Below are 56,221 nucleotides of genomic sequence, written 5' to 3'. Positions count from 1 at the left end.
CAGCTCGGCCGCCTCGTCCAGCAGGGGCACGTCGGCCTCGGTCCAGGGGGCGTCGGCCGGCCGCAGGAGCGTGCCGACCTCGGCGTCGGAGAGCCACGGGGCCGCCGCCCGGAGCAGGTCCTCCCGGGTGAGGAGGTCGCCGATGAGCTTCTCCGGCGTCAGCGGCATCCAGCAGAGGTTGAGCGCGATGCGCACGTCGCGCGAGGTGCGCACGTCCTCCAGCAGGAGGTCACGCTGCACCGGGGCGCCCGAGGACTTCTCCAGCTTCTTGCGCAGCTTCTCCGCGAGCTCGCGGACGAGGATCTTCACGAACGTCACCCGGGCCTCGTTGTGGGGCTTGCGGGTGGCCCGTGCCTTGTCCCGGGCGCGCCGGACCATGGCCGGCTTGAGCTTGACGGCCGTGCCGTCGATCATCAGGCGCCGCGGCTCGACGAGCAGGCGCTGGCGCTGCGCGACCGCGTGGGCGACGGCGTCCACCATGTCCAGCCGGCCCTTCACCGCCGCCGCGTCGAGGTCCCGCTCCGGGACGGCCCGCACGCCCGGCATCAGCGTCCCCAGCGAGGACATCACGACACCCGTCTCGCCCAGCGAGGGCAGCACCCGCTCGATGTACCGCATGAACGCGGTCGAGGGGCCGACGATCAGCACGCCCGAGCGGGCGAGGCGCTCCCGGTGGGTGTACAGCAGGTAGGCGGCGCGGTGCAGGGCGACGGCGGTCTTCCCCGTGCCGGGCCCGCCCTGCACCACGACCGCCCCGGGCAGGGGCGCGCGGATCACCTCGTCCTGCTCCGCCTGGATCGTGGCGACGATGTCCCCCATCCGTCCCGTGCGTCGGGCGGTGACGGCGGCCAGCAGCGCACCCTGGGCATCGGCGCGCACGCCGTCCTCGCCCAGCAGCGTCGGGTCCAGGATGTCGTCCTCGAGGTCGCGCACCTCGCGCCCCCGCAGCATCAGGTGACGACGACGGCGCACGCGGCCCCGGTGGGCCGCCGTCGCCTGGTAGAAGGCGCCGGCCTCGGCCGCGCGCCAGTCGACGAGGAGGCGCTCGTGGTCCTCGGTGGTGAGGCCGATGCGCCCGATGTACCGCTGCTCGTCGGCCCCACCCTCCCGCTCGGCGTCGAGGTCGAGCCGGCCGAAGACGAGGCGGTCGTCCACGGCGTAGAGCTGGGCGAGTCGGTCCTCGTAGAGGCTGGCGAAGGCGTCGCGCTCGGAGTGGTTCTGCAGCGACCCCTGCGGGCCGGTCCGGCGCACGGCCGCGAGCTGGCGCTCCTTCTCCTCACGCAGGGCGTCGAGGCGGGCGTACCGCTCGGCGACCCGACCCCGCTCGAGGTCGAGCTCGGACTGGCGGACGGACACGGTATCGGTCATCGGGGGCCCTCGCGGTGCGGTGAGAGGCGGACCACGCTGCGGCCCGCCCGGCGGAAAAGTGACCACCCATGCTACGCCGACCGCGGTGAACGGCGGGTGACGCGGCGGTGCCCTGCCGGGCACCGCCGCGTCCGGCCCGGCCGACGCCGACTCGACCGGGCGACCGCGTCAGCGGGCGTCGACGACGGAGCCCGGCGTGTCGGCCCAGCGGCGCAGCGGTTCCAGGGCGTCCTCGAGCGCCCCGATCTGCGCCGCGACGGCCGTCGGCGCGGTCCCGCCCTGGGCGTCGCGAGAGGCGAGCGAGCCCTCCGTGCTGAGCACCTCGCGGACCTGCGGGGTCAGCGCCGGCGAGATGGCCGCGTACTCATCGTCCGTGAGGTCCCACAGCTCCACGCCCCGGGCCTCGGCCGCCTTCACGGCCTCGCCGGACAGCTCGTGGGCCTCGCGGAACGGGACCCCCTGGCGGACGAGCCACTCGGCGACGTCGGTGGCCAGCGCGAAGCCCTGCGGGGCCAGCTCCGCCATGCGCTCCGTCTGGAACTCGAGGGTGGCGATCATCCCGGAGACGGCGGGCAGCAGCAGCTCGAGGGTGTCCGCGGCGTCGAAGACGGGCTCCTTGTCCTCCTGCAGGTCGCGGTTGTAGGCCAGCGGCATGCCCTTGAGCGTGGCCAGCAGCCCCGTGAGGTCGCCGATGAGGCGGCCGGACTTGCCGCGGGCCAGCTCGGCGACGTCCGGGTTCTTCTTCTGCGGCATGATCGAGGACCCTGTGGAGTACGCGTCGTGCAGCGTCACGAAGCCCGCCTCCTTGGTGGCCCAGAAGATGACCTCCTCCGAGATGCGGGACAGGTCGACGCCGACCATCGCGGCGACCCACGCGAACTCCGCGTACACGTCGCGGGCGGCGGTGCCGTCGATCGAGTTCCACACGGCCGACTCGAAGCCGAGCTCGGTGGCCACGGCGTTCGGGTCCAGACCCAGGGAGGAGCCTGCCAGGGCCCCGGAGCCGTACGGCGAGACGGCCGCGCGCGCGTCCCAGTCCACGAGCCGCTGCAGGTCCCGCGCGAACGCCCAGGCGTGCGCGAGCAGGTGGTGCGAGAGCAGGACGGGCTGCGCGTGCTGCAGGTGGGTGCGGCCCGGCATCGGCGCGTGCGGGTGCGCCCGCGCCTGATCGAGCAGCGCGTCCACCGTGGCGATCACGCCCCGCGCGATGATGCGGGCGTGGTCGCGCAGGAACATCCGGCCGAGGGTGGCGACCTGGTCGTTGCGGGATCGGCCGGCCCGCAGGCGGCCGCCGAGCTCGGGACCGGCCCGCTCGATGAGGCCGCGCTCGAGCGAGCCGTGCACGTCCTCATCGGACGCCGCCGGGGTGTAGGCACCGGAACGCACGTCCGCCTCGAGACGGTCGAGGGCCGCGATCATCCCGTCCAGGTCGTCCGCACTGAGCAGACCGGCGGTGTGCAGCACCCGGGCGTGGGCACGGGAACCCGCGATGTCATAGGGCGCCAGGCGCCAGTCGAAGTGCGTTGACTTGCTGAGCGCGGCGAGCGCCTCGGAAGGGCCGCCGGCGAAGCGGCCGCCCCACAGGGCGCCCTCGTTGGTCCCGTGGCGGGCATCGGTGTTCTCGGTCATCGAAGGTCTCCTCGAGGTCGGTGACAGGCCGACGGCGGCCGGCCCGGTCGCGGGCGGGCCGCCGTCGTGCACGGGGCGTGCGGGGTCAGTCGTTGGACAGGCGGGCGACGTCCTGGAGGTCGTCGCTGCCGCGCAGGCGCTGCTCGCGCTCGGAGGCCGTCTTCGCGGACAGGCCGAAGATGTCGATGAACCCGCGGGCCGAGGACTGGTCGAACGAGTCGCCCTCGTCGTACGTGGCGAGGTTGAAGTCGTACAGGCCGGTCTCGGACCGGCGACCCTGCACCGTGGCGCGGCCGCCGTGGAGCTCCAGGCGGATCTCACCGTTGACGTGCTCCTGGGTCGCGTCGATGAACGTGTCCAGGTTCCGCTTCAGCGGGGAGTACCACTGGCCGTCGTAGACCAGCTCGGTCCACCGCTGGTCCACATGCTTCTTGAAGCGCGCCTGTTCACGCTCCAGGGTGACGTTCTCGAGCTCACGGTGGGCCGCGATCAGCGCCATGGCCCCCGGTGCCTCGTAGATCTCGCGGGACTTGATGCCCACGAGGCGGTCCTCGACGATGTCGATCCGGCCCACGCCCTGGGCACCGGCCCGGCGGTTGAGCTCCTCGATGATCTCCAGCGGGCTCAGCGCGCGGCCGTCGAGGGCCGTGGGGACGCCGCGCTCGAAGGCGATCGTGACCACGTCCGGCGCCGGCGGGAAGGCGGGGTCGTCCGTGTAGTCGTAGACGTCCTTCGTGGGGCCGTTCCAGATGTCCTCGAGGAAGCCGGTCTCGACGGCGCGGCCCCACACGTTCTGGTCGATCGAGAACGGGTTCTTCTTGGTGGTGACGATCGGCAGGTCGTTGCGCTGGGCGTACTCGATGGCCTTCTCACGGGTCAGGGCGAGGTCGCGCACCGGGGCGATGCACTTCAGGTCGGGCCCGAGGGTCTGAATGGAGACCTCGAAGCGGACCTGGTCGTTGCCCTTGCCGGTGCAGCCGTGCGCCACCGTCGAGGCGCCGAACTGGCGGGCCGCCGCGACCAGGTGGCGGGAGATCACCGGGCGCGAGATCGCGGAGACCAGCGGGTAGGCGTCCATGTAGAGGGCGTTGGCCTTGAGCGTGGGCATGCAGTACTGCTCGGCGAACTCGTCACGCGCGTCGGCGACGTAGGCCTCGACGGCGCCGCAGTCCAGGGCGCGCTGGCGGATCGTCTCGAGGGACTCGCCCCCCTGGCCCACGTCGACCGCGACGGCGACGACCTCGGCGCCCGTGGCCTCGGCGATCCAGCCGATGGCCACCGAGGTGTCCAGGCCGCCCGAGTAGGCAAGGATGATGCGTTCCTTCACGTTTTCTCCTCTTTATATAGGGGGGGTCTCCCAGCGCGGCACGTGGCCGTCGGAGGCGTGCTCGGTGGCGATCCTACCCGGATCTTGAATAAATATGCAACTGACGGAATATCAGCTCCCGATGGCCCCTGTGCAGCCCCTCTGCGCCGACAGCGACGGCCACGGGCGACCATCGCTCCGCCCTCGAATCCCGGGTCGAACGCGACTCAGGTCACGGCCTCGGCCGTCGATCGTGACCTTCGCCCATGCCCCTGTGACGGAGGTTGTCCACACCGGCGGATCAGACACCATGACAGCAAATCCGACCAGTAGCGTGCATTTCATCCACGCGCCCACGACTCTAGGGATCGATTCGTCACCCGTTCTCAAATTTCAGACAGACGGGCAAGAATCCGTCGACCCATGATTTGACGCGAGGGGGGCTCCCGTCGTTGACTCTTCCGTAGCCGATTCGTGATCGAACCGTGATCTGACCGAGAGGTCGGGGACGGGGAGGCCACGACATCGAACCCCCTCCGACGGTCGCCCGCTGCTGGGTCGTCTCGAACCGACGGAGGGCATGACCCGACCAAGGAGAAGGACGACCCCGGTGCGCCTCGGCCGCCGATCAGCGAGGACTCGCCATGGACACCATGACTCTCTTCACCACTTCCGCCACCCGCTCCCGCCGTGCCACCGCCTCGATCGTCGCGGGCATGACCCTCGCCGGCGCCGCCGCCGTGGGCTTCTCCGCCCCGGCCCAGGCCGCCACCGTGGACACCTGGGACCGCCTCGCCGAGTGCGAGTCCAGCGGCACCTGGGACATCAACACCGGCAACGGCTTCTACGGCGGCGTGCAGTTCACCCTGTCCTCCTGGCAGGCCGTCGGCGGCGAGGGCTACCCGCATCAGGCCTCGAAGGCCGAGCAGATCAAGCGCGCCGAGATCCTCCAGGACCTGCAGGGCTGGGGCGCCTGGCCGCTGTGCTCGCAGAAGCTGGGCCTGACCCAGGCTGACGCGGACGCCGGCGACGTGGACGCCGCCCCGGTCGCCGTGGAGCGCACCGCCACCGTGCAGCGCCAGTCCGCCGCGGACGAGACTGCTGCCGACCAGGCTGCGGCTGAGCAGGCTGCTGCCGACCAGGCCGCGGCTGAGCAGGCTGCTGCCGACCAGGCCGCGGCCGAGCGCTGGGCCGCCAAGCAGGCTGCTGCCGACCAGGCCGCCGCCGAGCGCTGGGCCGCCAAGCAGGCTGCTGCCGAGCAGGCCGCCGCCGACAAGGCTGCCGCCCAGCGTGCCGCCGCCGCGGAGAAGGCTGCCGCTCAGAAGGCCGCTGCCGCTGAGAAGGCCGCCGCTCAGAAGGCTGCCGCCGCGGAGAAGGCCGCCGCTCAGAAGGCTGCCGCCGCGGAGCAGGCCGCTGCCGCGGAGCAGGCCGTCGTCGCCGAGGCCGAGACCATCGTCGTCAAGTCCGGTGACTCCCTCTGGAAGCTCGCCAACGAGTACGAGGTGGAGGGTGGCTGGACCGCCCTCTACGAGGCCAACAAGGGCGCCGTCTCCGACGCCGCCGTGATCTACGTCGGCCAGGAGCTCGTCCTGCCGCAGGCCTGAGACGCCTGACCGGTCCCCCGGACCGGTACCACACGAGGAAGGCCCCCGCCGTCGGCGGGGGCCTTCCTCGTGCCTGGTGCCCGTCACCCGCGCGGGCGGGGCCGGACGGGTCGGTTAGCCCGCCAGACCCAGCAGGTGGGCCGCGACGGCCGGGGCGGACGTGGTCCCCGTGGTGATGAGGAGGATGGTGTCGTCGCCGGCGATCGTGCCCATCACGTGCTCCACGCGCGCCTGGTCGATCACGCTGGCCAGGAACTGCGCCGCACCCGGGGGCGTGCGCAGGACCACGAGGTTCGCCGTGGGCTCGGCGGAGACGAGCAGCTCGCGGGCCATGCTCGCCAGCCGGTTCAGCTGCGCGTCCGAACCGCGGCCCGGCACGGCGCCGTCGTCGCCCTCCGCCGGCAGGGCGTAGACCATGCCGGCCGGCCCGCGCGTCCGCACCGCGCCGAGGTCCACCAGGTCCCGCGAGAGCGTGCCCTGGGTGACGGACAGCCCGCGATCGCCCAGGGCGTCCGAGAGTTCGGCCTGGGAGCGGATGCCCCGGGTGGCCAGGATCTCCCGGATCGCGGCCTGACGGGCGATCTTCGTCGTGGGGGCGGCCATCAGCGCGGCTCCTCGGCCAGGCCGGAGCGGTACAGCAGCCAGGCGATGAGCGCCTTCTGCGCGTGCAGCCGGTTCTCGGCCTCGTCGAACACCACGGACCGCGGCCCGTCGATCACCTCGGCCGTGACCTCGTAGCCCCGGTACGCGGGCAGGCAGTGCAGGAAGATCGCGTCGTCGGCCGCCCGCGCCATCGCGGCGGCGTCCACCTGGTAGTCCCGGAACAGCGCCAGGCGGGCCTCCTTCTCCTCCTCCTGGCCCATGGACACCCACGTGTCGGTCACGACGACGTCCGCGCCCGCCAGGGCCTCGGCCGCGTCCGTCGTGACGAGGACGGAACCGCCCGTCTCCGCCGCCCGCTGTCGAGCGGCGGCCACGACGTCCTCGGCAGGCAGGTGCCCCTCGGGGCCGGCGACCCGCACGTGCATGCCGGCCGTCGCGCAGCCGAGCAGATACGAGTGGGCCATGTTGTTCGCCGCGTCCCCCAGATACGTCAGAGTGCGGCCCGCCGTGCCGCCGAGGTGCTCGCGCACCGTCAGCAGGTCGGCGAGGATCTGACAGGGGTGGTAGTCGTCGCTGAGCGCATTGACCACGGGCACCGAGGAATGGGCGGCCATCTCCTCGAGACCGGCCTGCGCGAACGTGCGCCAGACGATGACGCCGACCATCCGCTCCAGCACGCGGGCCGTGTCCGCCACGGACTCCTTGTGGCCCAGCTGCGACTCCCCCGGGTTCACGATCAGCGGCGTCCCGCCGAGCTCGGCGATGCCGGCCGCGAACGAGACGCGGGTGCGCGTGGAGGTCTTGTCGAAGAACACGATGCCGGTCCGGGGCCCGGCCAGCGGGCGGTGCCGGAACCGGTCGGCCTTCATCTGCGCGGCGAGGTCGAGCACCTCGGCCTGCTCGGCCGGGGTGAGGTCCGTGTCCACCAGGAAGTGGCGGACGGCGGCAGCGGGGGTCATGGGCGGTCTCCTTCGGCGGGGGTCAGGGCGGCGGCCACGAGCCCGGGCAGGGCCGCGGCGAAGCGCTCGAGCTCGGCCACGGGCACGGTCAGCGGCGGGGCCAGGCGCAGGGTGGAGGGGCCGGTGGCGTTGAGGATCCAGCCCGCCTCGAGGCCGGCGGCGACGACGGCGGGGGCCAGCCCGCCGGCCGGGGCCGGTCCCGCGGGGTCGGCCAGGTCGACGCCGATCCACAGGCCGTGACCGCGGACCGCGGCCACCTCGGGCAGGTCCTCCAGCAGGGCGGCCACGGCCTCGCCCGCGGCGCGGACGTGGCCGAGCAGGCCCTCGTCCTCGACGGTCTGGAGCACGGCCAGGCCCGCGGCGGTGGCCAGGGGGTTGCCGCCGAACGTGGTGCCGTGCTGGCCGGCGGTGAGCAGCCCGGAGACGGCGGGGCCGACGCACACGAGCGCCCCGATCGGCACGCCGCCGCCCAGTCCCTTCGCCAGGGTGAAGGCGTCGGGCACCACCGGCTCGGCCGCCCCGGTGACGGCCGGGTTCTGGAAGCCGAACCACGTGCCGGTGCGTCCCACGCCGGACTGCACCTCGTCGAGGATCATCAGGGCGCCGGCCTCGCGGGTCGCGGCCCGCACCTCGGCCAGGTAGCCGGCCGGCCAGCCGTGCACGCCGGCCTCGCCCTGGACCGGCTCGAGGATGACGGCGGCGACGGTGGCGCCGTCGTCGTCCGGGGCCAGGGCCGCCCGCAGGGCCGCGGCGTCCCCGCCCGGCACGTGCTTCACGCCGCCGGGCAGCGGCTCGAAGGGCGCCCGGTAGGCCTCCTTGTGCGTGAGCGCGAGGGCGCCCATCGTGCGGCCGTGGAAGGCCCGCTCGAGCGCGATCACCCGCGTCCGGCGGCCGGACGGGTCGTCCGCACCGTGGCGGCGGGCGAGCTTGAACGCGGCCTCGTTGGCCTCCGTGCCGGAGTTCGCGAAGAACACGGTGGAGCCCGCGGGCGCGCCGGCCAGCTCCAGCAGGCGCTCGGCCAGGCGGATCTGCGGCTCGGAGGTGAAGAGGTTGGACACGTGGCCGAGCGTGGCGACCTGCTCGGACACCGCCCGCACCAGCGCCGGGTGGCCGTGGCCGAGCGCGTTCACGGCGATGCCGGCCAGCAGGTCCGTGTAGCGCCGGCCGTCGGCGTCCCACACGTGGACCCCCTCGCCGCGCACGAGCACGCGGGTGGGGCGGCCGAAGACTCCGGTCAGGGCGGCGTGGTAGCGCTCCAGCAGCGCGGACTGGTCGGTGCTCATGCGTCCTCCTCGGGGGTGGTCGGGGCGGTGGGCTCGGCGTCGGGCACCACCTGGGTGCCGACGCCCGCAGAGGTGAAGACCTCGAGCAGCATCGAGTGGGGGCGGCGGCCGTCCACGACGTGGGCGCGCTGCACGCCGGCGTCCACGGCCGCCAGGCACGCGGCCATCTTCGGGATCATCCCGGAGGCCAGGGAGGGCAGCAGCGCGCGCAGCTGGGCGGCGGTGAGCGAGCTGATGAGGGAGTCGCGGTCCGGCCAGTCGGCGTAGAGGCCTTCGACGTCGGTGAGCAGCACGAGCTTCGCGGCGCCGAGGGCGGCGGCCAGGGCCGCGGCGGCGGTGTCCGCATTGACGTTGAGGACCTGCCCGGTGGGCTCGCCGTCGTCGTTGATCTCGGGGGCGACCGACGAGACCACGGGGATCCGCCCGGACTCGATCACGTCGAGGATCGCGGTCGGGTCGACTCCGGTGACCTCTCCCACGAGGCCGAGGTCCACCTCCTGGCCGTCGACGACGGCGCCCGTGCGGCGGGCGCGCAGCAGCCCCGCGTCCTCGCCGGAGAAGCCGACGGCGTACGGGCCGTGGGAGTTCACGAGGCCGACCAGCTCGCGGCCCACCTGTCCCGTGAGCACCATGCGGACCACGTCCATGGCCTCCTCGGTGGTCACGCGCAGGCCGCCGCGGAACTCCGAGGCGATGCCGAGGCGGTCGAGCATCGCGTTGATCTGCGGGCCGCCGCCGTGCACCACCACGGGGTGGACCCCCACGTGGTGCAGGAACACGATGTCCTCGGCGAACGCCCGGCGCAGCTCCTCCGACACCATGGCGTTGCCGCCGTACTTGACGACCATGACGGTGCCGGCGAACCGCCGGATCCAGGGCAGGGCCTCGACGAGGACCTCCGCCTTGGACTCGGCGCGGTCGAGCCGGTCCGCGGTGGACAGGACGGGCGCGGCCGCCGTGGCCGGATCGGTGTGCGGGGTCATGCTGGGGGTCCTCACGTGGAGTAGGCGGAGTTCTCGTGGACGTAGTCGTGCGTCAGGTCGTTGGTCCAGACCGTGGCCTCGGCGTCGCCGGCGTGCAGGTCGACCTCGACGAGCACCTCGCGGGCCGTCAGGTCCACGCGGGAGCGGTCCTCTCCCACGCCGGAGGCGCGGCACACCTGGACGCCGTTGAAGCGCACGTCGAGGGCGTACGGGTCGAAGGCGGCGACCGACTCCGGGACCGTGCCGACGGCGGCGATCACGCGTCCCCAGTTCGGGTCCTGGCCGAAGATCGCGGTCTTGAACAGGTTGGAGCGGCCGACAGCGCGCGCGACGGCCTCGGCCGCCTCCTCGGTCTCGGCGTGGACCACGCGCACGGCGATGTCGTGCCGGGCACCCTCGGCGTCGGCGACGAGCTGGCGGGACAGGTCCGCGCAGACCTCGTGGAGGGCCGCGGCGAACGCCGCGGGCTCGGGCGCCGTCCCGGACGCGCCCGAGGCCAGCAGGATCACGGTGTCATTGGTGGACATGCACCCGTCCGAGTCGACCCGGTTGAAGGTGGCGCGCACGGCCTCGCGCAGGGCCGCGTCGAGGGCGGGGGCGGGGACGTCGGCGTCCGTGGTGATGACGCTGAGCATCGTGGCCATGCCGGGTGCCAGCATGCCCGCCCCTTTGGCCATGCCGCCCACGGTGAAGCCCGCGCCGCGGGCCACGGCGGTCTTGGCCACGGTGTCCGTGGTCTTGATCGCGACGGCGGCGTCCTCGCCGCCGTCCGGACTGAGGGCGGCGACCGCCTCGGCCACGCCCGCGGTGAGCGTGTCCATCGGCAGGCGCTCGCCGATGAGGCCGGTCGAGCAGACGAGCACGTCGTCGGCGGCGGTTCCGAGGGCGGCGGCCGCGTGCTCGGCGGTGCGACGGGCGTCCTCGAGGCCCTCGGCGCCGGTGGCCGCGTTGGCCCCGCCGGAGTTCAGGACGACCGCGGTCGCGCGGCCGTCCCGCACGGCGCGGCGGGTCCAGACCACGGGGGCGGCCGCCACCCGGTTCTCGGTGAGGACGGCGGCCGCCGCGTCGCGCGGGCCCTGGTTGACGACGACGGCGACGTCGGGCGTGCCCGAGGCCTTCAGCCCCGCGGTGACGCCGGCCGCCCGGAACCCCTGTGCTGCGGTGACGCTCACGGCGCGACCCCCTGCTGCTCGAGCCCCGCCTGCTCCGGCAGGCCCAGGGCGATGTTCATGGACTGCACGGCGCCGCCGGCCGTGCCCTTGGTGAGGTTGTCGAGCACCGCGCAGACGATCACGCGGCCGGCACGCTCATCCACGGCGAGCTGCAGCTGCACGTGGTTGGAGCCGAGGACCGCCTTCGTCGTCGGCCACTGCCCCTCGGGCAGCAGGTGCACGAAGCGTTCGCCGCCGTAGGCCGCGGCCCATGCCGCGCGCACGTCCGCGGCGGCCACGCCGGGGCGCAGCCGCGCCGTGGCCGTCGCGAGGATGCCGCGCGGCATCGGCGCGAGCGTGGGCGTGAAGGAGACGCGGACCGGCTCGCCGGCCGCCTGGGCCAGGCCCTGCTCGATCTCCGGGGTGTGCCGGTGCCCGCCACCGACGCCGTACGGGCTCATCCCGCCCATGACCTCGGCGCCGAGCAGGTGCGGCTTGAGCGCCTTGCCCGCCCCGGAGGTGCCCGAGGCGGCGACGATCACCACGTCCTGCGGCTCGAGCAGCCCCGCGGCGAAGCCGGGCGCGAGGGCGAGGATCGAGGTGGTCGGGTAGCACCCGGGGACGGCGATGCGGCGGGTGCCGGCGAGTCGCTCACGCTGACCGGGCAGCTCGGGCAGGCCGTAGGGCCAGGTCCCGGCGTGCGCGGTGCCGTAGAAGGCCTCCCAGTCTGCGGCTGACTCGAGGCGGTGGTCGGCGCCCGCGTCGATCACCAGGGTGTCCGGGGATCGCTCTGCGATCTCGGCCGCCAGCGCCCCGGAGGCCCCGTGGGGCAGCGCGAGGATCACGACGTCGTGGCCGGCGAGGACCTCCGCGGTGGTCTCGGCGAGGACGCGGTCCGCCAGGGCGTGCAGGTGCGGCTGGAGAGCGCCGAGGCGCTCCCCCGCGTTCGAGTGGGCCGTGATGGCTCCGACGGTGACGGACGGGTGGCCGGCGAGCAGGCGCAGGGCCTCTCCCCCGGCGTAGCCGCTGGCTCCGGAGACGGCGACGGTGTGGGTCATGGCTTCATCCTAGCGCAGATATGCGTTGCACCGAATATCTATGCGGCGCCTCGGGTCCCCCGGGCCGGGCCGGATGGCCCGGCCCGCTCCTAGAGTGGGGCCATGACCACTGCGAACACCCCCGCCGTCCCCCGCACCCACCACGCCGTCGTCGTGTCCGCCACGGGCGGCCCCGAGGTCCTGCAGTGGACCGAGACGGAGGTGCCCTCCCCCGCGCCGGGGCACGTGCTGGTGCGGACCGCCGCGGCGGGCCTGAACTTCATCGAGACGTACCAGCGCTCCGGGGTCTACACGATGGACCTGCCCTTCACCCCCGGTACGGAGGGCTCCGGCGAGGTCGTCGCGCTCGGCGAGGGCGTGGACGCCGGGCTCCTGGGGGCCCGTGTCGCCACCGCGACGGCCACCGGTGCGTACGCCGAGCACTTCACCGCCCCCGCGGATCGTCTCCTCACCGTCCCGGAGGGCATCGACCTGGCCGAGGCCGCCGCCCTTCCGCTGCAGGGCATGACGGCCCACTACCTCTGCCGGTCCACCTTCCCGGTGGAGGAGGGCCACACGGTGGTCGTGACGGCCGGTGCCGGCGGGGTGGGGCTCCTGCTCACCCAGCTCGCGACGGCCCGCGGCGCCCGCGTGGTCACCACGGCGTCCACGGAGGAGAAGCGGGAGCTGTCCCGGGGCGCGGGCGCCGTTGCCGCGGTGGACTATCCGGACCTCGCCGCCACGGTGGCGGAGCTGACGGACGGCGAGGGCGCGCACGTCGTGTACGACGGCGTGGGGAAGGACACCTTCGACACCTCGCTCGAGGTGCTGCGCGTGCGCGGCACACTCGTGCTCTTCGGCGGGGCCTCCGGGCAGGTGCCCCCCTTCGACCTGCAGCGGCTCAACGCGGCCGGCTCGCTGTACGTCACCCGGCCCTCGCTGGTGCACTACACGCGCACGGGCGAGGAGACCCGCTGGCGTGGTGGAGAGGTGTTCGGGGCGTGGGCCTCCGGCGAGCTCGACGTACGGATCGGCGAGCGCTTCCCGCTGGCGGACGCGGCCGCCGCGCACGCCGCCCTCGAGTCCCGGTCGACGACGGGCAAGGTGCTGCTCACCCTGTCCTGAGCCGGACCCGCCCGGTGCCTTCCAGGCGCCCCGCGCGGCCGCGGGCGGGGCATAGAATGTCCCGCTGCGGCCTGGTCCGCGTCCGACCCTCGGTTTGCCGCTCACACCCCCGGAGGCCCCTGTGTCCCTTTCGTCCGCCGCGCCCACCCCGCCCTCCGTCCCCCTCGACCCCGCGGGCGCGCCGCATCGGCCGCAGCTGCCCGGCTCCGAGCGCACCCCGCCCGCCCGGACGCTCGTGGAGCTCTTCGACGCCACGGCGCGCGAGCACCCGGACGCGACCGCCCTGGACGACGGCGTCGAGCCGCTGACGTACGCGGAGCTGCGGGAGCGCGTCGACGAGACCGCCCGCCACCTGTGGGCCGCCGGCGTGCGGGCGGGAGACCGGGTCGGCGTGCGGATCGCCTCGGGCACGGCCGCGCTGTACGTCTCGATCCTCGGCGTGCTCGCCGCCGGCGCGGCCTACGTCCCCGTGGACGCGGACGATCCGGAGGAGCGCGCCCGCCTCGTGTTCGGCGAGGCGAAGGTGGCCGGCGTCCTCACCGACGAGCGGGTCTACGCCCCGCACCCCGAGCACACCGCGGACCCGGCCGCGGAGGCCCGCGCCCCCGGGCTCGAGGACGACGCGTGGATCATCTTCACCTCTGGCTCGACGGGCACCCCCAAGGGCGTGGCGGTGAGCCACCGCTCGGCCGCGGCCTTCGTGGACGCCGAGGCGCGGATCTTCCTGGCGGACGATCCGCTCGCCCCGGGCGACCGCGTGCTGGCGGGACTGTCCGTCGCGTTCGACGCCTCGTGCGAGGAGATGTGGCTCGCCTGGCGTCACGGTGCGTGCCTGGTCCCGGCCCCCCGCTCGCTCGTGCGCTCCGGCATGGACCTCGGCCCGTGGCTCGCCGAGCGGCGCATCACCGCCGTGTCCACCGTGCCGACCCTCGCCGCGATGTGGCCCACCGAGGCCATGGACAACGTCCGGCTGCTGATCTTCGGCGGCGAGGCCTGCCCGCCCGAGCTCGCCGCGCGCCTGGCGGAGGACGGCCGCGAGGTCTGGAACACCTACGGCCCCACGGAGGCCACCGTCGTCGCGTGCGCGGCCCCGCTCACGGGTCTCGGCCCGGTCCGCATCGGCCTGCCCCTGGACGGCTGGGACCTGGCCGTCGTCGACCCGCAGACCACGCTGCCCGTGGCCGAGGGCGAGACGGGCGAGCTGATCATCGGCGGCGTCGGCCTGGCCCGCTACCTCGACCCGGCCAAGGACGCCGAGAAGTACGCCCCCATGCCCTCCCTCGGCTGGGAGCGTGCCTACCGCTCCGGTGACCTCGTGGTCTTCGAGCCGGAGGGCCTGCTGTTCGTCGGCCGCGCCGACGACCAGGTGAAGCTCGGCGGCCGCCGCATCGAGCTCGGCGAGGTGGACGCGGCCCTCCAGGCCCTGCCCGGCGTCCACGGCGGCGCCGCGGCCGTGCAGACCACCCCGGCGGGCCACCAGATCCTCGTCGGCTACCTCGTCCCCGCGGACCCCGAGGCCGAGCTCGACCTGCACATGGCCCGCGAGCACCTCGCGGCGGAGCTGCCGGCCGCACTCGTGCCCCGGCTGGCCGTCGTGGACTCCCTGCCCACGAAGACCTCCGGCAAGGTGGACCGCCACGCGCTGCCGTGGCCCCTGCCCGGCGCCGAGGTGGACGAGGACGCGCCCCCGCCGGACGAGGACACCGCCGACGGCTGGGTGCTGCGCCAGTGGGCGGACGTGCTCGGCGCGCCCCCCAAGGACGCCGACACCGACTTCTTCGAGGCCGGCGGCGGCTCGCTCGCCGCTGCCCAGCTCGTGGCCCGCCTGCGCCTGCGCCACCCGGCCGTGACCGTCCAGGACGTCTACCGCAACCCCACCGCCGGGGCCCTCGTGGCCGCCGTCGTGGGCGACGACGGCCCCCGCGGCATCGAGGTGCACGACCGGCACGTCGACCGCACCCGCCACCGCACCCAGTGGGTCCAGACCCTCGTGGGACTGCCCGTGTTCGTCCTGCCCGCCCTGCGCCTGGGCGTGTGGACCGGCCTGGCCCTGAACCTGCTGACGCTCTCCGGGCTCGCGCCCGGGCTGCCCACCGTGCCGTGGTGGGTGCTGATCGTGGCCGGCCTGCTGGTGGTGACCGTGCCCGGCCGCATGCTGCTCACCGCCGCGACGGCCCGGCTGCTGCTGCGCGGCGTGAGCCCCGGGTCCTACCCACGCGGCGGCCGCGTCCACCTGCGCCTGTGGCTCGCCCAGCAGATCAGCGACCTCGTGGACCCCTATTCGCTGGCCGGCGCCACGTGGGTGCCCGCCTACGCGCGGCTGCTGGGCAACCGGATCGGCAAGGACGTGGACATGCACACCGTGCCACCGGTCACCGGCATGCTCACGGTCGAGGAGGGCGCCGCGATCGAGCCCGAGGTGGACCTGTCCGGCTACTGGGTCGACGGCGACGTCGTCCGGCTCGGCGAGGTGCGCATCGGCGCGGACGCCGTCGTGGGCGCCCGCTCCACGCTCCTGCCGGGCGCCCAGGTCGGCGCCGGGGCGCACGTCGAGGCCGGGTCCACCGTCGCCGGGCGGGTGCGCGGCGGCCAGCGCCACGCCGGCTCCCCCGCCGTCAAGGTGGGCAAGGTGAAGTCCCGCGGCCCCGCCGAGGCGCCGCGGGAGACCCCGGGCTGGCGCCTGATGGCGACCGTCCTCTCGACCCTCATCTCCCTCCTTCCGCTCGTCTCCGCCGCCGCGGCGGCCGCGGTGGCCGCGTGGTCGCTGACCTGGTGGCCGCCGGCCCCGGAGGCGGGGCCGCTGGCCGCCGTCGGGACCACCGCGGCGCGCCTGCTGGCCGCAAGCCCCCTGGTGGCCGGCGTCTGGTTCCTGACCCAGATGCTGCTCGTGCTCGTCACCGTGCGCCTGCTCGCGCTCGGCATCACGGAGGGGCACCACCCCGTGCGCTCCCGGGTCGGCTGGCAGGTGTGGGCCACCGAGCGCGTCCTCGACGCCGCCCGCGACCAGCTGTTCCCGATCTACGCCTCCCGCTTCACGCCGACGTGGCTGCGCCTGCTGGGCGCCGAGGTGGGCCGCGGCGTCGAGGCCTCCACCGTGGTGCTCCTGCCCTGCATGACCCGCGTGGGCGACGGCGCGTTCCTCGCCGACGACACGATGGTCTCCTCCTACTCCCTCGACGGCGGGTGGATGCACGTGGCCCCCGCGAAGGTCGGCAAGCGCTCGTTCGTGGGCAACTCCGGCATGGTGCCCGGCGGCCGCACCCTGCGCCGCGACTCGCTCGTGGCGGTGCTGTCCACCACCCCGGCCAAGACCAAGGCGGGCACGTCCTGGATGGGCTCCCCGCCCGTGCGCCTGCGCCGCAACGAGGTCACCGCAGACGCCGCCCTCACCTACGACCCGCCGGCCCGACTCAAGGCCGCCCGCACCGCCTGGGAGCTGCTGCGCGCGATCCCGGTGTGGCTGCACGTGGCCCTGTCCCTCGCCGTCGGCGCGACGCTGGCCGCCCTCATCGCGGTCGGCACGTGGGCGCTGGCCTTCGTCCTGGGCGGCGTCGTCCTGCTCGCGGCCGGCGCGGTCGCGGCGAGCCTGACCGTGCTCGCCAAGCGGGTCTTCGTCGGCCGGATCCGCGCGGGCGAGCACCCGCTGTGGTCCTCGTTCATCTGGCGCAACGAGGTCGCGGACACCTTCACCGAGTTCCTCGCCGCCCCGTGGTTCAGCCGGGCCGCGGCCGGCACCCCCGCCCTGGTCTGGTTCCTGCGCGCGATGGGCGCCCGCATCGGCCACGGCGCCTGGGTCGAGTCCTACTGGCTGCCCGAGGCCGACCTCGTGGAGCTCGGCGACGGCGCCACCGTGAACCGCGGCTGCGTCGTCCAGACCCACCTGTTCCACGACCGCGTGATGTCCCTGGACGCCGTCGTCCTGGAGGACGGCGCCACCCTCGGCCCCCACTCCGTGGTGCTGCCCGCCGCCCGCCTGGGCCGCGGCACCACCGTCGGTGCCGGGTCCCTCGTGATGCGCGGCGAGGAGCTGCCCGCCGGCACGTGGTGGCTCGGCAACCCGGTCTCCCCGTGGCGTCGTCCCGACGGCGACCCCGCCGCCGCGGCCACCCCCTCCCGAGAGGAAGCATGAGCACCGATCCCTACGTCCCGGGCGTCGGCACCGACGCCGCCACCGTCGAGCACATCGCACTGGACCTCGACGTGCGCCTGGCCGCGAACCGGGTCTCCGGCACCGCCGTCCTGCGCGTGCGCCTGACGAAGCAGAGCCGCCGCATCGAGCTGGACCTGTACCGGCTGCGCGTGTCCCGGGTGGACGCCGTCGTCGACGGCCGCGCCGTCGCCTCCTCGTTCACCCAGCCGGGCCGCGCCCCGAGCCGCCTCGTCGTCGACCTGGACGAGAGCCGGCCGGAGGGCACGCTCGTGGAGCTGACCGTGGTCTACGCGGGCACGCCCACGCTGCGGCGCAGCCCGTGGGGCACGATCGGCTGGGAGGAGCTCACGGACGGCGTGCTCGTGGCCGGGCAGCCCCACGGCGCCTCCACGTGGCTGCCGTGCGTGGACTCCCCCACCTCCCGCTCGACGGCGGAGATCACCCTCACCTGCGACGCGGGCTACCTGCCCGTCGCCAACGGCGTGGGCGCGCCCGTGCGCACGCGCGGCTCGCGGGTCACGTGGCGGTGGCGGCTCGACCAGCGCGTGCCCGCCTACCTGCTCAGCGTGCAGATCGGCCGCTACCGGCTCGTGGACGCCGCCCCTCCCGCCGAGGGCCTGCCGCCGCTGCGCCTCGTGGTCTCCCCGCGGACCGAGCAGCGGGCCCTCCGGGCCCTTGCCCCCCAGCCGGCCATGATGGCCACGTTCATCGACGCCTACGGGCCATACCCATTCGAGGACTACACCGCGGTCGTGGCCGACGAGGAGCTCGAGATCCCGCTCGAGGCCGCGAGCATGTCGCTGTTCGGCACCAACCACCTGGACGGCTCGTGGGAGTCCGAGCGGCTGATCGCCCACGAGATGTCCCACCAGTGGTTCGGCAACGCCGTGACCCTGGGCCGCTGGTCCGACCTGTGGCTGCACGAGGGCTTCGCCTGCTGGTCCGAGTGGCTGTGGGCCGAGGCCTCGGGGCGGTCCAGCATCACCTCGATGGCGCGGCGGGCCTGGCAGAAGCTGGCCGCGCACCCGGTGGAGCAGGCGCTGGCCGAGCCCGGGCCGGAGGAGATGTTCGAGGACTGGGTGTACAAGCGCGGCGCGCTCACCGTGGAGGCGCTGCGGCACCTGCTGGGCACGGACCTCTTCGGCTCCATGCTGCGCGCCTGGGTGCGGGAGCACCGGTTCGGCACCGTCGACTCCCTGGGGCTGCGCACGCACGTGCACGCGTGGGCCCCGCACGCCGGGGTGAGCCGAGCGCAGGTGGACGAGCTCTTCGACGCGTGGACGCTGCGGCCCGAGCTGCCGCCGTTCCCGGGCTGAGGCGCCCGCGCGGTCGACTCAGCGGCCCCGCAGCGCCAGCGCCCCGAGGAGACCGCCCGGCAGCCGGTCGGTGAGGTCCACCAGCACGACGTCGGCCGGCACGGTCAGTGCGTCGACGGCGGCGGGGTCGCCCGTGAAGCCGGTGCCGGCGGCCTTCACGAGCGCCTCCTTCCGCGTCCACAGCCGGGCCCGCGCGGCGGGCCTCTCGGGGGCGGGAAGCTCCCGCACCCGGGCGCGCTCCGCCGTCGAGAAGCCCACCCCGCCCAGGCCGTCCTCGTCCGCGAAGGCCGCGGCGTCCGCCCGCTCGACGTCCACCCCGAGGCCGAGCCCGTCGGCGGGCCGTGCCGGCGCCCACCACGCCCCGATCCGAGCCCGGTCCTCAGTGCCGGGCATCCGGACGCGCGTGAACGAGACGAGGGCGACCCGGCCGGGGGGCAGGCCGGTCAGCGCGGGGACGCCGTGCGCGGCCGAGCCGCAGCGCGGGCAGGCGTGCCGGAGCCCGAGCGGCCCCACCGGCACGCCCCAGGCCGCCGTCAGGGCGGTGCGCACCTGACCGAGCAGCGCGGAGACGGCGTCCGCCGCCCCCGCCGAGGCGGGGACGGCCGAGGTCAGGCCCCACGGGCCGGTCGCGACGGACACGGTCAGCGCTGGACCGCCCCGTGCCGCTGCGCCGCGAGCGCGGTGGCCGCGGCGCGGGCCTCGGAGACCTCCTCCGCGGTGAGCGTGCGGTCAGGGGCGCGGAAGCGCAGGGAGAACGCGAGGGACTTCCGCCCCTCCGGCACGCCCGCGCCCCGGTAGACGTCGAACAGCTCGACGGCCTCGAGCAGCTCCCCGGCGCCCTCGGCGAGGGTCGCGCGCACGTCCCCGGCCACGACGGCCTCGTCCACCACGAGCGCCACGTCCTGCGTGCTCACGGGGAACGTGGACAGCGGTGCGGCGACCACGATCTCGGGGGCCGCGGCGCACAGCGCGTCCAGGTCCAGCTCCCACACGCTCGTGCGGGCGGGCAGGTCCTCGGCCTCGAGCCACTGCGGGTGCAGCTCGCCGGCGACGCCCACCACCCGGTCCCCGTGCTCGGTCACGACGACGAGCTCGGCCACCCGGCCCGGGTGGAACGCGTGGTGCCGGCCCTGCCGGACGGTCAGCTCGACGCCGAGGACGTCGGCCACGTCGAGGGCCCCGGCGATCGCGTCCTGCCAGTCCACCGGGCGGGGGTCGTGGTCCGGCCCGGGCGCCGAGTCGTGCCCGGCGTACAGACCGGCCACGTGCCACGGCTGAGCGGGGATGCCGGCCTCGAGGTCGGCGAGGACCTCGGCGGAGGGGTGGACCGCGCGCGGGGGGATCGTCGCCGAGCCCAGCTGCGCGCCGGGCAGGAAGACCAGCCCCATCTCGTACAGCGCCAGATCGCGGAAGCCGCGTCCGAGGTTGCGGCGCGCGGTCTCGACGAGGCCCGGCAGCAGCGACAGGCGCAGGTACCGGTACTGGGAGGCGATCGGATTGGCCAGGGCCACCATCGCCAGGGCCTGGCCCTGCGCGTCCGAGTCCGCCCCGAAACGCCGGTTCTGCTCCTCGGAGACGAACGGGTAGGCCAGCACCTCGGTGAGTCCCGCGGCCGCGAGCGCGGCCGACACGCGGCGACGCTGGGCCTGGCGGCGGGTGAAGCCGCGGCCCGGCGGGGCCACGGGCACCACGGAGGGGATCGCGTCGTAGCCGCGCAGGCGCGCGACCTCCTCGGCGAGGTCCTCGGGGATGCGCAGGTCCGTGCGCCACGACGGGGCGGTCACGGTCAGCCGCGGGGCGACGTCGGCGGCGGCCTCGGCGACGGCCACCTCGGCGCCCAGGGCGCGCAGCGTCTCCACGACCTCGTCGGTCGTGTACGCCACGCCCACCAGGGCGGAGGGGAAGTCGGCGGCCATCTCGACGACGGCCGGCTGCGGCCGCGTCCCGACGTCGGTGACCCCGGGCTCGGCGGTGCCGCCGGCGAGCTCGACGAGCAGCTGCACGGCCCGCTCGGCCGCCTCGTCGGCGATCTCCCAGTCGACGCCGCGCTCGTTGCGCTTCGACGCCTCCGAGGGCAGGCGGTGCCGGCGCCGCGTACGGGCGATCGACACGGGGTCGAAGTTCGCGGACTCGACCACGATCGTGGTGGTGGCGTCCGTGACCTCGGTGGCGGCCCCGCCCATGACGCCCGCCAGGCCGATGGGGCCGGAGTCGTCCGTGATGAGCAGGTCCTCGGGGTCGAGCTCGCGCTCCTTGCCGTCGAGGGTGGTCAGGGTCTCTCCGGCCCGCGCGCGGCGCACCACGATCTCGCCGGAGAGCGTGTCCGCGTCGTAGAAGTGCAGGGGCTGGCCCAGCTCCCACATGACGTAGTTGGAGATGTCCACCGGCAGGGAGATGGTGCGGATGCCGGCCAGGCGCAGGCGCGCGGCCAGCCACGGCGGGGTCGGGCGGGTCGCGTCCACGCCGGAGACCGTGCGGGCCACGAACCGGGTGGCCCCGGGCTCGCCGTGGATCGGCGCGTCGTCGTCGATGCGGACGGCCGGGCCGGCGTCGTCGGCCGCGGGCGGGTGGACGGCGGCGGCCGGGTCCGTGAAGGGCACGCCGGTGGCGTGCGCGTACTCGCGCGCGACGCCGCGCATCGAGAACGCGTAGCCGCGGTCGGGCGTCACGTTGATCTCGGCGGCCTCGCCGTGCAGGTCCAGGACGTCCCGGGCGTCGGTGCCCGGCTCGGGGTCGAGCCCGAGGTCGCCGAGCACGATGATCCCGTCCGTGCCGTCGTCGCCCATGCCCAGCTCCGTGCTGGAGGCGATCATGCCGGCCGAGACGTGGCCGTAGGTCTTGCGGGGGCTGATGCGGAAGTCGCCGGGCAGCACCGCGCCGGGCAGGGCCACGACGACCTTGTCCCCGACCTCGAAGTTGTGGGCGCCGCACACGATGCCCTGCACGCCGGAGGGCTCGATCCCCTCGCCGGTGAGCGGCTGTGCGGCGCCCTCGGGCACCACGCGCACGGAGCACCAGTTGATGGTCTTGCCGTTCTTCTGCGGCTCGGGCTCCTTGGAGAGCACCTGCCCGACGACGATCGGGCCCTGCAGCTCGGCAGCCGGACGGTGGACGTCCTCCTCCTCGAGGCCGACGCGGACGAGGTCGGCCATCACGTCCTCGGCACGGTGCTCCGCGGGCACGGGGACGAACTCCCGCAGCCAGTCCAGGGGGATGCGCATGGATCAGACCTCCATTCCGAAGTGCTGGGAGAAGCGGACGTCGCCCTCGATCATGTCGTGCATGTCCGGGACCTCGTTGCGGAACATGAGCGTGCGCTCCACGCCCATGCCGAACGCGAACCCGGAGTACTCCTCCGGGTCCAGGCCCGCGGCGCGCAGCACGTTCGGGTGCACCATGCCGCAGCCGCCCCACTCGATCCAGCGGGGCCCGCCCTTGGCGCCGGGGTGCCAGATGTCCAGCTCGGCGCTGGGCTCGGTGAACGGGAAGAAGTTCGGGCGCAGGCGGATGGCCGCCTCCGCCCCGAACATCTGGCGGGCGAAGTACTCGAGGGTGCCGCGCAGGTGGGCCATGGTCAGGCCCTTGTCCACGGCCAGGCCCTCGAACTGGTGGAACACCGGGGTGTGCGTGGCGTCCAGCTCGTCCGTGCGGAACGTGCGGCCCGGGCACAGCACGTAGGTGGGGGCTCCCCGCTCGAGCAGGGAGCGCATCTGCACCGGAGAGGTGTGGGTGCGCAGCAGCAGGTGGGCCTCGGCCGGGTCCACGAAGAAGGTGTCCTGCATCTCGCGGGCCGGATGATCCGGCGCGAAGTTGAGGGAGTCGAAGTTGAACCACTCGGACTCGAGCTCGGGGCCTTCCGCGATCTCCCAGCCCATGCCGACGAAGATCTCCGAGACACGGTCCATCGTCAGCGAGAGCGGGTGACGGGCGCCGACGCGGCGGCGACGGACCGCGGTGGTCACGTCCACCGTCTCCTCGCGCAGGATCCGCGCGGCCTGCTCCGCCTCGAGCACCTCGGTGCGGGCGGCCAGGGCCTTGCCCAGGCGGCCGCGTGCGGCGCCCATGAGCTTGCCGGCCTCCGCCTTGCGCTCCTTGGGCAGAGCGCCGATCGCCTTGTTCGCGAGAGTCAAGGGGGCCCGGTCGCCGGTGTGGGCCAGGCGGGCGGCCTTGAGTTCATCGAGGTCGGCCGCGGCCTCATATGCGGCGAGCGCGGCCTGCACAGCGGCCTCCACCGCCTCCGCGTCCACGGGGGAGATCTCCGCCACGGGCGCGGTGGGCTCCGCGCCGGTCTCGGGGCTGGGTGTCATCAGGGCAACGACCTTCGCATGGGGGACGGTGGGACGCCCGTCAGTCTAGTGTCCGCCCCGGGCCCGCTCGGCCTAGGCTGAGGCGCATGACCGCCCCGGACTCCCTCGACGGCACCGACCCGCTGCTGCGGGGCGTGGGCCTGGACGCGCAGACCCGCTGCGCCCATTACGCCACGGCGCGGGACGTCGTCGCCCTGCGCTTCGCCTGCTGCCCCGCGTACTGGTCCTGCCACCGCTGCCACGCGGAGCTCGCCGACCACCCGGCCGTGCCGGTGCCTGCCGGCGAGTTCGACCGGCCGCATGTGCTGTGCGGGGTGTGCCGCACCGAGCTGAGCGTGACCGCCTACCTCGCCCTCGAGGCCACCGCTGATCCTGCGTGCCCGGCCTGCGGGGCGCCGTTCAACCCGGGCTGCGCCGCCCATGCCCCGCTCTACTTCGACGTCCCCGCGTCCGGGTCCCCCGCCGGGGACGCCGATCCCGCGGCACAGCCATGACCGCGGCCCCCTCCCGGCCGTCGCCTCCGGCGCACGTGCGGGCGCGCGGGCTGTGGAACCTGCTGAACCTGGCGACGCCGCTGGGGCTGGTGGGCGCCGTCGTCGCCGGCTGCGCGCTGCGGCCCGGACCGCACGGGCTGATCGAGGCCCACGGCTGGACGCACCGGTTCCCGGGCGGGGCCGCGTTCACGGTCGGCGACGTCGTGTTCACCCGCCCCGGCCTGCGCATGACGCCCACGCTGTGGCGGCACGAGGCCGGCCATGCGGACCAGTACGCCCTCCTGCTGGGTCTGCCCTTCCTGCCGGCGTACGCGCTGGCGGCGGCGTGGTCGATGTGGCGGACCGGGGATCCGGCCTCGCGCAACGTCTTCGAACGACGCGCGAGCCTGGCCCTGGGCGGCTACATCGAGCGGCCCGTGGTCCGCGGCCTGCGGCGCCGCCGCTGACGGGCACGGGCGATCGCGCCGACACGGACCCGGGGTCCGGGGAGGTCAGTGCAGGGTGCCGCCGGGGACGTCGAGGTCGGGGCCGCCGGCCAGCGCCGTCAGGGCGGCCTCGGCCACCGCGCGCGCCAGGTCGGCCGCGGGCAGGGCCGGGGTGTCCGGCGTCGGGCGGTGCTCGGTGTCCCACGGCACGTGGATGAAGCCGGCGACCCGGGCGGTGCCGGGGCCGTCGAGGAGCGAGTACATGACGTGGTTGCACACGAACGCGCCCGCGGACAGGGACGGCTCCGCGGCGACGCCGGCCTCCCGGATCGCGGCGACGGCACGCTTGGCGGGCAGGGTGGCGAACAGGGCCGCGGGACCGTCGGCGCGCACGGGCCGGTCCACGGGCTGCTCCCCCGCGTTGTCCGGGATCCGGGCGTCCTGCAGGTTCACGGCCACCCGTTCGACCCGGACCGTCGCCGTGCCACCGGCCAGCCCGACGGCGATCGCCACCTCCGGCCGGACCCGGTCGAGGGCCGCGGTCAGGGCCGGCCCGGCCGCGCCGAACGCGCACGGCAGCTCGACCGCCTCGGCCGTCACACCCCGGTCCGCCAGGATGCCCACGGCGTCCCGCGCGGCGGCGATCGACGGGTTGTGGACATCGCCGCCGCAGGGCTCGAAGCCCGTGAGCAGGACGCGGGCGGCCGGGGCGGGTGCACGGGAGGTCATGGCGACCACGGTAGGCGCGTCTCGGCGCCCGCGCCACGCCCGGACTCGAACACGCTTGCGGGTCGATTCGAACATGTGTTCTACTTCTGGCCATGCGATGGGAAGCGCAGACCCTGCGGTCCGAGGGCGGAGCCCAGCGGGCGACGGCCGGCACACCGGCCGGCTCCGCCGCCCTGCTGCCGCTCTCGGACCTGCAGCGGAGTGTCACCACCCCGGAGTTCGCGGGCGTCACCTTCCATGAGGTGCTCGCCAAGACCGCACTGAACTCGGTGCCGTCCGCCTCGGCCATGCCGTTCCGCTGGACCGTGAACCCGTACCGCGGCTGCACCCACGCCTGCCGGTACTGCTACGCCCGCAGCACCCACACCTTCCTCGAGCTCGACGCCGGGGCCGACTTCGACCGGCAGATCGTCGTGAAGGTCAACGTCGCCGAGGTGCTGCGCGCCGAACTCGCCCGCCCCACGTGGGGCCGCGAGGCGGTGGCGTTGGGGACGAACACGGACCCGTATCAGCGGGCCGAGGGCCGCTACGCGCTGATGCCCGGGATCATCCGGGCCCTGGCCGATTCCGGCACCCCGTTCTCCGTGCTGACCAAGGGGACCCTGCTCGCGCGGGATGTGCCCCTGCTGCAGGCGGCCTCGCGCCAGGTGCCGGTGCTGGTCTCGCTGTCCCTGGCGATGCTCGACCCCGCCATCGCCGCCGCGGTCGAGCCGGGCACGCCGTCGCCGACCGCACGCCTGCGCCTGATCGAGCGGCTCGCCGCCGCGGGTGCGGACGTCACCGTCATGGCCATGCCCCTGCTGCCGTGGCTCACGGACGGGGACCGCGAGATCGACGCCCTCATGCGCGCGCTGGCGGACGCCGGAGCCGCGCGCGTCATGCCGGGCGCCCTGCACCTGCGGCCGGGCGCGAAGGAGTGGTACCTGGACTGGATCCGCCGCGAGCACCCGGATCTGCTGGCCGGCTACGAGCAGATGTACGCCCGGTCCGCCTACGCGCCCGAGTCGTACCGCCGCATGCTCACCCGGATGGCCGGGGAGGCCGCCGCACGGCACGGCCTGGCCCGCGGCGGCGCCCACGGCATCCGGCGCGAGGACGGTCCCCCGGCCCGGCGCCGGCCGGCGTCCCGGCCCTCCGCTCCGGCGGCGCAGCCCGCGCTGTTCTGACCGGTCCGCGGGGCGCGGCCGGCCGCGTGTCGACTCAGCGCCCCGCGGAGAACGCCGTGGCGGCGCCACGGAGCACCTCGGCCACGATCGGCCGGTCCGCCGGGATCCAGTCCAGGTGCCGCACGCCCGGCCCGGCGAGCGGCAGCCACGCCAGCAGGTCGTGGTCCTGGAGGGCTCGGGGTGTCGTCCCCTCCTCCGCCAGGACGCCCCAGAACACCCGCATCCGGGCGCCGTTGGCCAGCTCCCACCCGTCCGGCTCCGGCGCCGCCACCTCGGGGCCGAGCCGCACGGCGACCCCGAGCTCCTCCCGGCACTCCCGCAGCAGCGCCTCCTGGACGCCCTCCCCCGGCTCGACCTTGCCCCCGGGGAACTCCCAGAGCCCCCGCAGCGGGGCAGGCGCGCTGCGACGGGCCGCCAGCAGGCGGGTCGGCGCGGCCACATCGTCGAGCAGCGCGAGCCCCACGACCAGCCGCGGTCGCGCACCGTCCCGGGGCGACGTCGTCGGGCTGGCGGGGAGCACGGGGCGAGCAGGTGTGGCGGAGGTCATGAGCCCAGGCTAGCGAGGCCCCCGCCCCCGCAGACCGGAGTCCGTAGGCTGGGCGAGTGCCCACCCCCACTCCCGCCGCCGACGGCGCCCACGACCGTTCCCCCCGCGCCCCGCGTCCGACGCGCCCAGACCCGTCCGTCCCGCCGACCGCGCCGACGGGCCCGGGCGCGCTGCTGGGCGGCCGGCGCGTGCGTCTGCTGCCGGCCATCCTCGCGCTGGCCCTGGGCAGCTTCGCGATCGGCACCACGGAGTTCGCGATGATGGGCCTGCTGCCGCAGGCGGTGGCCGACCTCGGCATCGGTCTCGAGGCCGGCGGCGTGCTCATCTCCATGTACGCGCTGGGCGTCGTGATCGGCGCTCCCCTGCTGGCCGCGTCCTTCGCCCGCGTCGACCGACGGGTCACGAGCATCGTGCTGATGCTGCTGTTCGTCGTGGGGCACGTGGCCGCCTTCCTCGCCCCGGACATGGGGAGCATGATGGCGGCCCGGTTCGTGTCGGGCCTGCCCCACGGCGCCTACTTCTCCGCGGCCGCCCTGGCCGCGGCGGACCTCGCCGGGCCCGCCCGCCGCGGCCAGGCCGTGGCGTGGGTGATGGCCGGGCTGTCCGTGGCCAACGTGCTGGGCGTGCCGGGCGCGACGGCGCTCGGGCAGGCCGTCGGCTGGCGCTGGATGTTCGTCATCGTGGCGGTCTGCGCGGCCCTGTGCGTCGGGGCGACCGCGTGGCTCGTCCCGTCCGTGCCGGCCCCCGCGGGCGCCTCGGTCGGCCGCGAGCTGCGCGGTCTGGCCTCCGGCCGCCTGTGGGCGACGGTGGCCGTGGGCGTGATCGGCTTCGCCGGCATGTTCGCGCTCTACACCTACATCGCGCCGCTGCTCACGGAGGTCGCGGGCCTCGAGGAACGGTGGGTCCCCGCCGTGCTGGCCCTCTACGGCGTCGGCATGGTGATCGGCACGCTCGTCAGCGGCGCCCTCACGGACCGCGACCCGGTGGGCACCCTGCGCCTGAGCTTCGGGCTCAGCGCGGTCTCGCTGGCCGCCGTCGCGCTGACGGCCTCGTGGGCTCCGGTGATGATCGTGTTCCTCTTCTGCGTGGCCGTCAGCGGCTCCGGGATCGCCCCGTCCCTGCAGGTGCTGCTCGTGGACTCCGCGCCCACCGCACCCCAGCTGGCCGGTTCGCTCAACCACTCCGCGCTGAACATGGCCAACGCGATGGGCGCGTGGGTCGGGGCCGCCGCGATCGGGGCCGGTGCGTCGCTGCGGACCCCGCCGCTGGTCGGCGCGGGCATCGCCCTGGCGGGCCTGGTGCTGGCGTTCCTGCTCGTGCGCCGCGACGTCGCGGCGCGGCCCGGCGTCCGGGCTGACGACGGCGGCTCGCCCCGCTGATCGGCCCGCTCCCGGCCGGGGCGATCCTCGTGCGGCCGGGAAATCCCGAAAAAGCCGGGGCGCCAGAGGTGGCCCCGGACGAAAACCCCTTGCTACGTTCGTTCTCGTACGTCAGATTCGCAACCTGAAAGGAATCACTATCATGGGCTTCATTGGCTGGATCGTTCTCGGCCTCATCGCCGGTGCCATCGCTCGCGCCATCCTCCCCGGACGTCAGGGCGGCGGCTGGCTCGGCGCCCTCCTCACCGGCATTGTCGGTGCTCTCCTCGGCGGCTGGATTGCCTCCCTGGTGTTCAACATCAACGTGAACGAGAAGTTCTTCAGTCTGGGCACCTGGATCTTCGCGATCATCGGTGGTGTCATCGTCGCGGCCGTGTGGCAGGCCATCACCCGCCGCACCGGCACCCGCGCCTGAGCGAGCTGAGCGGCCCGGTTTCGACCCGGGAACGCGCAGAAGGGGCGGGGATCCACGTGGATCCCCGCCCCATCTGCGTCTCCGGACGGCCCGAGCCGCCTCGCCCGCGGCCTCAGCCGGCGCGCCGCGCCACCGCCATCGCGGACGAGTACAGGCACACCGTGGCGGCGGTCCCCACGTTCAGGGACTCCGCCGCCCCGTACAGCGGCACCGCCACCCGGCGGTCCGCCAGCGCGAGCTCGCCGTCGTCCAGGCCCTGGGCCTCGTTGCCGAACAGCCACGCGGTCGGCGCGGCGACCACGCCGGGGCCGAGGGCGTCGAGCCGGTCCGAACCGTAGCCGTCGGCGGCCCACACCTGCAGGCCTGCGGCCCGGGCGGCGGCCGCGGCCGCCTCTGCGGGGACGGCGGTGACCACGGGCAGGTGGAACAGCGACCCGGCGGTGGACCGGACCACCTTGGGGTTGAACGGGTCGACGGAGCCCGGGGTGAGGACCACCGCGTCCGCCCCGGCCGCGTCCGCGGCTCGGATGACCGTGCCGGCGTTCCCCGGGTCCTGCACGCGGCACAGCACGGCGGCCAGGCGCGCCTCCTCGAGGACCGCTTCGGCGGCCTGCGGCTCCGGCATCCGCGCCACGGCGACGATGTCCTGCCCCGTCACGGCGTCGGCCATGGCGGTGAGCACCTCGTCGCTGGCCTCGCGCACCAGGACGCGCTCACCACCCGGCGTCGGGCGGTCCCGGACGCGCGCCACGAGCTCGGCGAGCGCGGGGTCCCGGTCCACGAGTCCGCCGGACACGTACACCTGGGTCAGCACCCGCCCGGCGCGCCACTGCCCCGCGGCGGCCGTCGGCCCCTCCCCCAGGTGGGCGCGCAAGGCCTCGCGGCAGGCCTGCGGCCCCTCGACGAGGAACGTGCCCGTCCGGCGTCGGGCGGAGCGGCCCGCCAGGGCTGCCACCGCGCGCACGCGCTCGGCGCGGGGATGGGTCATCGGCTCGGCGTGCGGGGTCATGGGGTCTTCCTGGTCGGGGCTCGGCTGCGGGTGCGCAGACGCCGACGGGGCGGGCCTCGGTGGAGGACCCGCCCCGTCGGCGGTGGTGCTCACGCCTGGGGCGTGGTGGTGGGGCTCTCAGGGCCCCGGAGCCGGCTCAGCGGGAGACGGCGGGGGCGTTCACGTCCGCGGGCAGCGCCTCGCGGGCGGTCTTCACCAGCACGGCGAAGGTCGCGGCGTCGGAGACGGCGATCTCGGCCAGCATGCGGCGGTCCACCTCGACGCCGGCCAGCTTGAGGCCCTGCATGAAGCGGTTGTAGGTCATGCCGTTGGCGCGGGCGGCCGCGTTGATGCGGGTGATCCACAGGCGACGGAAGTCACCCTTGCGCTTGTGGCGATGCTGGTAGTTGTAGGTGAACGAGTGGAGCATCTGCTCCTTCGCCTTGCGGTACAGGCGAGACCGCTGGCCGCGGTAGCCGGAGGCGCGCTCCAGCATGGTCCGACGCTTCTTGTGGGCGTTCACTGCCCGCTTCACACGTGCCACGTGCGTACTCCAATCTGTGTGGTCCCCGGGGCGCGCACTGGCGCGTCACGGCCGAGGAGGAAGGGGTTCCGGCGAGGCCGGGGGGGTGTCAGATGCCGAGCATCCGCTTGATCTGCTTGATGCTGCCCTTGGAGACGAGCTGGTCGCCCTTGAGACGGCGGGTCAGGCGCGAGGACTTGTGCTCCAGGTAGTGGCGGCGGTTCGCCTGCTGGCGCATGATCTTGCCGGAGCCGGTCACGCGGAAGCGCTTCTTGGCACCGCTGTGGGTCTTCATCTTCGGCATGGCTGCCGTTCTCCTTCACTCATCGCTGCCGTGCGCGGCGCGCACGGCAGTGCTGGTCACCCCGGTCCGTCCGGACCGGGCTGGTCTGTGGCGACCCCGGGGGGTCAGGCCCGAGGACCGGGCTTGGGGGCACCGCCGCGGGGGGCGGCGGGCTTCGGCGGGGCCGGCATCGGCTTGGCCGTCGGCTTCGGAGCCGACGACGGCGCGGCCGGCTTGGCGGCGGACCGCGGCTTCGGCGTGGCAGCCGGCGCAGCCGAGGACTGCGGCTTCGGCGTCGCGGCCGGCTTCGGGGACGATGCGGGCGTGGCGCTGGAGGCCGGCTTCGCAGCCGGGGCGGCCGCGGCCGGGCGGGGAGCCGCCGGGGCCGGGGTCTTCGGCGCCTGCGTCGTCTCGGCCGGGGCCGCGGAGGCGTTCTCCTGCGTCCGGGCGGCCATGGCCTTCAGCTGCTCGGGGAACGCGTCCCCGACCGAATTCCGCACCGGGGCGGAGTCGGACGCCGCCTTCTGCGCGGCGCGCTCCTTGGCCTCGCGGGCGGCCTGGTCGCGACGCGAACCGCCGCCCTGACGCTCGCGGTGGCTCTCGGCCGAGTTCTTGCGCTGGTCCGCCCGCGCATCGGCCTTGGTGCGCAGCGGGCCGACCACCATCACCATGTTGCGGCCGTCCTGGCGCGGCTGCGACTCGACGGTGCCCAGCTCGGCGACGTCCTCGGCGAACTGCTGCAGCAGCTTGATGCCGAGTTCGGGACGCTGCTGCTCACGGCCGCGGAACTGGATGATGGCCTTGACCTTGTCGCCCTGGCTCAGGAACTTCTTGGCGTGGCCGGTCTTGGTCTCGTAGTCGTGCTTGTCGATCTTCAGGCGGAAGCGGACCTCCTTGAGGACCGTGTTCACCTGGTTCTTGCGCGACTCACGGGCCTTCACCGCGGCCTCGTACTTGTACTTGCCGAAATCCATCAGCTTGCACACCGGAGGCTTGGCCGTGGGGGCCACCTCCACGAGATCCAGGTCCGCCTCGGCGGCGAGCCGGAGGGCGTCCTCGACGCGGACGATGCCGACCTGTTCGCCGTTCGGGCCGACCAGGCGGACTTCCGGAACGCGGATACGCTCGTTGATGCGGGGATCGCTGATGGTGGTACTCCTCTGTGTGAGACGACGGGTGACCCCGCGCCCACCGGAGGGGCCCTCGGAAACGAGGAAGGCCTCCCCTGCGCGGACGCAGACGGAGGCCTCGACACGATCCCGTCGGACGGGACCCTCGGTGCGGGCTGCGCGCCACGACGCGGCGGTCCCGACCGGCGACCCGGCAACTCGGCCCGGGGCGAACCGGACATCCTGCTGACGCGGGTGGGAGAGAGGCCTCCACTTTGCTGCTCCTGGCCCGTGCATGCCCGCCCCGGGGTCACCGGATGACGAGGTCGTGCGCGGACCACGAGTGGTCTATGGGAAGCTTACCACCATGACAGACGAACGTCAGGCCCAGGACGCCACCCCCATGGACGCCCCCGCCGAGATCCGCGACATCCACGAGGTCCCCGCCGTCGAGGTCATCACGACCACCGCCGTGCACCTGATGACCGCCGCCGCCGTCAAGTGCGGCCTGGCCGACTCCCCCGACGCCCGCGAGCTCATCGATCTCGACGAGGCCCGCAAGCTCATCACGGCCCTCGCCGGGCTGGTCACGGCCGCGGCCCCCGAGATCGGCAGCCAGCACGCCGGACCGCTGCGCGACGGGCTGCGCTCGCTGCAGCTGGCGTTCCGTGAGGCCTCCCCGTTCCCGGACGCCCCGGGCAAGGGCCCCGGCGAGAAGTTCACCGGCCCGGTGAACTGACCACGGCCCCGATGACGACGACGGCGCGCCCCTGGCCGGGGGCGCGCCGTCGTCGTCGGGGCGGGGCTCAGGCGTCCGTCGAGGCCTCCGGGGCGGGGGTGAGATGCCGGGTGACCGGCGTCGTGAAGAGGGTGAGCAGCGCGACGCCGGAGACCGCGAGCAGCGGCCCACCCAGAGCGGCGGCGTCCACGCTGAAGAGCCACGAGGACAGGAGCACACCGAAGAGCTGGATCGCGACGGCGGCGCCGCGGCTCCACGCCCGACCGCGCAGCAGGGCGACGGAGGTCGCGATGATCCACAGGGCGAGCAGCGCGTAGATGACGATCAGCATCACGCGGGCGCCGGCCGGGAGCACCCCGTCCGCCGCATGCACCACCGCGTCCACGGCGAGCCAGAGGAGCGCGCCCGCCTCGACCACGAGCGCCGCGGCGACCACGAGGACGGCCACCGGCAGGCCCCGGCCGGGGCGGGGCGGGACCGTCGTCGCGTCGGCGCCCGACGACTCGGACGGGGCGACGGGGTCGGGGCGGCGGGACTGTGTCATGGGGCCTCTCCTGCGGGACGGCTGCGGGGACGGACGTGTCCCCCACGGTACGCCGGGCGGTGCGCGGGCCAGGTTCGCGGCGACGCGCCGTCCCGGGCATGGGTGTGACGAAGGACTCGCAGTGCAGCGAGGTGATGCACCTCATTCACCTCTTGTTCACTCGTGAGGGCCGTGCGAGGATGGCACGCGAAAGATTTCCGGGGGCCGCGTTCGTACGAAGGCGGTCCCCGTTGCAATGACCAGGGTCGCCCTCCGTATCGGTCGTGCCGCGCGTCGTCCGCGCAGGCCCCCGCGCCCGCCGCCGGCGGAGGCCGTGACCACCGGCGCCCGCGGGCTCCGGCTCTTCCGACAGAAAGTGAGCGGACCGATGGATTGGCGCAGTAAAGCAGCGTGCCTGGACAAGGACCCGGAGCTGTTCTTCCCGGTGGGCAACACCGGCCCCGCCCTCCTGCAGATCGAGGAGGCGAAGGCGGTGTGCCGCTCGTGTGAGGTCGTGGACACGTGCCTGAAGTGGGCCATGGAGTCCGGCCAGGACTCGGGCGTCTGGGGCGGCATGAGCGAGGACGAGCGGCGCGCCATGAAGCGCCGCGCCGCGCGTGCCCGCCGCGCCTCCTGACCCACCCGGACCACCGGCCCCGTCGACGACGTCGACGGGGCCGTCCTCAAGCCCGGCCGGGTTCACGTCAGGGGCAGTCGCAGCACGACGCGCGTGCCGCCGTCGTCGGACCGCTCCCAGCGCAGGGTGCCGCGCAGGTCCCCCTCCACGAGCGAGTGCACGATGCGCAGACCGAGCCCCGATCCCTCGCCCGCGCGGGGGGACTCCCCCGGCACCCATCCGTCGGGGGCGGCGGGGCCGCTGTCCGTCACGGACACGACCAGCACCGTTCCTGCGGGGGTCGACTCGCGGTCGGCGTGCAGGCCCACGCAGCCACCGCCCGGCGCCGTGCCGTGCTCGACGGCGTTGGCCGCCAGCTCATTGAGCACCAGCGCCAGCGGCGTGGTCACGTGGGAGGGCAGTTCACCGAACTCACCCGTGACCGCGACCTGCAGCGGCCTCCCGTCCCCGGACACCTCGACGGCCAGGCGGAACTGCCGCTGCAGCAGACCGTCCACGGGGACCTGGTCCTCGATCTCCTCGCTCAGCGTCTGGTGGACGAGGGCGATCGTGTCCACCCGCTGCATCGCCTGACGCAGCGCACGCTCCGCCTCGGGCGAGGACGTGCGCCGCGCCTGCATGCGCAGCAGCGATCCCACGGTCTGCAGGTTGTTCTTGACGCGGTGGTGGATCTCGCGGATGGTCGCGTCCTTGGTGAGCAGACGCTGCTCCTGGCGGCGCAGCTCGGTCACGTCGCGCAGCAGCAGCAGCGCCCCCTGCCAGCCGTCCGGACCGAGGAGGGGGACGGAGCGCACCGTCAGCGACGCCCCGCCGGACTGCACCTCCCGACGTCCGGCACGCAGCCCGGTGAGCACGGCCCACGTCCCCTCGTCGGTGGGCACACGGGCGGCCTCGGTGCTGGCCAGCACGTCGGTGAGCCGGTGCCCCTCGAGGGTCGAGGCGATGCCCAGCCGGCGCAGGGCGGAGACCGCGTTGGGACTGGTGAACTCGGCGACCGAGTCCGGCCCGAGCACGACGAGGCCGTCCCCCACCCGCGGCGTGCCGCCTGCCCAGAGGCCGGGAGGCTCCTCGGGCGCCGGCCAGCGGCCGTGCTGCATCATGTCCAGCAGGGTGCTGGCCGTCCGGCTGTAGTTCTCCTCGATCACCGAGCGCGCCGGCCGGCCGTTCGGGTCCGCGTGCGCGGAGACGACCGCGATGACCCTCCCGGCCCGGACCACCGGCCACAGACGCACCTGCAGCGTGCCTCCCGGGGCCTCGACGGGGCCGGCCCCCTCGGCCCGCTCCCCGCCGTGCCACGTCTGCCCGACGACGGCCCGCAGGTCCGCGCGGGCGCGCGAGCCCACGATGTCGCGGTGGAAGAGGGTGGGAGCGGTGAAGGGCCGGACCTGGGCGAGGGCGACGAACCCTCCGGCCTCGTCGCGGCGGGGCACGGGGCACCAGAGCACGAGGTCCGCGAGCGCCAGGTCTGCCACCAGCTGCCAGTCCCCCACGAGCCGCTGCAGCCAGGCGCGGTCCTCGTCCCGGATGTCCGGGTGCGACGTCAGGGGGTCCTGCGCGAGCGAACTGACCATGGGATCAGGGTACGGCGACGTGCCGGGCGGCCCGTGTCCGTGGCGTCGCGAGCGGCGTCGGAGGACGCGGCGGCGATGGCCTGTGGGGGCCGTGCGCGGTGCCGTCCGCGGCGGGCGGGGCGGGCGGGGACACCGGCCAGCGTGGCGAGGGCGCGACGCAGCGGGCTGTTCGGAGCGGCCTCGGCGAGCACCTGGCCGGCGAGCAGCGCGGGGTCCGCAGCGGCCGGGTCCCACGGCAGGAACGCCTCCAGCGGCGTGGCGGGCGAGGCGTAGCGGTTCCAGACGGCCTCGACCTGCGCGCGCGGGGCGACGCCGGCGGCCGCGGGCCGGAGCCGGTTGACCACGACGCGCAGCCGTGCCGCCGGGGCCACCTCCGCCAGTTCCTCGACCGCGCGGACCAGGCGGGGCAGCGCGACGGCGTCCGGCCCTCCGACCGCGATGACCTCGTCGGCCGCGGCGAGCGCCGCCAGGGTCGCACCGTTGCGCTGGGGGGCGGGCACGTCGAAGGACAGTTCCTCGTCCTGTTCGAGACCGAACCCGACGTCGACGACCACGCGGTCCCACCGTTCCCTGGCGGCCGCGATCAGCGCGGTGACGGCGGCGGGGCGCAGCTCCGGCCACCGGTCCACGCGGGTGAGTCCCGTCAGAACCGTCAGGTCCGCGCCGGCGACGCGGACGCGGACGCCCGCGGCCGCCAGGTCGGCGGCGCCCAGCCGGCCGTGGTCGGCCCGCCGCACGGCCCGCGCCACGCCGGCCGACTCCTCCGTCAGCCCCAGGTGCACACCGACGGCGGGGCCGTACGTGTCCAGGTCGATCAACAGCGTGTTCCGGCCGGCCACGGCGTGCTCGGCGGCGAGGTTCACGGCGACGGTGGTGCGTCCCGGAGCGCCGGTGGGGCCCCACACCACGGTCACCAGGGACTCCCGCGCGGGTCCGGCCGGTTCGCCCTCCTCCGGAGAGGGTGCGGGGTCGGCTCCCTCGTCCGCCGTGGCGGGGCCGCCGTCGGGCGTGGCCGCGGCGGGGGCGGCACCCGGCCCGGCGTCGTCGGGCTCGTCGGCGCCGCGCCAGGGGTCCGTGAGGCCGGGCACCTCGTCCGCGCCGAGCGTCTCCAGGGTGATCGGCAGGTCGTCGAGGTCCTCGGCGTGATCCAAGGCGTGGTCGGCGTCCTCCCCGTGCGAGGTCGCCGGCCGGCGGCCCTCCGCGGCCGCGCTCGCGGACTCCACGACGACGGCGGCGATCTGCTCGGGGTCGGCGTCGGCGCGCACGCAGGGCACCCCCATGCCGCGGAGGCGACGACGCTCGGCACGGACCTCGCTGAGCGCCGCCACGCCCACGGGTCGGGGCAGCCGGGCCGTCTCCTCCAGGAAGGCGGCGGTGAGGGACTCGGTGTCCCCGGCTACGAGGACCGCGTCCACGAGACCGGAGCGGGCGATCGCGAGCAGCTCGGCGAGGTCTTCGGCCCGGCGGAGGACCGTGATGTCCGTCTGGTGCCGCTCGAGCGGGCCGATGTGGTCCAGGCCCGGCTGGACGGTGGTGGCCAGGGCGATGCGCACGGTCAGCGCACCCCGTGGGCCGGCACGAGGGTGACCCGCGCGTCCTTGACCTTCGCGTCCACGATGCGCGGCAGGGTCTCTTCCGGTGCCAGCAGCTGCACCCGGGTGGTGCCCGAGCCGCCGAAGCCACTCTGCTCCGCCGTGACCTCGGAGATCTCGAGCGCCTCGGCCAGCCGGGCCGGGTCCGCATGGCCGCGGCCTCCCTCCGCGGGCATGGCCACCCAGACGTCCACGCGGTCCCCCACGCCCACGCCGGACGGCAGCGGCTCGTCCAGGGCCACCCCGACGGGACGACGGCCGTCCGGGTCCGCGTCCACCAGTGCCGCCGCAGGCAGCAGCTCGCCGGCCCGGACCGTCCCGGAGACCATCCGCCCCTCGGGCGCCGGAGCATCGGCGCTGAGGTACCGCTCGCCGGCCTCGCTGAGGTTCACCTCCACGGGCCGCAGGTCCCCGGCCGCGATGGGCGTGCCCGGGGGCAGGTCCTCCGCGGCCGTCCAGTACGCGGCGGTCCGCTGGGAGGAGGCGACCAAGGCCACGACGCCGGCGATCGAGGCGAGGACGAGCACGAGACCGACGAGGAGCCGGGGATCCCGCCAGCGGGGCCGGCGCAGACGGCCGCCCTCGGCGGACGCGGACATGGTCGTGGACACCGGATGTTCCCCCCTTCGGACCGGCCTCTCGGGCCGCCGCGGCCCCGGCACCCCGTCGGTGTCGGCCCCTCCGCGCTGCGCCCAGGGTAACCGCCGCGGCCGTGGATCGCCGGATCCGCCACGTACGCTGTGGAAAAGTGTCGCCTCCGGGTGTTCCCGGGGTTGAATGGGTCGACGTCGTGGGCCGACCGCGACCGTCCTGGACGCCTCGACCGAAGGAGCACCGTGCAGCGCTTTCTCACCCTGACCGATGTCGCGGAGACCCTGAACATCTCCGGTCAGGCCGCCCGCGCCCTGGTGCGCTCGGGTGAGCTGCAGGCCATCCAGGTCGGGGGCCGCGGCCAGTGGCGCATCGAGGTGTCCTGGCTCGAGGACTACGTGGAGCGTCAGAAGGAAGTGACGCGCGCCCGCGTCCGGGAGTGGACCGAGGCGGACGCGAAGGCCCGCTGAGCCCACACGGTCTTCTCACGCGGGACGCAGTGCGGTCCGGACCGTCCCCAGCGCCCCGAACGGGATGACGAGCCGCCCGCGGACGGCCGCGGCCCGCCGGGCCTCGTCCCGCGGGTGGCGGGCGATGTCGAGGTGGTCGCCGCCGACCCGGTCCACGGTGCCCTCCGCCAGTGCCGCGCCGAGGCGCCCCGTCACTGCCACCGGCTGGCGCGTCCGCGCGATGCCGCGCAGCACCGTCCCCCAGCCGGCCGCGGCGAGCTCGGGCGTGAGAGCGGCGCGGGTCAGGTCGGCCTCCACGGCCGCCACGCAGTCCAACGCGACGATCGCCGATCCCGAGCCGTCGACGTGCACACCGACCCAACCCTGGCCCACCGTGTGCACCACGCCGTCCACGGCCTCGCCCCAGGCCAGGTGGAGCCGGACCTGCCGCCCGCGGGCTCCGCGCAGGCGGTCCGCCAGGGACAGCGCCATCCACTCCGCTCGGGTCAGCTCCGCGGCCTCGGCCACCGTCTCCTGCCATCCGAGGTCGACCCAGTGCGCCTCCAGGTCGTCGAAGAGTCCGTTCCACCGCATGCGCTCAGCATAGGAGGCTCAGCAGCCCGTGCTGGACATCGTCAAACATCATCAAACATCACTCTTGACACCCATCCGGCCATGCAGTTCACTGTGGTCATCATCACCGGCCTGATCGCGGGATCGCGGCCGGACGGACGCACAGGAGGGGAATCCATGGAGCGCTCGACATCACCGGCCGGCCCGGCCCCGACCCGTCCGGTCGACGCGGCGGACGCCGTCGGCCTCACCGTCCTGCTTCTGGCCGGACCCGGTCTGCTCGCCTGTGCCGCGGCGCTGCTGCAGACGGGCACCAGCGCGCCGGCGGCGGAACTGACCCGTGTGCTGGGCCTCGGCGCCGGTCTCGCCGGGCTCGGACTGCTCGCGTGGTGGGCGGTGGGCCTGACCGGGCTGGCGCTCGTCGCGCTGGGGCGCCGTGCGGGCCGGCCGGCCTGGGCCCGCCTGGGCCGGAGCCTCACTCCCGCCCTGCTCGGACGCGTAGCCGGCGCCGTCGTCGGTGCCCAGCTGCTCGCGGCGCCGGCCGCGTGGGCGGACGCGGCTCATCCCGTGCCGGACGCCTCCTGGACCGTGGCCGCGTCCCCCGCGCACACCACCGGCGTCGAGGCTACGGCGCCGGACGCCGCGTGGACGCCCCGGCCCCCGGCGCCGGCCCCGCCGGGCGCCGGCACCGGCCGTGCAGATCCGGACCACCCCACCGTCACCGTCCGGCGCGGCGACTGCCTGTGGCACCTCGCCGCCGCCGAGCTCGGACCGGACGCGACCCCCCGAGAGATCGACGCCCGGTGGCGCCGCTGGTACGAGGCCAACCGGCGGGTGATCGGCGACGACCCGCACCTGCTGCTGCCCGGCACCGTGCTGACCTCCCCTGTGTTCGCCCCGCACGCCGGCGTGGACGGACCACGGCCATGACATCCACGACCCTGCACTCCCCCACTTCGCCTCGTCCTCAGGAGACCGCCATGACCGCCCTTGCCACCCGCCCCCGCACCGCGTCCGCCCGGCGCACCGCCGACACCCTCCTCCACGGACCCGCCCACAGCCCCGCGGTCCTGCCCCGCGGTGAGGAGATCGCCCGGCGGGCCCGCACCGAGCAGGGGCGCGAGGAGCTGCGCCGCGTCCGCTCGCTCGCCGCCGTGATCGCCGTCGCCTGCGTCGAGGTCGAGACGGGCCGCCGTGCCCTGCGGGACCTCTCCGCCTGGCTCTCGCCCGAGGTGCTGGACAAGTTGACCCGTCGCATGGAGCTGCTGGGCGCCGTCGCGCCGACCGGGCCCGGTCGACGACCCGCCCCGGCCGTCCCGCCCCGGGCGCCCGCGTCCGCACCCCGCCCGGTGGGTGCCCGCGTGTGCGAGGTCGCGCCCGGCCGGGTGGAGGCCAGCGCGACGGTGCTGTGGGAGGGCCGGGCCCGGGCCTTCGCACTCCGACTCGAGCGGCGGCTCAGCCGCTGGAAGGTGACGTCGGTCGAGATCGGCTGAGCCGGATCGCCCCGTCGGACCGACGATCGAGGGCCCGGAGACCTGGAGGTCTGCGGGCCCTCGTCCTGCGTCGTGGCGGGGTGCCGCTCAGCCGCGGCGGCCGCGGCGCTCCGCCTGACGGCGGGAGCGGCGGTTCGTGCCCGCGGCGACCGTGGCGCCGGAGTCCGTGCCGCTGCGGGTGACCGCGCTCTGCCCGTCCTCGGACGGACCGGTGAAACGCAGCTGCGCCGGGCGCTGCGGGGCGTCGACGCCCTCCACCGAGATCTGCGGGGCCATCGTCACGGCGCGGGCATCCTTGACGCCGGGCAGCGACGTCGGCGCGGGGGCCGCACTGATCTGCGCCTGGAACAGCGTGCGCACGGCGTCCTCGCGGATGCCGGCGAGCATGTTCTGGAACATCGTGTAGCCCTCGCGCTGGTACTCCACGAGGGGCTCGCGCTGGGCCATCGCGCGCAGCCCGATGCCCTCCTTGAGGTAGTCCATCTCGTAGAGATGCTCCTGCCAGTGGCGCCCGATGGTGGCGAGCACCACGCGACGCTCCGCCTCCCTCAGCGCCTCGGATCCCACCTGCGCCTCCCGGTCCTCGTACGCCAGGAGCGCATCGGAGACGAGTTCGCGCTTCAGGACCTCGGCCTTGAGCCGGCCCCGGCCGCCGACCTCGTCGAGGACGTCCTCCTGCGAGACTCCCACGGGGTAGATCTCTGCCAGGTCCCGCCACAGCTGGTCGAGGTCCCAGTCGGTGGCCTGGCCCTCCTCGGTGGCCGCGTCCACGATGTTCCCGACGGCGTCCTCCACGAAGCGGCGCACCCGGTCCTGCAGGTCCTCCCCCTCGAGGATCGAACGGCGGTCCGTGTAGATGGCCTCGCGCTGGCGGTTCAACACGTCGTCGTACTTGAGCACGTTCTTGCGCTGCTCAGCGTTGCGCCCCTCGACCTGCGCCTGCGCATTCTGGATCGCCTTCGAGACGAAGCCGAACTCGAGCGCCATGTCGTCCGGGATCGACGGGCTGTTCATGATCCGCTGGGCCACGCCCGGGTTGAAGTTGCGCATGAGCTCGTCCGTGAGGGAGAGGTAGAACCGGGACTCGCCCGGGTCGCCCTGACGGCCGGAACGACCGCGCAGCTGGTTGTCGATGCGGCGCGAGTCGTGGCGTTCGGTGCCCACCACGTACAGGCCGCCGGCCTCGATGACCGCGCGGTGCGCGTCCTCCACGGCGGCCTCGGCCTCCGCCAGCACCTCGGGCCAGCGGGCCTCGTACGCCTCCGGGTCCTCGGCGGCGTCGAGGCCCAGTTCCTGCATGCGGGCCACCGCCGTGAACTCGGCGTTGCCGCCGAGCATGATGTCGGTGCCGCGGCCGGCCATGTTGGTGGCCACGGTGACGGCGCCCGGGCGGCCCGCCTGCGCCACGATGGCGGCCTCGCGGGCGTGGTTCTTCGCGTTCAGGACCTCGTGGCGGATGCCGCGCTTGGCCAGCAGCGTGGAGAGGTACTCGGACTTCTCCACGGAGGTGGTGCCCACCAGGACCGGCTGGCCCTTCGCGTGCCGCTCGGCGATGTCGTCGACGACGGCGTCGAACTTGACCTTCTCGTTCTTGTACACCACGTCGTTGCGGTCCACACGCTGTGGCTCCCGGTTCGGCGGGATCACGACGACGCCGAGGCCGTAGGTCGACGTGAACTCGGCGGCCTCCGTCTCGGCGGTGCCCGTCATGCCGGCGAGCTTCTCGTAGCCGCGGAAGTAGTTCTGCAGGGTCACCGTGGCCAGCGTCTGGTTCTCGGGCTTGACCTCCACGCCCTCCTTGGCCTCGATGGCCTGGTGGAGCCCCTCGTTGTAGCGGCGTCCCTTGAGCACGCGGCCCGTGTGCTCGTCGACGATCTGCACCTCGCCGTCGAGGACCACGTAGTCCTTGTCCCGCTTGAACAGCTCCTTGGCCTTGACCGCGTTGTTCAGGAACTGGATGAGCGTGGTGTTCTGCGTCTCGTACAGGTTCGTGATGCCGAGGTGGTCCTCGACCTTCTCGATGCCGGGGCCGAGGATGCCGACGGTGCGCTTCTTGTGGTCCACCTCGTAGTCCGTGTTCGCCTCGAGGCGGCGCACCAGCCGGGCGAACTCGCCGTACCACCGGTTGGCCTCGCCCTGGGCGGGGCCGGAGATGATCAGCGGGGTGCGGGCCTCGTCGATGAGGATCGAGTCCACCTCGTCGACGATCGCGTAGTGGTGCTCACGCTGCACGAGCTCGTCGAGGGACCAGGCCATGTTGTCCCGGAGGAAGTCGAAGCCGAACTCGTTGTTCGTGCCGTAGGTGATGTCCGCGGCGTACTGCTCGCGCCGTACGGCCGGGGTCTGGCCCGCCACGATGACGCCCGTCTGCATGCCGAGGAAGCGGAAAACGCGGCCCATGAGGTCGGCCTGGTAGGAGGCGAGGAAGTCGTTGACCGTCACCACGTGCACGCCCCTGCCGGACAGTGCGTTGAGGTAGGCCGGAGCGGTGGCCACGAGGGTCTTGCCCTCGCCGGTCTTCATCTCCGCGATGTTGCCCTGGTGCAGCGCGATGCCGCCGAGCAGCTGGACGTCGTAGTGCCGCTGGCCGAGCGTGCGTCCCGCGGCCTCGCGGACCGCGGCGAAGGCCTCCGGCAGGAGCAGGTCCAACGACTCGCCGTCCGCATGCCGGGCCCGGAGCGTGTCCGTCTCGGCACGCAGCTCCGCGTCGCTGAGCGCCCGGAAGTCGTCCTCGAGGAGGTTCACGGCGTCCACCGTGGCCTGCATGCGCTTGAGGACGCGGTTGTCCGAGATCTTCAGGACGCGGTCGATGATCGAAGGCACTGGTTCTCTGCTCCCTTGCGGTGTGGCCGGGGCGGGACGGGATGCCCCTCGCGCGCGGCCGTGGCGCGGTCTCCGGGACAGTGTACGGGCCGAGTCCGGACGGGCCGCGGCGCCCGTCCCGGAGGGGAGGGGCGTCGCGGCGTCAGCAGGTCGTGGTCGACGTCGGCGGGGCGGTCAGTCCTCCCGCGTCTGGTATGCCTGCTCCCCCTCGGAGGCGGAGACGTGATCCTGAGGGAGGGACTCGTCCAGGCGGATCACGCCGTAGCTCCAGCCTCGGCGGCGGTAGACGACGGAGGGCACGCCGGTCTCGGCGTTCTGGAAGAGGTAGAAGTCGTGGCCGACCAGCTCCATCGCGTCCACGGCGTCGTCCACGCTCATGGGGGTCGCGGGGAACGCCTTCTGCCGGATGCGCACCGGGGTGCCCGCCTCGGGGGCGTCCTGCGCGGAGGCGTCCTCCGCGGCCAGCGCGGCGCCCGACGGCGGCAGCGGTGGCACGAAGCCGACCTCGCCCGCGCCGCGGGAGGCGCCGAGCTTGCCGCGGCGACGGTCCTTGCGCCGGTCGCGCAGGCGCCGCAGGCGCTCGGTCAGTCGGGCGGCGGCTTTGTCGAAGGCTGCCAGCTCGTCGTCCGCGGCGGCCTCAGCCCGCACGACGTCCCGCGGGCCGCGGACCGTCAGTTCCACGCGGACCGCCTCGTCCGAGTGCTTGTGGTGGGATTCCTTCGTCACGCGGACCTCGAGCGTGTCGGCGCCCTCGGCGAGCCGCTGGAGGCGCTCGGTGCGCTCGACGACGTGGTCGCGGAAGCTCTCCGAGAGGCTGATGTTGCGGGCGATGTAGCTGACATCCATGGTCATGGCGTCCTCCTGGTCCGACTCTCACGGGTCCGGCCTCGGGAGGGGAGGTGCGCCTCGGTGTCGCGTCCGCAGGGCGGCGGCGGGTCCGAGGGTGCGACCTCCTTCCAGCCGTCGGCAGGACGGGAACCGTAGGGGCGATTCCGTGCCGTTCACCCTACCCGGGGGCCTGGCCGGGGGCCAGGCTCGGCGGGGTCCCGCGGCGGGGCCACGGCCGCGAGCACGACGGCCCCGACGGGGTGCCCGCCGGCGCGGCGCACCGCCTCCGCGAGCGCGGCGAGGGTGGCACCGGTGGTGAGGACGTCGTCCACGAGCAGGACGGGCGCGCCGGCCGGCAGCCGCCCGGCGACGACGCGCCAGTCCCGGGCCCGCCGGCGGCGCTGGCCCGCCCCGGCGCCCGCATGGGACGGGCCGCCGCCCCGGAGCGTGCTGGCGCGGGGCAGCAGCCGAGCGCGGACGGCGTCGGAGACCAGCCACGGCGCCGGCAGCGCCCGGGTGAGCTCGGCGAGCGGGTCGTAGCCGCGCCGTCGGAATCCGACCGCGCCGCCCGGGACCGGGACGAGCAGGGCGTGCCGCGCCCCGGGCAGGTCCGGCTCGAGACGCGCCGCGGCGACGGTCCGGCACAGGGCCTCGCCCAGCACGCCGCGCAGGTGCAGCGCGTGATGGTCCTTGAACGCGAGCACGGCGGCCGCCAGCGGGTCTGCGTAGCGCCCGGCCGCCATCACCGGCAGCGGAGCGCCGCCGGGGCCCAAGGGCAGGGTCGGGGCGTCCTGCTCCGCCCGGAAGGGCCGGGACAGGGCGGCGGTCAGTCCCTCCGCGCAGGCCGGGCAGAGCCGGTGGCCCGGCGCGGCGCACACCGCGCACTCGGCGGGCAGGACCAGGTCGGCCAGGGCCCGACCGAGGGTGCCGAACACCGACGGCGGGGACGGGGAGGACGGCGGGGTGCGCATGCGACGAGTCCACCGCACGCCGCCGCCGTCCGGGCGCCGGGGCGAGCCGCTGTGCGGGCCGGGGCGGCTGTGCAGGAGTGGACGACGGGGCGGCGGGCGCGGGCTCGGATCAGTCTGGGAACGAGAGGTCGCGCACCCCGCGGTCGAGCTCCTGCGCCCGCCACGAGGAGCCCACCAGCAGGAACACGAACTCCTCCGTCTCCGCGTAATAGGCGCCGTCGTCGCCGGCGGAGATCCCCCGCAGGCCGCCCAGTGGGTTGAGCTCCCGGACGGTGCCATCGACCGAGACGATCCGCGGCACCACGCGCTCGTCGGGCTTCGCGGCGTACGCCGAGACGAGCAGGTTCGTGTCGCCGGCCCACTCCACCGAGTCCTCCGACCCGGAGGAGGGCAGCAGGATCGGCTCGGTCAGGGCGTTCGGCACCCCGTCCGAACCGCGCACGACGCCGGACACGCGCAGGGTGGTCCGCTGGCCGTCGTCGACGAGGATCGCGGCCCGGGCCCCGCTCCGGGACAACCGCAGGTCGACGATCCGCTCACCGGGCCGCAGCCAGGTGGCCGTCACGATGCGCTCCTGCCCGCCGGGCTGGGCCGGGACGGCACGGATCCGCGAGGTCGTCCCCCTGTCGGCCGCCCATACCCAGCCCAGGAGGTCCAGCGACGGGACGGTGAGTCCGGTGCCGCGCAGCGCCTCCCGCAGGGAGCCGTCCGTACCGGCGACGAGGACCGCCGTCCGATCACGGGTGACGAACGCGAATCGGCTGCGGTCGCCGGACATCGTCGGGCGGACCGGATCGAGCGCGGTGACGTCCGGGGCACCGCCCACCGGCGTGACGCTGGTCCCCTGCACGTACACGAGTCCGCCCGTCGCCGTGTCGATGCCCACCTGGACCGAGCCGACGGCGGGGTCGGTCTGGACCGGGGCGGGGCCGTCGCCTCCCGACGTGGACAACTGGGCGCCGGCGACGGTCACCTCGACCTCCTTGACCGACTGGAGGCCCGTCAGGGTCAGCTCCAGCTGCTCCCGCATGCGGTGCCGCCGGTCGGCATCGGCCCCCTCGGCTGCCGCCTGGGTGAGGTCGACGTGGGCCACGCCGTCGTCGTCGACGGGCACCGTGGGCGCGGCCAGGTCGGTGCCGGTGCGCAGCGGGAAGGCCGTCTCCACCGCCCCGGCCAGATACGGTGCCGGCCCGCGCAGCAGCGCTCGCGTCAGCGCGGTCACGGTGGTGCCCCGATTGACGAACCACCGCACGTCCGGCACGACGTAGCGCTTCGCGGTGTCGTAGAAGGCGAGCTCGTGCGGGGCGAACAGCTGTCCGAACTGCGCCTGGGAGAGCAGCGTGCCGTTCTCCGTGGACGTGATCCGCATGCCCTGCGGCCGTTCCTGCACCGTGACCGCCCAGGCCCGCGTGGTCCCCGGCGGCGCGACGGTCCGCAGGCCGTACTCGTCGATCTCCGAGTCGACCTCGACCTGGATCTGGTAGTCCCCGGCGCCGTCGCCCCGGGTGATGCGCGGCTCCGCCGAGTACACGAGGGTGCGCTGTCCGGGCGTCCACTGGGTGGCCGCGGGCCCGTCGAGGAACTCGCGCGCCACCGCGTAGTCGTCCTGCGGGCTCGTGCCCGCGAGCAGGAAGCCCCGGATGGCCTCCTCCGCCGTGTCCGACTCGGCCGGTCCCGGCGGATGGAACTGCGGCGCGTCGGCGTCTGCGGTGGCCCCGTCGACCGGGTCGGCGCTGCGCACCTCGGAGCTCTGGGGGATCTGGGTACAGCCGCTGAGGGCGAGCATCAGGGCGACGGTCACGCCGACGACGGCGACCCGCGGCGGGCGGGGCGGCTGCGGATCCACGGTGGTCATCGGGCCTCCTCTGCCGGGTCGTCGCCGGTCGGGTCCCCGGGGGCCGACCCGTGGGCGGGATCCTCCGCAGGGACCACGCGCACCGGCCGGGTGGGTGCGGTCAGGGCCTGCTCGGCCTGGCGCGCGGACGGCGGGGCGGCCGCGGCCGCCGCGGTGACATCCGCGACCGTGCCGACGGCGTCGGCGTCCGCCTCCTGCGGGACGGGCCGGGACAGGTCATCGGCGTACCGGCGGTCCGCCGTGCTGTAGCGGGGCGGGATGGGCAGCACGGAGCGGCCGATCGGTTCCGGGGCCTCCGCGCCCTGCACGGCCGGGCGCGGCTCCCGCGGCAGGGTCACCATGAAGGTGGACCCCTCCCCCAGCTCGCCCCACGCCTCGAGCCGGCCGCCGTGCAGCCGGGTGTCCTCGGCGGCGATCGCCAGACCCAGTCCGGACCCGCCGGTGGTGCGCTTGCGTGAGGGGTCGGCCCGCCAGAACCGGTCGAACACGCGCTGCACCTGCTCGGGGCTCATGCCGATGCCGTGGTCCACGACGGCGAACGTGACGGCCTCCTCGTCGGCCGCCACGAGCACGTCCACCGGCCGGCCCTCGGCGTGCTCGATCGCGTTGTTCACCAGGTTGCGCAGGATCCGTTCGATCCGCCGCGGGTCGACCCAGGCGACGTGGCCGTCGGCGCGGTCCCGGTCCATGGGCACCATGTACACGGGCACGCCGATCTGATCGGCCAGCGGCTGAGAGGTGAGCACGACGTCGCGGGCCAGCTCGAGCATGTCCGTGGCCTCGAGGGCGGGGGTGGCGGCGCCGGCGTCGAACCGGGTGATCTCCAGCAGGTCCGCGAGCATGGCCTGGAAGCGGTCCACCTGGTGGTAGAGCAGCTCGGTCGAGCGTCGGCTGACCGGGTCGAAGTCCTCACGCGAGCCGTACAGCACGTCGGCCGCCATCCGCACGGTCGTCAGCGGCGTGCGCAGTTCATGGGAGACGTCCGAGACGAACCGCTGCTGCATCTGGGACAGCTGGGCGAGCTGGCCGATCTGGTCCTGGATGCTGTCCGCCATCCGGTTGAAGGACATGCCCAGGCGGGCCATCTCGTCCTCACCGTCGACCGGCATCCGCACGGCCAGGTTACCGCTCGAGAGGGACTCGGCCGCCCGGGCCGCCTGCTGCACGGGCCGGGTCACACGCCGCGAGACCCACCACGAGACCAGCACGTTGATCACCAGGAATCCGACGCCGAACACCAGCAGCACCCCGAGCACCGAGTCGAGCGAGCTCTGGACGTCCGAGAGGTCGTAGACGAGGTAGAGCCCGTAGGTGGCACCCGGGGGCAGCACCACCTGGGCGCCGAACACGAGGCCGGGCCGGGTGCCGCCGCCGGGGTCCGGCAGCGCCACGCTCGCGTCGTACACGCCCGGCCCGGAGGCGACCGCGTCCTGCAGCTCCTGGGGGATCACCGCGGGATCGAGACCGGCGGAGGAGATCGTCCCCACGTACGCGGACTCGGAGTCCGGCAGCGGGGCGAGGTAGTAGCGGCGGCGGATCGTGGTGCCCGAGTCCCCCTCGAGGGCACGCAGGGTCTGGGTCACCAGCACGTCCGTGCTCTGCGCGTCCGTGGCGGTGGTCTGCGCGAACGTCTCGCGCACCTGACTCAGGCCACGGCGGGCCTCGGCCTGGACCTGCTCGTAGCGGGCCTCGAAGAGGGCCTGGGTGATCTGCTGCGTCAGGAACGCGGCGACCACGAGGCCCGCGAGGATCGAGAGCAGGGCCGCGAGCACCGCCGTGCGCAGCCGCAGGGACCGACGCCACCGGCGGCGCAGCGCACGCCACGCGGGGCCGGGGACCCACGACCGTGGGCGGCCGGCGGCGGGCTCGACCGGCTCGGCGCCGGCCTCGGCCACCGGGCCCGCGCTCACCCCCGGGCCGGACACGGTCATGCCCTCAGCCCTGGCCGGCCTTGTACCCGACGCCCCGGACGGTCAGCACGACGCACGGGTTCTCGGGATCCGGCTCGACCTTGGAGCGCAGGCGCTGGACGTGGACGTTCACGAGCCGGGTGTCGGCCTGGTGCCGGTAGCCCCAGACCTCCTCCAGCAGCATCTCGCGGGTGAAGACGTGGCGCGGCCGCCGGGCGAGGGCCACGAGGAGGTCGAACTCCAGCGGGGTGAGGGCGATGCCGACGCCGCCGCGGGTGACCTGGTGGCCCGCCACATCGATCTCGAGGTCCCCGATGTGCAGGACCTCCGCCGGCTTCGCCTCCCCCTCACGCAGGCGGGCCCGGACGCGGGCCACAAGCTCGGCCGGCTTGAACGGCTTGGGCACGTAGTCGTCCGCACCCGACTCGAGGCCGCGCACCACGTCCGCCGTGTCCGACTTGGCCGTGAGCATCACGATCGGCACGTCCGACTCGGCTCGGATGAGCCTGCAGACCTCGATGCCGTCGATGCCGGGGAGCATGAGGTCCAGCAGCACGAGATCGGGGCGCTCGCGGTGGAACGCGGGCAGTGCGGAGGTGCCGTCCGCGGCGAACGCCGGCTCGAAGCCGTCATTGCGCAGGACGATGCCGATCATCTCGGCCAGCGCCTCGTCGTCGTCCACCACCAGGATCTTGGCCTTGCCCATCCTGACCTCCTCGTCAGCGCTCCCCCCGGCGCCGCGAGCGGGACCGGCCCCGGGCACAGGAAATTTTCAGGATCAGCCCGATGATACCCGCCGGGCGGGCCCGTCCACGGCGGACGACGCCGAAGGTCGCCGGCGCCCGTCGGGGCGCCGGCTCAGCCGCGCAGTTCGGCGAGCCGTGCGGCCAGCTCCTCCGCGTCCCGCCGCAGAGTGCGGAGCACGGCGGGGTCGTGCGACCCCGCCGCCGTGAGGCCGACGTCGCCCACCCGTCCGGGGTCCACCCCCAGCCGTTCCCACGTGCGGACGACGTCGACCGGACGCACGCCCGGCTCGGGGGCCAGGGTCAGCCCGCGCCCGACGTCGGCCCAGCCGGCCGCGGCCTCCCACGCCTCGCGGGTGCCGGGCGTGCCGTCCGTGCCGTCGTCGAGGGCGCCCACGCCCACCACGAGCGAGACCGGGGCCCGGGCAGGCGCGTCCGCGGCTGCGTCGGGCCTGGGCAGGGACTCTCCCGTCAGCGCCGCCAGCGCGGCGGGCCCGGGCAGCTCGGCCCCCGGGGAGGCGGCGCGGCGGCCCGGTGCGAGCCACACCCGGGCGACGTCGGGCAGGGCGGTGAGCCCGTCGAGGGCGGCGCGCCACAGCCCGCGGGCCTCCTCGCGCGGCAGCGACCGGACGGTGCGGTACCCGCTCGCGGTGGGCAGGGTCCCGGCGAGGACGGCCGCCGCCCACGGCTCGTCGACGACGACGCCGAGGCGTCCCGCGCCGGTGGCCCTCCGGAGGCGGGGCAGGGCGTCCTGCAGTCCCTCGAGATAGGACTCGGCGACGTCGCGGCGCGCGCCGTGGTCGCCGAGCACGCGCTCTCCCCCGGGCAGCCAGAGGCAGGCGAGCAGGCTGAGCGGGCCGCGCACCCGCACGGCCAGACGTTCGACGACGGCGCCCTCGGCCCCCGCGGTGTCCGCCCAGCGGTGCGCGTCCTCGCGCCAGAGGGAGACGGCCCGGCGTCGGTCTCGGCCGGAGCCGGCGGCCCCGGGCGGACTGACCCGCCAGCCGTGCGGCTGCAGGTCGACGGCCAGCTCCTGCAGGAGGGCGGCCGAGCGGCCGGTGGCGTCGGCGCCGGGTCCGCGATCGGGCAGCTCGGGAAGCACCGGCCAGTGGTCCGCGCCGAGCTCGCCGAGCGTGACGCGCTGCGCCTCGGCGACGTCGGTGCCGCGCCACGGCGTGCCGCCGAGGGCGACGGGGCCGGTGGCGCCGTCGTCGTGGGCGGCCTCAGTCATCCGCGTCCCCGGAGCCCGCCCCCGGCTCCGCCTCGGCGTCCGACCGGCCCTCGGCCGCCAGCGCGCGGTGGTGGCGGATGACCTCGGCGATGATGAAGTTCAGGAACTTCTCGGCGAACGCGGGCTCGAGGTCCGCCTCGAGCGCGAGCCGGTGCAGCCGCGCGATCTGGGCGGCCTCACGCCCGGGGTCCGAGGGCGGCAGGTCGTGCCGGGCCTTCAGCGCGCCGACCCGCTGCGTGAACTTGAACCGCTCGGCCAGCAGGTAGACGAGCGAGGCGTCGATGTTGTCGATGCTGCCGCGGATCGCGAAGAGCTCGTCGAGGACCGCCGGGTCCGCGGTGCCGGGCAGCGAGCTGGCGTGGGGGTCGTAGTCCGGGCTCATGGCCGAAGCCTACGCATCCGCGGGGGCCGACAGCCGGGCATTGCGGGCGGTGTCGATGGTGGCCTGGCCGAGCACGCGGGTGCCCCGGTACAGGACGGCCGTCTGACCGGGAGCCACGCCGCGCAGGGGGCGCCCCGGCTCGATCTCCCACCCCGGATGCCCCGCCGCGTCGGCGCGCTGGCGGGCGCGGGCCTCGACGATCTCGCCGTGGGCCCGGAACTGCAGCGCGCAGTCGAACCAGGCGCCCGTGCGGGCTTCGGGCACCGGGGCGCCGGCCCACGACGGGCGGATGCCGGTGATGCGGTCGACGTCGAGCAGCTCGCGGCCGCCGACGACCACCGTGTTCTCCTTCGGCCGCACCTCGAGCACGAACCGGGGCTTGCCGTCGGGCGCGGGACGGCCGATGGCCAGGCCCTTGCGCTGGCCGACCGTGAACGCCTGGGCGCCCGCGTGGGTGCCGAGCTCCTGCCCCTCCGGGTCGACGATGGGGCCGGGGGCCAGGTCGATGCGCTCGGCGAGCCAGCCGCGGGTGTCGCCGTCGGGGATGAAGCAGATGTCGTGGGAGTCCGGCTTCGCCGCCACGGACAGGCCGCGCTCGGCCGCCTCGGCGCGCACGAGCTCCTTGGACGGCGTGTCCGCGAGCGGGAAGAGGCAGTGCGCGAGCTGATCCGCGGTCAGCACACCGAGCACGTAGGACTGGTCCTTCGCGTCGTCCGCAGCGCGGTGCAGCTCCAGCGAGCCGTCCGGACCGGGCCGCACGGCGGCGTAGTGGCCGGTGCAGACGGCGTCGAAGCCCAGCTCGAGGGCGCGCTCGAGCAGCGCCGCGAACTTGATGCGCTCGTTGCAGCGCATGCACGGGTTGGGCGTGCGGCCGGCCTCGTACTCGGCCACGAAGTCGTCCACGACGTCCTCCGCGAACCGCTCGGAGAAGTCCCACGTGTAGAAGGGGATGCCGAGCCGCTCGCACGCGCGCCACGCATCCGAGGCGTCCTCGATGGTGCAGCAGCCACGCGAGCCGGTGCGCAGGGTGCCGGGCATGCGGGACAGGGCCAGGTGGACGCCGACGACGTCGTGCCCGGCGTCCACGGCACGCGCCGCGGCGACGGCGGAGTCGACTCCCCCGGACATGGCGGCCAGGACCTTCACGGGCGGACTCCTCTCTCGACGACGGACGGGCGCTCCAGTCTAGACGCCCGGCCCCAGCAGCGTCCGCAGCGCGTCGATGAGCGCGGCCGTCTCGGCCAGCGTCGTCGTCCGGCCGAGGGTGAACCGCTGGGTGGCCCGCGCGTCGGCCTCCGTCCGCCCCGGCAGGGCCGCGACCACGTGCGACGGCTCGGCCACCCCGGCGGTGCACGCCGACCCGGACGAGGTGTCCAGTCCGGCCATGTCGAAGGAGAACAGCAGCGCGTCCGCCGTCCGGCCCGGCACGGTGATGTGGACGTTGCCGGGCAGTCGGCGCGTCCCCGGCGGCAGCGCCTGCCCCGTCGCCGGGTCGAGGTCCCGCGGCCCGGTCAGGCGCACCCCGTCCAGGGCGTCGACGGCGGCGATCACCTCGTCCCGCAGCCCGCCCAGGCGGGCGGCCTCGGCGGGCTGCTCCACGACGGCCTCCGCCACGGCGGCCGCCAGCGCGGCGGCCAGGGCCACCGACACCGTGCCCGAGCGCAGGCGGCGTTCCTGGCCGCCGCCGTGCACCACGGCCTCCAGCGTGACGTCCCGGCGCACGAGCAGGGCACCGACCCCCACGGGGGCGCCGACCTTGTGCCCCGAGACGGCCAGGGTCGCGGCCCCGGACGCGGTGAAGTCCACGGGCACCGCCCCGAGGGCCTGGACGGCGTCGGTGTGCAACGGGACCCCGTGGTCGGCCGCGAGCCGGGCGGCCTCCGCGACGGGCTGGACCGTGCCGATCTCGTTGTTGGCCCACATCAGCGTGGCCAGGGCGGTCCGCTCGGGCGCGGCCGCCAGCGCGGCCCCCCATGCGGCGAGGTCGACCCGCCCGTCGTCGTCGACCGGGACGAGCACCGGCTCGGCGCCCTCGTGCGCGGCGAGCCAGTCCACCACGTCGAGGACTGCGTGGTGCTCGATGCCGGTCAGCACGATCCGGGTGCGCTCCGGCGCGACCGCGCGGCGGGCCCGGTACAGCCCCTGGACGGCGAGGTTGTCCGCCTCGGTGCCCCCGGACGTGAGGATCACCTCGGAGGGGTGCGCCCCGAGCGCCGCGGCGATGCGCTCCCGCGCCTCCTCGAGGTGCAGCTTGGCCCGGCGGCCGGAGGCGTGGAGGGAGGCCGGGTTGCCCGGCAGCGCGGCCGCCTCGGCCAGGGCCGCGAGCGCGGTGGGGCGCACCGTCGTGGTGGCGGCGTGGTCCAGGTGCACGCGGTCCGGGGTGGTCACCCGGCCAGTCTAGGAGCCGCGCCGGATGTGCCCCGGCTCAGTCCCTGGCGAGGAACCGCTCGACGTCGCGGGTCGGGCCCACCAGGAGGATCGTGTCCTCGGGCTCGAGCACGTAGTGACTCGGCGGGTAGAGCCACGTGCCGCGGCTGCGGACGGCGACCACGCGCATGCCCCGCTCCCCCGCGAGCCCGGTGGCTCGCAGGTCCCTGCCCAGCAGGCGCGACGGCGGCGTGGCCCGGACCATGGCCAGGCCCGGCTCGACCTCGACGAAGTCCTGGAACGACGTGCTGACCAGGTGCGCCACGCGGCGGCCCATGTCCCGCTCCGGGTGGACCACGTGCTCCACGCCGAGCTGACGCAGGATCTCGCCGTGGCGGTCGTCGTTGGCCTTGGCCCAGAGCTGGTGCGTCCCGAACCGCCGCATCAGCGAGACGGTGAGGATCGAGTCGGCGAGGTCGCCGCCGATGGCGACGACGACGTGGTCCATCTCGTGGACCGAGAGCTGGCGCATCGCCTCCTCGGCTGTGCTGTCCGCGCGGACGACGTGGGTCAGCCGGCCGTTGAGCGCCTGGACGGCCTCGGCGTCGGCGTCGACCCCCAGCACGTGGCAGTCGGACTCCATGAGCTCGAGGGCGACCCCGGAGCCGAACCGGCCGAGCCCGAGGACGGCCACGGTGGGGCGGTCGCCCCGGCGGGGGGCGAACAGGGAACGGGTGAGATCAACCAATGAGGGGCCTCTCCTTCGGGTACTCGAAGTGGCGGGTGCGGTCGGTCAGGGCCAGGCTGCCGGCGACGGTGGCGGGGCCGATGCGGCCGACGAACATGAGGAGCATGAGGATGCCCTGCGCGGCCGGCGGCAGCTGGGCGGTGATGCCGGTGGACAGGCCCACCGTGCCGAACGCGGACACGCACTCGAACAGGATCTGGTCGGTCGTGAACGAGGACAGGCCCATGAGCACCATCGTGGCGACGGCGATCGCGGTCGCGGAGAGCATGATCACGGTGATCGCCTCGCGGTGCGTGGTCCGGGAGAGCCGGCGGCCGAACGCATGGACGGCGCCCTCCCCCCGGATCTCCGCGAGCACGATGAACAGCAGGACGCTCGCCGTCGTGATCTTCACGCCCGAGGCGGTGCCGGCGGGGCCGCCGCCGATGAACATGAGCATGTCGGTGCCGAAGAGCGTCACGGGGTGCATCTGCCCGTAGTCCAGGGTGTTGAAGCCGGCGGTGCGGGTCGTGACGGACTGGAAGAACGCCGCGAGCACGCGCGAGGCCGGGTCCAGACCGCCCAGGGTCCGCGGGTTGGACCACTCGAGGACGAGGTACATGAGCGTGCCGCCCACCAGCAGCACCGCGGTGCCCACGAGCACGAGCCGGACCGTGAGGTTCCACCGCTCGGGTCGACGCAGGTCCCGCCGCAGGGTCAGCACGACCGGCAGGCCCAGGCCGCCCAAGATGATCGCCGCCGCGATCGGCAGGCAGATGAACGGGTCCGAGACGAAGCCCATGAGGTTGTCGCTGAACAGCGCGAACCCGGCGTTGTTGAATGCGGAGACCGCGTGGAAGACCCCCTGCCACAGTGCCTGGCCCGGGGACATCCCCACGCCCAGCCAGAAGCGCAGGCTCAGCAGCAGCGCCACCGAGGCCTCGACGGCCGTGGAGTACAGGATCAGGGCCCGCAGCACCCGGGGCAGGTCCCCGATCCCCTCGGCCCGGGTGGAGGCCGCGGCGTCGAGGCGCTGGGTGAGGCCGAGCCGCCGGAGGATCACCAGCCCCAGCAGCGACGTGAACGTCATGACGCCCAGGCCACCGAGCTTGATGAGCGCGAGGATCACGACCTGGCCCAGGGGTGTCCAGAACGTCTGGGTGTCCACGACGCCGAGTCCCGTCACCGTGGTGGCGCTGGTCGCCGTGAACGCGGCCTCCAGCGGGGTGGGCGCGCGGCCCTGATACGAGGCGGGCAGCAGCAGTGCGCCGGTGCCCGTCACGATGACGACGAGGAAGGACCCGACCACGAGCTGGGTCGGACGGATGCGGGGCCGACGCGGGCCGACCCGCGGCGACGAGGTGGATGCCACGGGAGGGAAATATAGTCCTCCCGGGGCGCACTGTCACCGTGCGGCGCCGATGGTTGAATGGCCGGGTGCCGACCCCCTCCGTCCCCCTCGTCCACCCGGTGCACCGGTTCGCCCACCAGGAGATCGACTTCCGCCGCCGGATCGTCACGATGGCCGTGGTCAACCGCACCCCGGACTCCTTCTACGACGACGGCGCCGGCGCCGTCCTGGAGGACGCCCTCGCCCAGGCCCACGCCGCGGCGGACGCCGGAGCCGAGTGGGTCGACGTCGGCGGCCTGCCGTTCGCGCCCGGGGCGGAGCTCGACCCCGCCGAGGAGGCGGCGCGGGTGGTCCCCCTGATCGCGGCCCTGCGGAGCGGAGACGGAGCCGGGTCGTCCGAGGCGTCGCGCCGGCTGATCCTCTCGGCGGACACGTTCCAGCCGGCCGTGGCCGAGGCGGCCCTGGCCGCGGGGGCGGACGTCGTCAACGACACCACGGGGCTGTTCCACGCGGACCTGGGCCGAGTGGTGGCCGCCGCGGGCGCGCACCTCGTGGTCACCCACTCCCTCGCCCACGTGCGCGGACCCCGGGCCGTGGTCCCCCGGCCGACGTACGGCGACGTCGTCACGGAGGTCCGCGACCACCTGCGGCGCACCGTCGACCGGGCCGTGGCGCTCGGCGTCCCCGAAGAGAGGATCATCGTGGACCCCGGCCACGATCTGAACAAGAACACCCGGCACACCCTCGAGATCACGCGGCGGCTGGACGAGATCGCCGCCCTGGGGCTGCCCGTGCTGGCCGCGGTCTCGAACAAGGACTTCATCGGCGAGAGCCTGGTCAAGCACCGGCACGAGCGGCTGCCCGGCTCGCTGGCCGCGGCCGCGGCCTGCGTGTACGGCGGCGCCCGGATCCTGCGCATGCACGACGCCGACGCCTCCGTCTCGGCGGCCCGCATGCTCGAGTGCGTGTTCGGGTGGCGTCAGCCGGCGCGCCTGGTCCACAACATGGGCGCGGAGAACCCGCCGCCGGACCGCAGCACCCTGGCCGGACACCGCGCCCACCGCGGGGGGCGGGCATGAGACGGCTGACCGAGACCGGCCCCGGCCTGGACGACGACGCCCTCCGCACCGCCCTCGCGGCCCCGGCGGCTGAGGACACCGGCCCCGGACCCTGGGTCCGCGTCGTGTTCATCGCCTCCGCCGACGGCGCGGCCACCCTGGACGGCCGTGCGGGCGGGCTCGGTTCCCCCGCGGACCAGCGGCTGCTCTCGCTGTCCCGGCACGACGCCGACGTCGTGCTCGTGGGGGCCGGGACCATCCGGGCCGAGGGCTACGAGGGTGCGCTGCTGTCCGAGGAGGACCGGCGTCGACGCGCGGAGGCCGGCGGGCCCGCGGACCCGCCCGTGGCCGTGGTCAGCGGCAGCCTGGACCTGGACCCGGCGTCCGCGTTCTTCACGGCCGCCCCGGTGCGCCCCTGGATCCTGACGTCCCGGGCCGCCCTCGCGGCCGAGCCGGAGCGGGCGGCGGCGCTGGCCGCGCGCGCGGACGTGCTGGCGGTCGGCGAGGAGCACGTGGACCCCCAGACCGTGGTGGCGACCCTGCACGCGCGCGGCGCCCGCGTCGTCCACTGCGAGGGCGGACCGCGCCTGTTCGGCAGCCTCGCGGCGGCCGGCCTCGTGGACGAGGTGCACCTCACCGTGGCGCCGCTGCTGGCCGGACCCGCCGCCGGCCGCGTCCTGACCGGCGAGGACGGCCCCGGCCTCCCCGCCCGGCTGCAGCTGGTCCAGGTGCTCCACGACGACGGCATGCTGTTCCTGCGCCTGCACCACGAGCGGCACGCCTCCCCCGGCCCGGACCCCACGCCGTGAGCGCGGCCGAGGAGCACCGCACCGCCTACGAGGTCCTGGGCGTGCCCCGCGACGCGACCGCCGAGGAGGTCCGGCGGGCCTACCGCCGCGGGGGGGGGGGGGGGGGCGGGGGCGGCGGC

Annotated in this window: 51 protein-coding genes (1 of these 51 cut by a window edge); 16 read left to right on the top strand and 35 right to left on the bottom strand. The window is 74.9% G+C overall.

Annotation, left to right across the window (positions count from 1 at the left end; genetic code table 11):
- The 3 genes from ACFI33_RS07800 to ACFI33_RS07790 all read right to left on the bottom strand — a co-directional run.
- On the bottom strand, window positions 1-1,368 hold the 5' portion of the coding sequence (locus ACFI33_RS07800; protein ID WP_063190211.1) for a HelD family protein. It extends 921 nt beyond the left edge of the window; the window shows 1,368 of its 2,289 coding nt (coding positions 1-1,368); the start codon lies at window positions 1,366-1,368; the stop codon falls past the left edge of the window.
- Window positions 1,369-1,536: 168 nt separating this feature from the next.
- Window positions 1,537-2,997 (bottom strand): argininosuccinate lyase, encoded by a 1,461-nt coding sequence (gene argH / locus ACFI33_RS07795; protein WP_063190210.1) that lies wholly within the window; start codon window positions 2,995-2,997, stop codon window positions 1,537-1,539.
- A gap of 85 nt (window positions 2,998-3,082) precedes the next feature.
- Window positions 3,083-4,324, bottom strand: a complete 1,242-nt coding sequence (locus ACFI33_RS07790; protein ID WP_063190209.1) for an argininosuccinate synthase — start codon at window positions 4,322-4,324, stop codon at window positions 3,083-3,085.
- 623 nt (window positions 4,325-4,947) lie between these two features.
- Here ACFI33_RS07790 and rpf point away from each other — a divergent pair.
- Window positions 4,948-5,907, top strand: coding sequence for a resuscitation-promoting factor Rpf (gene rpf, locus ACFI33_RS07785; protein WP_078025584.1), 960 nt, complete (start codon window positions 4,948-4,950; stop codon window positions 5,905-5,907).
- 114 nt (window positions 5,908-6,021) lie between these two features.
- Here rpf and argR read toward each other — a convergent pair whose 3' ends face one another.
- From argR to argC, 6 genes are read right to left on the bottom strand one after another with little or no spacing between them, the layout of a single operon-like run.
- Window positions 6,022-6,510, bottom strand: coding sequence for an arginine repressor (gene argR / locus ACFI33_RS07780; protein WP_049147960.1), 489 nt, complete (start codon window positions 6,508-6,510; stop codon window positions 6,022-6,024).
- Window positions 6,510-7,469: an ornithine carbamoyltransferase gene (gene argF / locus ACFI33_RS07775; RefSeq protein WP_078025583.1), complete on the bottom strand. Its 960-nt coding sequence runs from the start codon at window positions 7,467-7,469 to the stop codon at window positions 6,510-6,512. Before argF ends, argR begins: the two co-directional genes overlap by 1 nt.
- Window positions 7,466-8,752 carry an acetylornithine transaminase gene (locus tag ACFI33_RS07770; RefSeq protein WP_095346942.1) on the bottom strand — a complete coding sequence of 429 codons (1,287 nt, stop codon included), beginning with the start codon at window positions 8,750-8,752 and terminating at the stop codon, window positions 7,466-7,468. Before ACFI33_RS07770 ends, argF begins: the two co-directional genes overlap by 4 nt.
- The gene (gene argB, locus ACFI33_RS07765; protein WP_238692819.1) at window positions 8,749-9,735 is read right to left on the bottom strand and encodes an acetylglutamate kinase; all 987 of its coding nucleotides are present in this window, start codon (window positions 9,733-9,735) and stop codon (window positions 8,749-8,751) included. Before argB ends, ACFI33_RS07770 begins: the two co-directional genes overlap by 4 nt.
- Window positions 9,736-9,746: 11 nt before the next feature.
- Complete coding sequence (gene argJ / locus ACFI33_RS07760) at window positions 9,747-10,907, bottom strand: bifunctional glutamate N-acetyltransferase/amino-acid acetyltransferase ArgJ (RefSeq protein ID WP_078025582.1); 1,161 nt, start codon at window positions 10,905-10,907, stop codon at window positions 9,747-9,749.
- On the bottom strand, window positions 10,904-11,944 hold the full coding sequence (argC, locus tag ACFI33_RS07755) for an N-acetyl-gamma-glutamyl-phosphate reductase (RefSeq protein ID WP_044659908.1): 1,041 nt from the start codon (window positions 11,942-11,944) through the stop codon (window positions 10,904-10,906). The genes argJ and argC overlap by 4 nt, the downstream gene beginning before the upstream one ends.
- A gap of 102 nt (window positions 11,945-12,046) precedes the next feature.
- Between argC and ACFI33_RS07750 the strand changes: the two genes are divergently transcribed.
- The 3 genes from ACFI33_RS07750 (at window position 12,047) to ACFI33_RS07740 (ending at window position 18,514) form a co-directional block, all read left to right on the top strand.
- Window positions 12,047-13,048: a quinone oxidoreductase family protein gene (locus ACFI33_RS07750; protein WP_044659907.1), complete on the top strand. Its 1,002-nt coding sequence runs from the start codon at window positions 12,047-12,049 to the stop codon at window positions 13,046-13,048.
- A gap of 121 nt (window positions 13,049-13,169) precedes the next feature.
- The gene (locus tag ACFI33_RS07745; protein WP_078025581.1) at window positions 13,170-17,177 is read left to right on the top strand and encodes a Pls/PosA family non-ribosomal peptide synthetase; all 4,008 of its coding nucleotides are present in this window, start codon (window positions 13,170-13,172) and stop codon (window positions 17,175-17,177) included.
- Entirely contained in the window at window positions 17,174-18,514 is a 1,341-nt protein-coding gene (locus tag ACFI33_RS07740) for a M1 family metallopeptidase (RefSeq protein ID WP_145950545.1), read from the top strand. The genes ACFI33_RS07745 and ACFI33_RS07740 overlap by 4 nt, the downstream gene beginning before the upstream one ends.
- 18 nt (window positions 18,515-18,532) lie before the next feature.
- Here the strand turns inward: ACFI33_RS07740 and ACFI33_RS07735 are convergent, their stop codons facing one another.
- The 3 genes from ACFI33_RS07735 to pheS are packed head-to-tail and all read right to left on the bottom strand — an operon-like array spanning window position 18,533 to window position 22,821.
- Window positions 18,533-19,153, bottom strand: a complete 621-nt coding sequence (locus ACFI33_RS07735; RefSeq protein WP_036337488.1) for a 4'-phosphopantetheinyl transferase family protein — start codon at window positions 19,151-19,153, stop codon at window positions 18,533-18,535.
- Window positions 19,154-19,155: 2 nt separating this feature from the next.
- Entirely contained in the window at window positions 19,156-21,735 is a 2,580-nt protein-coding gene (gene pheT, locus ACFI33_RS07730) for a phenylalanine--tRNA ligase subunit beta (RefSeq protein ID WP_078025580.1), read from the bottom strand.
- 3 nt (window positions 21,736-21,738) lie between these two features.
- Complete coding sequence (pheS, locus tag ACFI33_RS07725) at window positions 21,739-22,821, bottom strand: phenylalanine--tRNA ligase subunit alpha (RefSeq protein WP_049147954.1); 1,083 nt, start codon at window positions 22,819-22,821, stop codon at window positions 21,739-21,741.
- Window positions 22,822-22,907: 86 nt separating this feature from the next.
- Here pheS and ACFI33_RS07720 point away from each other — a divergent pair, with 86 nt between their 5' ends.
- Window positions 22,908-23,315 carry a CHY zinc finger protein gene (locus ACFI33_RS07720; RefSeq protein WP_049147953.1) on the top strand — a complete coding sequence of 136 codons (408 nt, stop codon included), beginning with the start codon at window positions 22,908-22,910 and terminating at the stop codon, window positions 23,313-23,315.
- A complete protein-coding gene (locus ACFI33_RS07715; protein WP_127445911.1) occupies window positions 23,312-23,761 on the top strand; it encodes a hypothetical protein in 450 nt (149 codons plus the stop codon). Before ACFI33_RS07720 ends, ACFI33_RS07715 begins: the two co-directional genes overlap by 4 nt.
- Before the next feature lie 45 nt (window positions 23,762-23,806).
- Here ACFI33_RS07715 and ACFI33_RS07710 read toward each other — a convergent pair whose 3' ends face one another.
- Window positions 23,807-24,469 (bottom strand): pyroglutamyl-peptidase I, encoded by a 663-nt coding sequence (locus tag ACFI33_RS07710; protein ID WP_462623918.1) that lies wholly within the window; start codon window positions 24,467-24,469, stop codon window positions 23,807-23,809.
- 92 nt (window positions 24,470-24,561) lie between these two features.
- Here ACFI33_RS07710 and ACFI33_RS07705 point away from each other — a divergent pair, with 92 nt between their 5' ends.
- On the top strand, window positions 24,562-25,635 hold the full coding sequence (locus ACFI33_RS07705; RefSeq protein ID WP_336575069.1) for an Rv2578c family radical SAM protein: 1,074 nt from the start codon (window positions 24,562-24,564) through the stop codon (window positions 25,633-25,635).
- Between the two features lie 34 nt (window positions 25,636-25,669).
- Here ACFI33_RS07705 and ACFI33_RS07700 read toward each other — a convergent pair whose 3' ends face one another.
- A complete protein-coding gene (locus ACFI33_RS07700; RefSeq protein ID WP_462623917.1) occupies window positions 25,670-26,182 on the bottom strand; it encodes a (deoxy)nucleoside triphosphate pyrophosphohydrolase in 513 nt (170 codons plus the stop codon).
- A 56-nt stretch (window positions 26,183-26,238) separates the two neighbouring features.
- On the opposite strand from ACFI33_RS07700, the gene ACFI33_RS07695 reads away from it, so the two are divergent.
- Both ACFI33_RS07695 and ACFI33_RS07690 read left to right on the top strand, forming a co-directional pair.
- A complete protein-coding gene (locus ACFI33_RS07695) occupies window positions 26,239-27,561 on the top strand; it encodes an MFS transporter (protein ID WP_200969106.1) in 1,323 nt (440 codons plus the stop codon).
- A gap of 142 nt (window positions 27,562-27,703) precedes the next feature.
- Window positions 27,704-27,976, top strand: coding sequence for a GlsB/YeaQ/YmgE family stress response membrane protein (locus ACFI33_RS07690; RefSeq protein WP_020624693.1), 273 nt, complete (start codon window positions 27,704-27,706; stop codon window positions 27,974-27,976).
- A 112-nt stretch (window positions 27,977-28,088) separates the two neighbouring features.
- On the opposite strand, the gene ACFI33_RS07685 is transcribed toward ACFI33_RS07690, so the two are convergent.
- From ACFI33_RS07685 to infC, 4 genes are all read right to left on the bottom strand, one after another.
- Window positions 28,089-28,985, bottom strand: a complete 897-nt coding sequence (locus ACFI33_RS07685; protein ID WP_098092372.1) for a TrmH family RNA methyltransferase — start codon at window positions 28,983-28,985, stop codon at window positions 28,089-28,091.
- Between the two features lie 136 nt (window positions 28,986-29,121).
- The gene (gene rplT, locus ACFI33_RS07680; protein ID WP_041105250.1) at window positions 29,122-29,508 is read right to left on the bottom strand and encodes a 50S ribosomal protein L20; all 387 of its coding nucleotides are present in this window, start codon (window positions 29,506-29,508) and stop codon (window positions 29,122-29,124) included.
- Between the two features lie 88 nt (window positions 29,509-29,596).
- Window positions 29,597-29,791, bottom strand: coding sequence for a 50S ribosomal protein L35 (gene rpmI, locus ACFI33_RS07675; protein WP_002853699.1), 195 nt, complete (start codon window positions 29,789-29,791; stop codon window positions 29,597-29,599).
- 104 nt (window positions 29,792-29,895) lie between these two features.
- Window positions 29,896-30,870 (bottom strand): translation initiation factor IF-3, encoded by a 975-nt coding sequence (gene infC, locus ACFI33_RS07670; protein WP_462623919.1) that lies wholly within the window; start codon window positions 30,868-30,870, stop codon window positions 29,896-29,898.
- 376 nt (window positions 30,871-31,246) lie between these two features.
- Here infC and ACFI33_RS07665 point away from each other — a divergent pair, with 376 nt between their 5' ends.
- On the top strand, window positions 31,247-31,618 hold the full coding sequence (locus ACFI33_RS07665; RefSeq protein WP_036313345.1) for a DUF1844 domain-containing protein: 372 nt from the start codon (window positions 31,247-31,249) through the stop codon (window positions 31,616-31,618).
- A gap of 67 nt (window positions 31,619-31,685) precedes the next feature.
- Here the strand turns inward: ACFI33_RS07665 and ACFI33_RS07660 are convergent, their stop codons facing one another.
- Complete coding sequence (locus ACFI33_RS07660; RefSeq protein WP_462623916.1) at window positions 31,686-32,162, bottom strand: hypothetical protein; 477 nt, start codon at window positions 32,160-32,162, stop codon at window positions 31,686-31,688.
- A 367-nt stretch (window positions 32,163-32,529) separates the two neighbouring features.
- On the opposite strand from ACFI33_RS07660, the gene ACFI33_RS07655 reads away from it, so the two are divergent.
- On the top strand, window positions 32,530-32,778 hold the full coding sequence (locus ACFI33_RS07655) for a WhiB family transcriptional regulator (RefSeq protein WP_002854852.1): 249 nt from the start codon (window positions 32,530-32,532) through the stop codon (window positions 32,776-32,778).
- Window positions 32,779-32,840: 62 nt separating this feature from the next.
- Here ACFI33_RS07655 and ACFI33_RS07650 read toward each other — a convergent pair whose 3' ends face one another.
- The 3 genes from ACFI33_RS07650 to ACFI33_RS07640 are packed head-to-tail and all read right to left on the bottom strand — an operon-like array spanning window position 32,841 to window position 36,552.
- Entirely contained in the window at window positions 32,841-34,349 is a 1,509-nt protein-coding gene (locus ACFI33_RS07650; protein WP_127445976.1) for a sensor histidine kinase, read from the bottom strand.
- Window positions 34,319-35,902, bottom strand: coding sequence for a nucleotide-binding protein (locus tag ACFI33_RS07645; protein WP_148408404.1), 1,584 nt, complete (start codon window positions 35,900-35,902; stop codon window positions 34,319-34,321). The genes ACFI33_RS07650 and ACFI33_RS07645 overlap by 31 nt, the downstream gene beginning before the upstream one ends.
- A 2-nt stretch (window positions 35,903-35,904) precedes the next feature.
- A complete protein-coding gene (locus ACFI33_RS07640) occupies window positions 35,905-36,552 on the bottom strand; it encodes an SAF domain-containing protein (RefSeq protein WP_002854857.1) in 648 nt (215 codons plus the stop codon).
- A gap of 225 nt (window positions 36,553-36,777) precedes the next feature.
- Here ACFI33_RS07640 and ACFI33_RS07635 point away from each other — a divergent pair, with 225 nt between their 5' ends.
- Window positions 36,778-37,002 carry a helix-turn-helix domain-containing protein gene (locus ACFI33_RS07635; RefSeq protein ID WP_002854861.1) on the top strand — a complete coding sequence of 75 codons (225 nt, stop codon included), beginning with the start codon at window positions 36,778-36,780 and terminating at the stop codon, window positions 37,000-37,002.
- 15 nt (window positions 37,003-37,017) lie between these two features.
- Here the strand turns inward: ACFI33_RS07635 and ACFI33_RS07630 are convergent, their stop codons facing one another.
- Window positions 37,018-37,575 carry a hypothetical protein gene (locus ACFI33_RS07630; RefSeq protein WP_036316011.1) on the bottom strand — a complete coding sequence of 186 codons (558 nt, stop codon included), beginning with the start codon at window positions 37,573-37,575 and terminating at the stop codon, window positions 37,018-37,020.
- A 156-nt stretch (window positions 37,576-37,731) separates the two neighbouring features.
- Between ACFI33_RS07630 and ACFI33_RS07625 the strand changes: the two genes are divergently transcribed.
- Both ACFI33_RS07625 and ACFI33_RS07620 read left to right on the top strand, forming a co-directional pair.
- A complete protein-coding gene (locus tag ACFI33_RS07625; protein WP_036316008.1) occupies window positions 37,732-38,484 on the top strand; it encodes a LysM peptidoglycan-binding domain-containing protein in 753 nt (250 codons plus the stop codon).
- Window positions 38,485-38,534: 50 nt separating this feature from the next.
- Window positions 38,535-39,047 (top strand): Rv3235 family protein, encoded by a 513-nt coding sequence (locus tag ACFI33_RS07620; protein ID WP_233263195.1) that lies wholly within the window; start codon window positions 38,535-38,537, stop codon window positions 39,045-39,047.
- Window positions 39,048-39,134: 87 nt separating this feature from the next.
- Here the strand turns inward: ACFI33_RS07620 and secA are convergent, their stop codons facing one another.
- The 12 genes from secA to ACFI33_RS07560 all read right to left on the bottom strand — a co-directional run bounded on the left by secA (window position 39,135) and on the right by ACFI33_RS07560 (window position 54,256).
- Window positions 39,135-41,870: a preprotein translocase subunit SecA gene (gene secA, locus ACFI33_RS07615; protein WP_148408402.1), complete on the bottom strand. Its 2,736-nt coding sequence runs from the start codon at window positions 41,868-41,870 to the stop codon at window positions 39,135-39,137.
- Between the two features lie 174 nt (window positions 41,871-42,044).
- Window positions 42,045-42,722 (bottom strand): ribosome hibernation-promoting factor, HPF/YfiA family, encoded by a 678-nt coding sequence (gene hpf, locus ACFI33_RS07610; protein WP_036316002.1) that lies wholly within the window; start codon window positions 42,720-42,722, stop codon window positions 42,045-42,047.
- 149 nt (window positions 42,723-42,871) lie between these two features.
- Window positions 42,872-43,669, bottom strand: a complete 798-nt coding sequence (locus ACFI33_RS07605; protein WP_036315999.1) for a ComF family protein — start codon at window positions 43,667-43,669, stop codon at window positions 42,872-42,874.
- Window positions 43,670-43,778: 109 nt separating this feature from the next.
- Window positions 43,779-45,524, bottom strand: coding sequence for an LpqB family beta-propeller domain-containing protein (locus ACFI33_RS07600; protein ID WP_127435435.1), 1,746 nt, complete (start codon window positions 45,522-45,524; stop codon window positions 43,779-43,781).
- Window positions 45,521-47,455, bottom strand: coding sequence for an MtrAB system histidine kinase MtrB (gene mtrB, locus ACFI33_RS07595; protein ID WP_462623915.1), 1,935 nt, complete (start codon window positions 47,453-47,455; stop codon window positions 45,521-45,523). The genes ACFI33_RS07600 and mtrB overlap by 4 nt, the downstream gene beginning before the upstream one ends.
- Before the next feature lie 4 nt (window positions 47,456-47,459).
- On the bottom strand, window positions 47,460-48,140 hold the full coding sequence (gene mtrA / locus ACFI33_RS07590) for an MtrAB system response regulator MtrA (protein ID WP_127435606.1): 681 nt from the start codon (window positions 48,138-48,140) through the stop codon (window positions 47,460-47,462).
- Between the two features lie 152 nt (window positions 48,141-48,292).
- On the bottom strand, window positions 48,293-49,408 hold the full coding sequence (locus ACFI33_RS07585; protein ID WP_462623914.1) for a hypothetical protein: 1,116 nt from the start codon (window positions 49,406-49,408) through the stop codon (window positions 48,293-48,295).
- Window positions 49,401-49,790, bottom strand: coding sequence for a chorismate mutase (locus ACFI33_RS07580; protein ID WP_049147338.1), 390 nt, complete (start codon window positions 49,788-49,790; stop codon window positions 49,401-49,403). The genes ACFI33_RS07585 and ACFI33_RS07580 overlap by 8 nt, the downstream gene beginning before the upstream one ends.
- A 9-nt stretch (window positions 49,791-49,799) precedes the next feature.
- The gene (gene mnmA, locus ACFI33_RS07575) at window positions 49,800-50,936 is read right to left on the bottom strand and encodes a tRNA 2-thiouridine(34) synthase MnmA (protein ID WP_069942006.1); all 1,137 of its coding nucleotides are present in this window, start codon (window positions 50,934-50,936) and stop codon (window positions 49,800-49,802) included.
- Window positions 50,937-50,975: 39 nt separating this feature from the next.
- Window positions 50,976-52,178, bottom strand: a complete 1,203-nt coding sequence (locus ACFI33_RS07570) for a cysteine desulfurase family protein (RefSeq protein WP_462623913.1) — start codon at window positions 52,176-52,178, stop codon at window positions 50,976-50,978.
- A 37-nt stretch (window positions 52,179-52,215) separates the two neighbouring features.
- A complete protein-coding gene (locus ACFI33_RS07565; protein ID WP_036338302.1) occupies window positions 52,216-52,905 on the bottom strand; it encodes a potassium channel family protein in 690 nt (229 codons plus the stop codon).
- A complete protein-coding gene (locus ACFI33_RS07560; protein ID WP_115260876.1) occupies window positions 52,898-54,256 on the bottom strand; it encodes a TrkH family potassium uptake protein in 1,359 nt (452 codons plus the stop codon). The genes ACFI33_RS07565 and ACFI33_RS07560 overlap by 8 nt, the downstream gene beginning before the upstream one ends.
- Before the next feature lie 65 nt (window positions 54,257-54,321).
- Between ACFI33_RS07560 and folP the strand changes: the two genes are divergently transcribed.
- Both folP and ACFI33_RS07550 read left to right on the top strand, forming a co-directional pair.
- Window positions 54,322-55,314, top strand: a complete 993-nt coding sequence (gene folP, locus ACFI33_RS07555; RefSeq protein WP_462623912.1) for a dihydropteroate synthase — start codon at window positions 54,322-54,324, stop codon at window positions 55,312-55,314.
- Window positions 55,311-56,102 carry a pyrimidine reductase family protein gene (locus ACFI33_RS07550; protein WP_036315978.1) on the top strand — a complete coding sequence of 264 codons (792 nt, stop codon included), beginning with the start codon at window positions 55,311-55,313 and terminating at the stop codon, window positions 56,100-56,102. The genes folP and ACFI33_RS07550 overlap by 4 nt, the downstream gene beginning before the upstream one ends.
- Window positions 56,103-56,221: the final 119 nt, after the last annotated feature.

The organism is Micrococcus sp. PSi08, from assembly GCF_054960655.1.
The sequence above is the reverse complement of the archived record's forward strand: the minus strand, read 5'-3'. Positions and strand labels throughout refer to the sequence as shown.

Bases quoted from the DNA above. Each gene is read 5' to 3' on its own strand.
- argH (WP_063190210.1), bottom strand. From the start codon at position 2,997: ATGACCGAGAACACCGATGCCCGCCACGGGACCAACGAGGGCGCCCTG.
- rpf (WP_078025584.1), top strand. From the start codon at position 4,948: ATGGACACCATGACTCTCTTCACCACTTCCGCCACCCGCTCCCGCCGT.
- argR (WP_049147960.1), bottom strand. From the start codon at position 6,510: ATGGCCGCCCCCACGACGAAGATCGCCCGTCAGGCCGCGATCCGGGAG.
- argF (WP_078025583.1), bottom strand. From the start codon at position 7,469: ATGACCCCCGCTGCCGCCGTCCGCCACTTCCTGGTGGACACGGACCTC.
- ACFI33_RS07770 (WP_095346942.1), bottom strand. From the start codon at position 8,752: ATGAGCACCGACCAGTCCGCGCTGCTGGAGCGCTACCACGCCGCCCTG.
- argB (WP_238692819.1), bottom strand. From the start codon at position 9,735: ATGACCCCGCACACCGATCCGGCCACGGCGGCCGCGCCCGTCCTGTCC.
- argC (WP_044659908.1), bottom strand. From the start codon at position 11,944: ATGACCCACACCGTCGCCGTCTCCGGAGCCAGCGGCTACGCCGGGGGA.
- ACFI33_RS07750 (WP_044659907.1), top strand. From the start codon at position 12,047: ATGACCACTGCGAACACCCCCGCCGTCCCCCGCACCCACCACGCCGTC.
- ACFI33_RS07740 (WP_145950545.1), top strand. From the start codon at position 17,174: ATGAGCACCGATCCCTACGTCCCGGGCGTCGGCACCGACGCCGCCACC.
- pheT (WP_078025580.1), bottom strand. From the start codon at position 21,735: ATGCGCATCCCCCTGGACTGGCTGCGGGAGTTCGTCCCCGTGCCCGCG.
- pheS (WP_049147954.1), bottom strand. From the start codon at position 22,821: ATGACACCCAGCCCCGAGACCGGCGCGGAGCCCACCGCGCCCGTGGCG.
- ACFI33_RS07720 (WP_049147953.1), top strand. From the start codon at position 22,908: ATGACCGCCCCGGACTCCCTCGACGGCACCGACCCGCTGCTGCGGGGC.
- ACFI33_RS07715 (WP_127445911.1), top strand. From the start codon at position 23,312: ATGACCGCGGCCCCCTCCCGGCCGTCGCCTCCGGCGCACGTGCGGGCG.
- ACFI33_RS07710 (WP_462623918.1), bottom strand. From the start codon at position 24,469: ATGACCTCCCGTGCACCCGCCCCGGCCGCCCGCGTCCTGCTCACGGGC.
- ACFI33_RS07705 (WP_336575069.1), top strand. From the start codon at position 24,562: ATGCGATGGGAAGCGCAGACCCTGCGGTCCGAGGGCGGAGCCCAGCGG.
- ACFI33_RS07700 (WP_462623917.1), bottom strand. From the start codon at position 26,182: ATGACCTCCGCCACACCTGCTCGCCCCGTGCTCCCCGCCAGCCCGACG.
- ACFI33_RS07690 (WP_020624693.1), top strand. From the start codon at position 27,704: ATGGGCTTCATTGGCTGGATCGTTCTCGGCCTCATCGCCGGTGCCATC.
- ACFI33_RS07685 (WP_098092372.1), bottom strand. From the start codon at position 28,985: ATGACCCCGCACGCCGAGCCGATGACCCATCCCCGCGCCGAGCGCGTG.
- rpmI (WP_002853699.1), bottom strand. From the start codon at position 29,791: ATGCCGAAGATGAAGACCCACAGCGGTGCCAAGAAGCGCTTCCGCGTG.
- ACFI33_RS07665 (WP_036313345.1), top strand. From the start codon at position 31,247: ATGACAGACGAACGTCAGGCCCAGGACGCCACCCCCATGGACGCCCCC.
- ACFI33_RS07660 (WP_462623916.1), bottom strand. From the start codon at position 32,162: ATGACACAGTCCCGCCGCCCCGACCCCGTCGCCCCGTCCGAGTCGTCG.
- ACFI33_RS07655 (WP_002854852.1), top strand. From the start codon at position 32,530: ATGGATTGGCGCAGTAAAGCAGCGTGCCTGGACAAGGACCCGGAGCTG.
- ACFI33_RS07650 (WP_127445976.1), bottom strand. From the start codon at position 34,349: ATGGTCAGTTCGCTCGCGCAGGACCCCCTGACGTCGCACCCGGACATC.
- ACFI33_RS07630 (WP_036316011.1), bottom strand. From the start codon at position 37,575: ATGCGGTGGAACGGACTCTTCGACGACCTGGAGGCGCACTGGGTCGAC.
- ACFI33_RS07625 (WP_036316008.1), top strand. From the start codon at position 37,732: ATGGAGCGCTCGACATCACCGGCCGGCCCGGCCCCGACCCGTCCGGTC.
- ACFI33_RS07620 (WP_233263195.1), top strand. From the start codon at position 38,535: ATGACCGCCCTTGCCACCCGCCCCCGCACCGCGTCCGCCCGGCGCACC.
- hpf (WP_036316002.1), bottom strand. From the start codon at position 42,722: ATGACCATGGATGTCAGCTACATCGCCCGCAACATCAGCCTCTCGGAG.
- ACFI33_RS07605 (WP_036315999.1), bottom strand. From the start codon at position 43,669: ATGCGCACCCCGCCGTCCTCCCCGTCCCCGCCGTCGGTGTTCGGCACC.
- ACFI33_RS07600 (WP_127435435.1), bottom strand. From the start codon at position 45,524: ATGACCACCGTGGATCCGCAGCCGCCCCGCCCGCCGCGGGTCGCCGTC.
- mtrB (WP_462623915.1), bottom strand. From the start codon at position 47,455: ATGACCGTGTCCGGCCCGGGGGTGAGCGCGGGCCCGGTGGCCGAGGCC.
- mtrA (WP_127435606.1), bottom strand. From the start codon at position 48,140: ATGGGCAAGGCCAAGATCCTGGTGGTGGACGACGACGAGGCGCTGGCC.
- ACFI33_RS07585 (WP_462623914.1), bottom strand. From the start codon at position 49,408: ATGACTGAGGCCGCCCACGACGACGGCGCCACCGGCCCCGTCGCCCTC.
- ACFI33_RS07580 (WP_049147338.1), bottom strand. From the start codon at position 49,790: ATGAGCCCGGACTACGACCCCCACGCCAGCTCGCTGCCCGGCACCGCG.
- ACFI33_RS07550 (WP_036315978.1), top strand. From the start codon at position 55,311: ATGAGACGGCTGACCGAGACCGGCCCCGGCCTGGACGACGACGCCCTC.